This window comes from Leifsonia sp. YAF41, assembly GCF_052113185.1.
Lineage (GTDB): Bacteria > Actinomycetota > Actinomycetes > Actinomycetales > Microbacteriaceae > Cryobacterium.
Genome location: NZ_JBFRCS010000003.1, coordinates 1 through 55786 on the forward strand (window position 1 = coordinate 1; position 55786 = coordinate 55786).

Annotated in this window: 55 protein-coding genes, 2 tRNA genes and 1 riboswitch (1 of these 58 cut by a window edge); of the genes, 40 read left to right on the forward strand and 17 right to left on the reverse strand. The window is 65.0% G+C overall.

All coding sequences use genetic code 11. The features are described 5' to 3' along the window. From AB4Y63_RS03445 to AB4Y63_RS03485, 9 genes are all read left to right on the forward strand, one after another. Positions 1-1284, forward strand: a 1284-nt coding sequence (locus AB4Y63_RS03445) for a DUF222 domain-containing protein (protein WP_441789647.1), incomplete at its 5' end; no start/stop codon positions are given. Positions 1285-1470: 186 nt separating this feature from the next. Continuing rightward, positions 1471-1737: a hypothetical protein gene (locus AB4Y63_RS03450; protein ID WP_441789648.1), complete on the forward strand. Its 267-nt coding sequence runs from the start codon at positions 1471-1473 to the stop codon at positions 1735-1737. A gap of 51 nt (positions 1738-1788) precedes the next feature. Then, entirely contained in the window at positions 1789-4089 is a 2301-nt protein-coding gene (gene ligA, locus AB4Y63_RS03455; protein ID WP_441789649.1) for an NAD-dependent DNA ligase LigA, read from the forward strand. A 336-nt stretch (positions 4090-4425) separates the two neighbouring features. Then, positions 4426-5607, forward strand: coding sequence for an alpha/beta hydrolase (locus AB4Y63_RS03460; protein WP_441789650.1), 1182 nt, complete (start codon positions 4426-4428; stop codon positions 5605-5607). A gap of 38 nt (positions 5608-5645) precedes the next feature. Next, positions 5646-5942 carry an Asp-tRNA(Asn)/Glu-tRNA(Gln) amidotransferase subunit GatC gene (gene gatC / locus AB4Y63_RS03465; protein ID WP_441789651.1) on the forward strand — a complete coding sequence of 99 codons (297 nt, stop codon included), beginning with the start codon at positions 5646-5648 and terminating at the stop codon, positions 5940-5942. A gap of 2 nt (positions 5943-5944) precedes the next feature. Then, a complete protein-coding gene (gene gatA / locus AB4Y63_RS03470; RefSeq protein WP_441789652.1) occupies positions 5945-7504 on the forward strand; it encodes an Asp-tRNA(Asn)/Glu-tRNA(Gln) amidotransferase subunit GatA in 1560 nt (519 codons plus the stop codon). Beyond that, a complete protein-coding gene (gatB, locus tag AB4Y63_RS03475; RefSeq protein ID WP_441789653.1) occupies positions 7504-9009 on the forward strand; it encodes an Asp-tRNA(Asn)/Glu-tRNA(Gln) amidotransferase subunit GatB in 1506 nt (501 codons plus the stop codon). The genes gatA and gatB overlap by 1 nt, the downstream gene beginning before the upstream one ends. A gap of 2 nt (positions 9010-9011) precedes the next feature. Next, positions 9012-9320, forward strand: a complete 309-nt coding sequence (locus tag AB4Y63_RS03480) for a hypothetical protein (RefSeq protein WP_441789654.1) — start codon at positions 9012-9014, stop codon at positions 9318-9320. 8 nt (positions 9321-9328) lie between these two features. Next, entirely contained in the window at positions 9329-10426 is a 1098-nt protein-coding gene (locus AB4Y63_RS03485; RefSeq protein WP_441789655.1) for a VIT1/CCC1 transporter family protein, read from the forward strand. On the opposite strand, the gene AB4Y63_RS03490 is transcribed toward AB4Y63_RS03485, so the two are convergent. Beyond that, positions 10427-11005, reverse strand: coding sequence for a TIGR03086 family metal-binding protein (locus tag AB4Y63_RS03490; protein ID WP_441789656.1), 579 nt, complete (start codon positions 11003-11005; stop codon positions 10427-10429). A 118-nt stretch (positions 11006-11123) separates the two neighbouring features. Between AB4Y63_RS03490 and AB4Y63_RS03495 the strand changes: the two genes are divergently transcribed. Then, positions 11124-12359: a DNA polymerase IV gene (locus tag AB4Y63_RS03495; RefSeq protein WP_441789657.1), complete on the forward strand. Its 1236-nt coding sequence runs from the start codon at positions 11124-11126 to the stop codon at positions 12357-12359. A gap of 10 nt (positions 12360-12369) precedes the next feature. After that, on the forward strand, positions 12370-12720 hold the full coding sequence (locus AB4Y63_RS03500; protein ID WP_441789658.1) for a spore germination protein GerW family protein: 351 nt from the start codon (positions 12370-12372) through the stop codon (positions 12718-12720). On the opposite strand, the gene AB4Y63_RS03505 is transcribed toward AB4Y63_RS03500, so the two are convergent. Next, a complete protein-coding gene (locus tag AB4Y63_RS03505; protein ID WP_441789659.1) occupies positions 12717-12905 on the reverse strand; it encodes a hypothetical protein in 189 nt (62 codons plus the stop codon). The genes AB4Y63_RS03500 and AB4Y63_RS03505 overlap by 4 nt on opposite strands. Before the next feature lie 93 nt (positions 12906-12998). Beyond that, positions 12999-13099, forward strand: a riboswitch (TPP riboswitch). 32 nt (positions 13100-13131) lie between these two features. Here AB4Y63_RS03505 and AB4Y63_RS03510 point away from each other — a divergent pair. Genes AB4Y63_RS03510 through AB4Y63_RS03530 form a run of 5 tightly spaced genes read left to right on the forward strand, consistent with a single transcriptional unit; the run spans position 13132 to position 16979 of the window. After that, complete coding sequence (locus AB4Y63_RS03510; RefSeq protein ID WP_441789660.1) at positions 13132-13764, forward strand: ECF transporter S component; 633 nt, start codon at positions 13132-13134, stop codon at positions 13762-13764. A 10-nt stretch (positions 13765-13774) separates the two neighbouring features. Further along, complete coding sequence (locus tag AB4Y63_RS03515) at positions 13775-15274, forward strand: ABC transporter ATP-binding protein (protein WP_441789661.1); 1500 nt, start codon at positions 13775-13777, stop codon at positions 15272-15274. Then, complete coding sequence (locus AB4Y63_RS03520; RefSeq protein WP_441789662.1) at positions 15271-16062, forward strand: energy-coupling factor transporter transmembrane component T family protein; 792 nt, start codon at positions 15271-15273, stop codon at positions 16060-16062. Before AB4Y63_RS03515 ends, AB4Y63_RS03520 begins: the two co-directional genes overlap by 4 nt. 7 nt (positions 16063-16069) lie before the next feature. Beyond that, the gene (locus AB4Y63_RS03525; protein WP_441789663.1) at positions 16070-16660 is read left to right on the forward strand and encodes an ATP-binding protein; all 591 of its coding nucleotides are present in this window, start codon (positions 16070-16072) and stop codon (positions 16658-16660) included. A 58-nt stretch (positions 16661-16718) separates the two neighbouring features. Continuing rightward, a complete protein-coding gene (locus tag AB4Y63_RS03530) occupies positions 16719-16979 on the forward strand; it encodes a hypothetical protein (protein WP_441789664.1) in 261 nt (86 codons plus the stop codon). Positions 16980-17031: 52 nt separating this feature from the next. On the opposite strand, the gene AB4Y63_RS03535 is transcribed toward AB4Y63_RS03530, so the two are convergent. From AB4Y63_RS03535 to orn, 4 genes are all read right to left on the reverse strand, one after another. After that, a complete protein-coding gene (locus tag AB4Y63_RS03535; RefSeq protein ID WP_441789665.1) occupies positions 17032-18285 on the reverse strand; it encodes a D-alanyl-D-alanine carboxypeptidase family protein in 1254 nt (417 codons plus the stop codon). 23 nt (positions 18286-18308) lie between these two features. Then, entirely contained in the window at positions 18309-18659 is a 351-nt protein-coding gene (locus tag AB4Y63_RS03540) for a metallopeptidase family protein (RefSeq protein ID WP_441789666.1), read from the reverse strand. A 260-nt stretch (positions 18660-18919) separates the two neighbouring features. After that, a tRNA-His gene (locus tag AB4Y63_RS03545) sits at positions 18920-18995 on the reverse strand. Positions 18996-19041: 46 nt separating this feature from the next. Further along, a complete protein-coding gene (gene orn, locus AB4Y63_RS03550; RefSeq protein ID WP_441789667.1) occupies positions 19042-19662 on the reverse strand; it encodes an oligoribonuclease in 621 nt (206 codons plus the stop codon). 124 nt (positions 19663-19786) lie between these two features. Between orn and AB4Y63_RS03555 the strand changes: the two genes are divergently transcribed. Continuing rightward, on the forward strand, positions 19787-20047 hold the full coding sequence (locus AB4Y63_RS03555; RefSeq protein WP_441789668.1) for a thioredoxin family protein: 261 nt from the start codon (positions 19787-19789) through the stop codon (positions 20045-20047). Here the strand turns inward: AB4Y63_RS03555 and AB4Y63_RS03560 are convergent. Beyond that, positions 20044-20964 carry an Lrp/AsnC family transcriptional regulator gene (locus AB4Y63_RS03560; RefSeq protein ID WP_441789669.1) on the reverse strand — a complete coding sequence of 307 codons (921 nt, stop codon included), beginning with the start codon at positions 20962-20964 and terminating at the stop codon, positions 20044-20046. The genes AB4Y63_RS03555 and AB4Y63_RS03560 overlap by 4 nt on opposite strands. 233 nt (positions 20965-21197) lie before the next feature. Here AB4Y63_RS03560 and AB4Y63_RS03565 point away from each other — a divergent pair, with 233 nt between their 5' ends. From AB4Y63_RS03565 to AB4Y63_RS03595, 7 genes are all read left to right on the forward strand, one after another. Next, positions 21198-22058 carry a transporter substrate-binding domain-containing protein gene (locus AB4Y63_RS03565; protein WP_441789670.1) on the forward strand — a complete coding sequence of 287 codons (861 nt, stop codon included), beginning with the start codon at positions 21198-21200 and terminating at the stop codon, positions 22056-22058. 64 nt (positions 22059-22122) lie between these two features. After that, positions 22123-22896, forward strand: coding sequence for an amino acid ABC transporter permease (locus AB4Y63_RS03570; RefSeq protein WP_441789671.1), 774 nt, complete (start codon positions 22123-22125; stop codon positions 22894-22896). Further along, positions 22893-23681, forward strand: coding sequence for an amino acid ABC transporter ATP-binding protein (locus tag AB4Y63_RS03575; protein ID WP_441789672.1), 789 nt, complete (start codon positions 22893-22895; stop codon positions 23679-23681). Before AB4Y63_RS03570 ends, AB4Y63_RS03575 begins: the two co-directional genes overlap by 4 nt. Continuing rightward, a complete protein-coding gene (locus AB4Y63_RS03580; RefSeq protein WP_441789673.1) occupies positions 23671-24720 on the forward strand; it encodes a C-terminal binding protein in 1050 nt (349 codons plus the stop codon). The genes AB4Y63_RS03575 and AB4Y63_RS03580 overlap by 11 nt, the downstream gene beginning before the upstream one ends. A 74-nt stretch (positions 24721-24794) precedes the next feature. Next, a complete protein-coding gene (locus AB4Y63_RS03585; protein WP_441789674.1) occupies positions 24795-26471 on the forward strand; it encodes an amidohydrolase in 1677 nt (558 codons plus the stop codon). Positions 26472-26485: 14 nt separating this feature from the next. After that, a complete protein-coding gene (locus AB4Y63_RS03590) occupies positions 26486-28201 on the forward strand; it encodes a thiamine pyrophosphate-binding protein (protein WP_441789675.1) in 1716 nt (571 codons plus the stop codon). Positions 28202-28212: 11 nt separating this feature from the next. After that, positions 28213-29814: an amidohydrolase gene (locus AB4Y63_RS03595; protein ID WP_441789676.1), complete on the forward strand. Its 1602-nt coding sequence runs from the start codon at positions 28213-28215 to the stop codon at positions 29812-29814. 25 nt (positions 29815-29839) lie between these two features. Here the strand turns inward: AB4Y63_RS03595 and AB4Y63_RS03600 are convergent, their stop codons facing one another. Further along, complete coding sequence (locus AB4Y63_RS03600; RefSeq protein WP_441789677.1) at positions 29840-32188, reverse strand: cellulase family glycosylhydrolase; 2349 nt, start codon at positions 32186-32188, stop codon at positions 29840-29842. A gap of 632 nt (positions 32189-32820) precedes the next feature. Continuing rightward, positions 32821-32893, reverse strand: a tRNA-Arg gene (locus AB4Y63_RS03605). A 128-nt stretch (positions 32894-33021) separates the two neighbouring features. Here AB4Y63_RS03605 and nadE point away from each other — a divergent pair. Next, positions 33022-33843 carry an ammonia-dependent NAD(+) synthetase gene (gene nadE, locus AB4Y63_RS03610; protein ID WP_441789678.1) on the forward strand — a complete coding sequence of 274 codons (822 nt, stop codon included), beginning with the start codon at positions 33022-33024 and terminating at the stop codon, positions 33841-33843. Between the two features lie 35 nt (positions 33844-33878). On the opposite strand, the gene AB4Y63_RS03615 is transcribed toward nadE, so the two are convergent. From AB4Y63_RS03615 to AB4Y63_RS03630, 4 genes are all read right to left on the reverse strand, one after another. Continuing rightward, positions 33879-34586, reverse strand: coding sequence for a hypothetical protein (locus tag AB4Y63_RS03615; protein WP_441789679.1), 708 nt, complete (start codon positions 34584-34586; stop codon positions 33879-33881). A gap of 80 nt (positions 34587-34666) precedes the next feature. After that, positions 34667-34894 (reverse strand): hypothetical protein, encoded by a 228-nt coding sequence (locus AB4Y63_RS03620; RefSeq protein WP_441789680.1) that lies wholly within the window; start codon positions 34892-34894, stop codon positions 34667-34669. Between the two features lie 78 nt (positions 34895-34972). Then, positions 34973-35923, reverse strand: a complete 951-nt coding sequence (locus AB4Y63_RS03625) for a DMT family transporter (RefSeq protein ID WP_441789681.1) — start codon at positions 35921-35923, stop codon at positions 34973-34975. 3 nt (positions 35924-35926) lie between these two features. Then, positions 35927-36934 carry an aldo/keto reductase gene (locus AB4Y63_RS03630; RefSeq protein ID WP_441789682.1) on the reverse strand — a complete coding sequence of 336 codons (1008 nt, stop codon included), beginning with the start codon at positions 36932-36934 and terminating at the stop codon, positions 35927-35929. A gap of 230 nt (positions 36935-37164) precedes the next feature. Here AB4Y63_RS03630 and AB4Y63_RS03635 point away from each other — a divergent pair, with 230 nt between their 5' ends. Genes AB4Y63_RS03635 through AB4Y63_RS03650 form a run of 4 tightly spaced genes read left to right on the forward strand, consistent with a single transcriptional unit; the run spans position 37165 to position 40494 of the window. Continuing rightward, on the forward strand, positions 37165-37758 hold the full coding sequence (locus AB4Y63_RS03635) for a single-stranded DNA-binding protein (protein WP_441789683.1): 594 nt from the start codon (positions 37165-37167) through the stop codon (positions 37756-37758). A 43-nt stretch (positions 37759-37801) separates the two neighbouring features. Then, on the forward strand, positions 37802-38305 hold the full coding sequence (locus tag AB4Y63_RS03640; RefSeq protein WP_441789684.1) for a DUF6993 domain-containing protein: 504 nt from the start codon (positions 37802-37804) through the stop codon (positions 38303-38305). Between the two features lie 5 nt (positions 38306-38310). Next, the gene (gene ettA / locus AB4Y63_RS03645; protein WP_441789685.1) at positions 38311-39993 is read left to right on the forward strand and encodes an energy-dependent translational throttle protein EttA; all 1683 of its coding nucleotides are present in this window, start codon (positions 38311-38313) and stop codon (positions 39991-39993) included. A gap of 9 nt (positions 39994-40002) precedes the next feature. Then, entirely contained in the window at positions 40003-40494 is a 492-nt protein-coding gene (locus AB4Y63_RS03650; protein WP_441789686.1) for an acyl-CoA thioesterase, read from the forward strand. 7 nt (positions 40495-40501) lie between these two features. Here the strand turns inward: AB4Y63_RS03650 and AB4Y63_RS03655 are convergent, their stop codons facing one another. Together AB4Y63_RS03655 and AB4Y63_RS03660 are read right to left on the reverse strand one after the other, a co-directional pair. Next, positions 40502-41014 (reverse strand): hypothetical protein, encoded by a 513-nt coding sequence (locus tag AB4Y63_RS03655; protein WP_441789687.1) that lies wholly within the window; start codon positions 41012-41014, stop codon positions 40502-40504. Then, positions 41011-41481 (reverse strand): ubiquinol-cytochrome c reductase iron-sulfur subunit, encoded by a 471-nt coding sequence (locus AB4Y63_RS03660; protein WP_441789688.1) that lies wholly within the window; start codon positions 41479-41481, stop codon positions 41011-41013. Before AB4Y63_RS03660 ends, AB4Y63_RS03655 begins: the two co-directional genes overlap by 4 nt. Positions 41482-41613: 132 nt before the next feature. On the opposite strand from AB4Y63_RS03660, the gene AB4Y63_RS03665 reads away from it, so the two are divergent. From AB4Y63_RS03665 to AB4Y63_RS03680, 4 genes are all read left to right on the forward strand, one after another. Further along, on the forward strand, positions 41614-42123 hold the full coding sequence (locus tag AB4Y63_RS03665; RefSeq protein WP_441789689.1) for a sigma-70 family RNA polymerase sigma factor: 510 nt from the start codon (positions 41614-41616) through the stop codon (positions 42121-42123). Beyond that, positions 42120-42905 carry an anti-sigma factor family protein gene (locus AB4Y63_RS03670; RefSeq protein WP_441789690.1) on the forward strand — a complete coding sequence of 262 codons (786 nt, stop codon included), beginning with the start codon at positions 42120-42122 and terminating at the stop codon, positions 42903-42905. Before AB4Y63_RS03665 ends, AB4Y63_RS03670 begins: the two co-directional genes overlap by 4 nt. 101 nt (positions 42906-43006) lie before the next feature. After that, entirely contained in the window at positions 43007-43363 is a 357-nt protein-coding gene (locus tag AB4Y63_RS03675) for a YciI family protein (RefSeq protein ID WP_441789691.1), read from the forward strand. Positions 43364-43435: 72 nt separating this feature from the next. Next, the gene (locus AB4Y63_RS03680; RefSeq protein ID WP_441789692.1) at positions 43436-44614 is read left to right on the forward strand and encodes an RNA polymerase sigma factor; all 1179 of its coding nucleotides are present in this window, start codon (positions 43436-43438) and stop codon (positions 44612-44614) included. A gap of 17 nt (positions 44615-44631) precedes the next feature. On the opposite strand, the gene AB4Y63_RS03685 is transcribed toward AB4Y63_RS03680, so the two are convergent. Next, entirely contained in the window at positions 44632-45507 is an 876-nt protein-coding gene (locus tag AB4Y63_RS03685; protein ID WP_441789693.1) for an acyl-CoA thioesterase, read from the reverse strand. Positions 45508-45575: 68 nt separating this feature from the next. Between AB4Y63_RS03685 and AB4Y63_RS03690 the strand changes: the two genes are divergently transcribed. Next, positions 45576-46265, forward strand: coding sequence for a hypothetical protein (locus tag AB4Y63_RS03690; RefSeq protein ID WP_441789694.1), 690 nt, complete (start codon positions 45576-45578; stop codon positions 46263-46265). 15 nt (positions 46266-46280) lie between these two features. On the opposite strand, the gene AB4Y63_RS03695 is transcribed toward AB4Y63_RS03690, so the two are convergent. Continuing rightward, on the reverse strand, positions 46281-47840 hold the full coding sequence (locus tag AB4Y63_RS03695) for a PucR family transcriptional regulator (protein WP_441789695.1): 1560 nt from the start codon (positions 47838-47840) through the stop codon (positions 46281-46283). Positions 47841-48005: 165 nt separating this feature from the next. Between AB4Y63_RS03695 and gabT the strand changes: the two genes are divergently transcribed. The 6 genes from gabT to AB4Y63_RS03725 form a co-directional block, all read left to right on the forward strand. Beyond that, positions 48006-49379 carry a 4-aminobutyrate--2-oxoglutarate transaminase gene (gene gabT / locus AB4Y63_RS03700; protein WP_441789696.1) on the forward strand — a complete coding sequence of 458 codons (1374 nt, stop codon included), beginning with the start codon at positions 48006-48008 and terminating at the stop codon, positions 49377-49379. Further along, positions 49376-50653, forward strand: a complete 1278-nt coding sequence (locus AB4Y63_RS03705; protein WP_441789697.1) for a Glu/Leu/Phe/Val family dehydrogenase — start codon at positions 49376-49378, stop codon at positions 50651-50653. The genes gabT and AB4Y63_RS03705 overlap by 4 nt, the downstream gene beginning before the upstream one ends. Before the next feature lie 17 nt (positions 50654-50670). Continuing rightward, positions 50671-52134, forward strand: a complete 1464-nt coding sequence (locus tag AB4Y63_RS03710) for an NAD-dependent succinate-semialdehyde dehydrogenase (protein ID WP_441789698.1) — start codon at positions 50671-50673, stop codon at positions 52132-52134. 104 nt (positions 52135-52238) lie between these two features. Beyond that, complete coding sequence (locus AB4Y63_RS03715; RefSeq protein ID WP_441789699.1) at positions 52239-53597, forward strand: flavin monoamine oxidase family protein; 1359 nt, start codon at positions 52239-52241, stop codon at positions 53595-53597. A gap of 5 nt (positions 53598-53602) precedes the next feature. After that, positions 53603-54481 (forward strand): universal stress protein, encoded by an 879-nt coding sequence (locus AB4Y63_RS03720; RefSeq protein WP_441789700.1) that lies wholly within the window; start codon positions 53603-53605, stop codon positions 54479-54481. A gap of 76 nt (positions 54482-54557) precedes the next feature. Continuing rightward, a protein-coding gene (locus AB4Y63_RS03725; RefSeq protein ID WP_441789920.1) for an APC family permease crosses the window boundary here: on the forward strand, positions 54558-55786 show its 5' portion. It continues 298 nt past the right edge of the window; only the first 1229 of its 1527 coding nucleotides appear in the window; it begins with the start codon at positions 54558-54560; its stop codon lies off the right edge, out of view.

The following is a 55786-nucleotide window of genomic DNA, read 5'->3' on the forward strand; positions in this document are numbered from 1 at the left end:
GCCGAGTGGGCGCACCGGGTCTTCGTCAGCGAGATCGGCGCGCTGCTGCGGGTGCCGCAGCCGAGCGCGTCCCGGCTGATCGACGACAGTCAGACTCTCGTGCGCGAACTGCCCGGCACCCGGGCCGCGTTGGAGGCCGGGACGATCAGTTACCGGCATGCGCAGGTGATCCTCGACCAGGCGCGCACCCTGCCGTCCGAGGTGCGGGCCGCGTTCGAGGAGGCGGTGTTGCCGCACGCACTCCGGCTGCCGGTCGGTCAGCTGCGGCGGAAGGCGATCGCGTTGCGGGAACGCCTGCATCCCGATTCCATCCGCGCCCGGAAACGGGCGGTCGCCGCGGAGCGCCGGCTGGCGTTCGAGGCGGCGCCCGACGGGATGGCCTGGTTGAACCTGTTCGGGCCGGCCGCCGACGTGCTGGCCGCGTTCACCCGCGTCGACGAGATCGCCCGGCGCCGGCAGCACCCGACCGACCCGCGCACCCTCGCCCAGCTGCGCGCCGATGTCGCGGTCGAACTGCTGCACGACGGGGAACTGTTCGAGCCGGGCGAACTCGCCGCCGAATTGCAGGGCCTCCTCGAGGACGCCCGCGCCGACCGCGCCCGTGTCGGGAAAGGGACCGGCACCGGGGCCGGCGGGACCGTCGGCGGTGCGGGCGGCCGGAAGCCCGTCCGGGCCACGCGGCGCCGGAGGCCGGGCCGCGGCATCCGGCCGACCGTGATCGTGACCGTGCCGGTGTTCACCCTGCTCGGTCTCAGTGACGAACCGGCCACCCTCGACGGCTACGGCCCGATCGACGCCGACACCGCCCGGGAACTCTGCGCGAGAGCGCCATCGTTCCTCCGGTTGCTGGTGCACCCCGAGACCGGCGTGCCGCTCTCTCTTGGAACTGAGCACTACCGGGTGCCCGAAGATTTGAAAATCTGGTTGCACACCCGTGACGGCACCTGCCGGGGCGTGAACTGCGGCCAACCCGCCGCGACCAGCGAGATCGACCACACCATCGCCCGCGCTTTCGGCGGACCGACAGACGCCGTCAATCTCGCCCACCTCTGCACATCCTGCCACCGGCTCAAGCACGCCAGCACCTGGCATCCGGTTCAGCAAGGCGACGGCGTCATTGCCTGGACCTCACCCACCGGCCGCGTCTACACCACCCGGCCCGCGCTTGATCTGCCCGGCACCAGCCTGCCTCAAGCCGGGTTGCCCGAAGATCGCCCGTCCAGCGCCAGTGGAAGTGACCAGCCCGCAGAAGTAGATCGTGAGCCGGCGCCGCCGCCTTTTTGAATCCTCGCTCAGTGAATCGTGAGGAATTCAACCATTCACGCGTACCCCACGTCAGCGCACCCCGCGTCAGCGCACCACGAGTCCGCGCCGCAATCACGGTCTGCAGGGTCCGGCGCCGGCCGCGGCCGACAACTCGCCGACATTCTTGCTCCCTTCCGTTCGACCGAGGATGCGTAGAGTGTCAGCATGACTCAGCGACGCGCACTGTTCGGGTGGAAAGTCACCCGTCTCCTGTTTGCCAGCGGTGTGTTCGCGATCATGTTGGGAGCACTGCGGCTCGTGCTTGAGCAATCTCCGGTCTACTTCTGGCTGATCCTGGCCGGGATCGCCTTGATGACACTCGCGACGCGAGGCCAATGGGACAGCCGGTCGAGCGGTCGAAATCGGTCCGTTCTGGGATTCCGTGCACGCCCCGCTGATGACGACCGCCGCAGCGTTCCGCCGAAGAACTGATCCGGTCAATCAGCTCTCAGCGGCAGACGCCCGATTCCCTAAACTGTTCAGGTGGCTGAGACACTGAACACAGACGACATTCACGATGCCGAGTCGACGGGCGCCGAGTTGCACGCAGCCCAGAGCGAAGCGGTGCAGCTGACGACACGAATTCTCGAGCTGCGCGAGGCGTACTACGAGAAGAGTGCCGCCATCGCCTCTGATGAGGAATACGACACTCTCATGCACCGGCTCGAAGAACTCGAGCGACTCTTTCCCGAACTGCAGAGCCAGGACAGCCCGACTCAAACCGTCGGCGGCCGCGCCCAAGCCCTGTTCGACCCGGTCGAGCACGCCGAACGGATGCTGAGCCTGGACAACGTGTTCAGCATCGAAGAATTCGAATCCTGGGCGGCCAAGGTCGAGCGTGACGCCGGTCGTGCGGTGCACTATCTCTGCGAGCTCAAGATCGACGGCCTCGCGATCAACCTGCGCTACGAGAACGGCGTCCTGGTCACCGCAGCGACGCGGGGCGACGGCGTCGTCGGTGAAGACGTCACCGAGAACATCGCACTCGTGCCGGGGATTCCGAAGCGATTGAGCGGCAGCGGGCATCCGCCCCTCGTCGAAGTGCGCGGCGAAGTTTTCTTTCCCGTCGCATCATTTCGCGAGCTCAACGCCGAGCAGGCGGCGGCCGGTGAACGCGTGTTCGCCAATCCGCGCAATGCAGCAAGCGGGTCGCTGCGCCAGAAGGCCGAGAAGAAGAATCCAGATCAGCTGCGCATCATGCACGCTCGCCTCGGTCGACTGCGGATGCTCGTGCACGGCATCGGCGCGTGGGAGCGTCCACCGGTCAGCGCGCAGTCCGAGGTCTACGAATTGCTCGCCACCTGGGGTTTGCCGATCAGCACGCACTACCGTGTGACGGAGGCGGCCACTGAAGCCGCAGAGTTCATCGCCTACTTCGGCGAGCACCGGGGGAGCGTCGAGCATGAGATCGACGGAATCGTCATCAAAATCGACGAACTCGCCCTGCACGCCGAACTCGGAGCGACCAACCGTGCGCCCCGCTGGGCCATCGCCTTCAAGTACCCGCCGGAGCAGGTGAACACGAAGCTTCTCGACATCGTCGTTGGCGTCGGCCGCACCGGCCGGGCCACGCCCTACGCGGTGATGGAGCCGGTGCACGTGGCAGGCAGCGTCGTTCGGCAGGCCACCCTGCACAATCAGGATGTCGTCAAGGCCAAAGGTGTGCTGCTCGGCGACACGGTGGTACTGCGCAAGGCCGGCGACGTCATCCCCGAGATCCTCGGCCCGGTCGTCGAGCTGCGCGACGGCTCCGAGCGCGAGTTCGTGATGCCCGAGTTCTGCCCGGAATGCGGAACGGCGCTGCGTGCGATGAAAGAGGGTGACGTCGATCTGCGCTGCCCAAACGCAAAAAACTGCCCGGCCCAGGTGCGCGGGCGCGTCGAGCATGCCGGATCCCGGGGCGCACTCGATGTCGAGGCATTGGGCGAGGTCGCCGCTGCGGCGTTGACCCAGCCACTTGAGCCGGCCGAGCCTCCACTGCACACCGAGGCCGGTCTGTTCACCTTGCGCGTCGAAGACCTCTTCCCCGTCACGGTGGTTGTGCGGGATGCCGAGACCGGTTTGCCGAAGCTGGGCGAGAACGGTGAGCCGAAGACAGACACCCCGTTCCGCCGCAAACGCAAGAAGACCGGCAAGGATGCCGATCCGGCATTCGATCCGGATGCCGCCGAGTTCGCCGGAGACGAAGATTCCGTTCCGTCGAAGAACGCACTCGAGTTGCTCGCAAACCTCGAACTGGCCAAGACCAAGCCGCTCTGGCGCATCCTCGTCGCCCTGAGCATCCGCCACGTCGGGCCCGTCGCTGCCCGCGCCCTGGCCGGGCACTTCGGTTCGCTCGACGCGATTCGTGCTGCATCCCGGGAGGAACTGGCTGAAGTCGACGGGGTCGGCGGAATCATCGCCGATGCCGTGCTCGCCTGGTTCGACGTCGACTGGCACCAGGACATCGTTGCCGAATGGGCGAACGCCGGCGTTCAGTTCACCACGCCCGATCATCCGGGCCCCGGAGCTGCAGCGGCAGCCGGCGGTGTGCTTGCGGGTCTCACCGTGGTCGCCACCGGGTCGCTCGAGGGCTTCACCCGCGAGGGAGCCCAGGAAGCGATCATTGCGGCGGGCGGCAAGTCGGCATCGAGCGTGTCGAAGAACACTGACTTCGTCGCGGCCGGCCCCGGCGCAGGGTCCAAGTTGACCAAGGCTGAACAGCTCGGTATTCGCGTGCTCGATGCTGACGGCTTCAGGATTTTGCTGGCCAATGGACCGGCCGGATTGCCCTCGACAGACTAGTCCGTCTGTCCCCTTATATGCCCCCAGGAAGGGGGGCGATGGTGCCTGATTAGGGGTATATTCCCTCACTAGGCTGAGACCACTAGGTGTTGTGCCTGGGCTCGAGCCAATGGCGTGCTCGATGTGTACGAGGGGACGTACTCGAGTTTGCTGGTCAACTTGGCAGCTGTAGTTGCAGTCTCGCTGGCCTTCGGTGGAATGGTCGATGCGGACTCGGTCCCTCGCGTGCTCGAAATTAGGTCATCGCCGTCGGTAGCCACCCAAACTCTCGCCCTGCATTCTTCGGCTCGCGGTATGTCAGTCGGAGGTTCGCTGGCACTCCCCATCGTCTCTCCGATGCTTCCATCGCGTACCAATGTCGGCAGTGCCGCACTCGGGTCGACCACCGGCGCACGACTCCTGAATGACTTGACGCAACTCGGCGCCAACGGGATCTCCGCCTTCTTGACTGCCTACCCGTCGAAGGTTGACGCACTTCTCGCCTCCCCGCCGGCCGCGGCCGCCGTCAGCGGGTGGTGGCGAGACCTCGGAACCAGCGACCAGAAGGCGTGGATGTCTGCAGCGCCGCGGGTTGTCGGAAACCTGGAAGGCATCCCGGTTCGTGATCGCAGCGCCGCCAACCTGCGGTATCTCACGGAGACCGACGCCGACATTCGCGAACAACTGACCAGCGACTTGCCGCCAGGCGAGCAGACCGGTTTGACCCGGGAACTGTCAGTACTCGGCCAGGTGAAGCTGGCTGTCGAAGACGGGGCCGGGCACGCGTCCCGCTATCTGATGCAGCTCGATCCGACCGACGGAGGCCGGGCAGCGGTCGTCATCGGCAACCCCGACACAGCGGACTTCGTCACCTACTTGGTGCCGGGGATGAACTATGGCGTGCAGGAGCAGTTGGTTAACTGGTCGGACACGGCCGAAGCGCTCTACGCCGAGCAGAAACGGGTGCTGCACGAACGTGCCGATCCGACGACGCCGGCCCAGAGTGTCGCCACCATCGCCTGGATCGGCTACGAGACTCCTGATCTCTTCACCGTCGGCGGTTTGGACCGCGCTGAGATCGGGGCCGACCAGCTGGAACATGCGATCAACGGTCTGCGCGACGTGCGCGGAGACAACCAGCCGTTCCTCAGCATCATCGGACATTCCTACGGTTCCGTCGTCTCGCTCGTCGCCCTGGCGCGCGGCTCACTCAGCGTCGATACCTTCACGATTGTGGGCTCGCCCGGCAGTGCGTCGCAATCGGCCGCCGACCTGAATGTGGCGGGGGGCGAAGTGTTCGTGGGGGAGGCCGACTGGGATCCGGCGGTCAACAGCGGGTTCTTCGGCAGCGACCCCGGCGCTTCGTCCTACGGCGCCCACCGCCTGGGCGTGACGGGAAACCGAGATGCCGTGACCGGTAAATGGTTGAATGCCTCGTTCGGTCACAACGACTACTTCACGCCCGGAAGCGAGTCTCTGCACAACATGGCGCTCATTGGCACCGGCAATGCGAAACAGGTCACCGGCAGCTCCGAATAGAATTGACGGATTCACTCGACGAACCCGTACGGAGACACATGTCTGAAATCACGGCCGAGCAGGTGGCCCATCTGGCCAACCTCGCCCGGATCGACCTCAGTCCAGAAGAGATCGCGAATCTCACCGCTGACCTTGGCCAGATCGTCGACTCCGTCGCCAAGGTGACCGCCGTCGCCACGCCCGACGTTCCTGCGACCAGCCACCCGATGCCGCTGACCAACGTCTTCCGCGAAGACGTCGTCGTTCCGTCGTTGACCGTCGAGCAGGCGCTCTCCGGTGCTCCGGCGCGCGACGGCGACAAGTTCCGCGTGCCCGCAATCCTGGACGAGGAGTAACCATGACCGACCTGATCACCCTCTCCGCCGCAAACCTCAGCGATCTGCTCGCCGACCGTTCTGTCAGCGCCGTCGAGGTCACTCGCGCGCACCTCGACCAGATCGCCGCAGTCGACACCGATCTTCACGCCTTCCTGCATGTGTCCGCGGATGCCGCCCTCGCCTCGGCAGCGGATGTTGACGCCCGTCGCGCCGCCGGAGTCGCCCTCGGACACCTCGCCGGCGTTCCGATCGCCATCAAAGACGTGCTCGCGACGCGCGACATGCCGACGACCTCCGGATCGAAGATCCTCGAGGGCTGGATTCCGCCCTACGACGCGACTGTGGTCGCGCGTCTGCGGAAGGCCGACCTGATTCCGCTCGGCAAGACGAACATGGACGAGTTCGCGATGGGCTCGTCGACGGAGCACTCGGCATACGGTGTGACCCGCAACCCGTGGGGTCGCGACCGCATTCCCGGTGGTTCCGGCGGTGGCTCGGCCGCCGCAGTTGCCGCCTTCGAGGCGCCGCTCGCCCTCGGAAGCGACACCGGCGGATCGATTCGTCAGCCCGCAGCCGTCACCGGCTCCGTCGGCGTCAAGCCGACCTACGGCGGCGTCTCCCGCTATGGCGCGATCGCCCTGGCCTCCTCGCTCGACCAGGTCGGCCCGGTCTCCCGCACGGTGCTCGACTCTGCACTGCTTCACGATGTGATCGGTGGGCACGACCCTCTCGACTCCACCTCACTCACCGACTCCTGGCCGTCGATGACCGCTGCGGCTCGCGCCGGCCTCGTCGACGGCGCCCTCAAGGGCGTCAAGATCGGCGTGGTGAAAGAGTTGAACGGTGAGGGTTTCCAGGCCGGTGTGAAGCAGCGCTTCACCGAAACCCTGGCGTTGCTCGCCGCCGCCGGCGCCGAGATCATCGAGGTCAGCGCACCGAACTTCGAATACGCCGTCGCAGCGTACTACCTGATCCTCCCGGCCGAGGCTTCGAGCAACCTGGCCCGTTTCGACTCCGTGCGTTTCGGCATCCGTGTCGACCCGGGTGAGGGACCGATGACGAGCGAGCGCGTGATGGCTGCTACCCGTGAGGCCGGCTTCGGCCCCGAGGTCAAGCGCCGCATCATCCTCGGCACCTACGCCCTGTCGGCCGGCTACTACGACGCCTACTACGGCAGTGCGCAGAAGGTGCGCACGCTGATTCAGCGTGACTTCGCTGCCGCGTTCAGCCAGGTGGACGTACTCGTCTCCCCGAGCGCCCCGACCACCGCGTTCAAATTCGGTGAGAAGCGCGAAGACCCGATGGCCATGTACCTCAACGACGTGACCACCATCCCGGCCAACCTCGCCGGCATCCCCGGCATGAGCCTCCCGATCGGGCTCGCGCCCGAAGACGGTCTGCCCGTCGGCCTGCAGATCATGGCTCCGGCCCGCGAAGACGCCCGTCTCTACACGATTGGTGCGGCAATCGAACGGCTGCAGGAGTCGACCTGGGGCCACACCCTGCTCAGCCAGGCACCGGCATTGTCCGGTACCACCCTGACCCACCCGGCATTTGCAACTGAAGGGGGAGCCCTCTGATGCGGAAGGCTGAACTGATGGACTTCGACAAGGCACTCGAGCTGTACGAGCCGGTGCTCGGCTTCGAGGTGCACGTCGAACTCAACACCAAGACCAAGATGTTCTGCGGCTGCGCCAACGAATTCGGTCAGGGTGCCAACACGAACACCTGCCCGACCTGCCTGGGCCTGCCCGGCGGTTTGCCGCAGGTGAACCAGAAGGCGATCGAGTCGAGCATTCGGTTGGGCCTCGCCCTGGGCTGCGAGATCGCGGAGACCTCGCGGTTCGCCCGCAAAAACTACTTCTACCCCGACACGGCGAAGAACTTCCAGACGTCACAGTACGACGAACCGATCGCCTTCGACGGTTCACTCACGATCGAGCTCGAAAGCGGTCGTCAGATCACGGTCGAGATCGAGCGCGCCCACATGGAAGACGACGCCGGAAAACTCACCCACAAGGGCGGCTCAACCGGTCGCATCCAGGGCGCCGACTACTCGCTCGTCGACTACAACCGTGGCGGCGTGCCCCTCGTCGAGATCGTCACCCGCATGATCGAGGGCGGCGAAGCGGACTCGCCCGAGATCGCCAAGACGTACGTCGCAGCCGTGCGCGAGATCGTCAAGGCGCTCGGCGTCTCGAACGCTCGTATGGAAGAGGGCAACGTGCGTTGTGACGCCAACGTTTCCCTGCGTCCGCGCGGCTCTGACAAGCTCGGCACGCGCACCGAGACGAAGAACGTCAACTCGCTGCGTTCGGTCGAGCGCGCGGTGCGCTACGAGATCCAGCGCCAGGCCGCTGTGCTCTTCGCCGGTGGAACCATCACGCAGGAGACGCGCCACTGGCACGAGGACACCGGCATCACGAGCGCGGGTCGTCCCAAGTCTGATGCCGATGACTACCGCTACTTCCCTGAGCCCGACCTGCTCCCGATGGCGCCGTCCCGTGAATGGGTCGAAGAGCTGCGCGCCACCCTGCCCGAGCCGCCGGCTGCTCGCCGCAAGCGTCTGCAGGCGGACTGGGGATTTGCGAACCTGGAGTTCCAGGATGTCGTGAACTCGGAGCTGCTCGACGCCGTCGAGGCCACCGTCGCAGCCGGCGCCGGAGCACAGTCGGCCCGCAAGTGGTGGACGGGTGAAATCGCTCGCCTGGCCAACGCCGCCGGTGTCGCCTCCGACACGCTTGTCGATCCCTCGCAGGTTGCCGCGCTGATCGCACTCGTCGACGCAGGTACGTTGACCGATCGTCTGGCCCGCCAGGTGCTGGAAGGCGTCATCGCCGGTGAGGGAACCCCGGCCGAGGTCGTGGCCTCCCGTGGACTGGCCGTTGTCAGTGATGATGGCCCGCTGATCGCCGCCATCGACGAGGCTCTCGCCTCGCAGCCTGATGTGATGGAGAAGATCCGCGATGGCAAGGTGCAGGCCGCCGGTGCCGTGATCGGCGCCGTGATGAAGGCGATGCGCGGCCAGGCCGACGCCGCCCGCGTGCGCGAGCTCGTTCTTGAGCGGGCCGGGAGCGCCGAGTAGCAATGTGGAGACGAAACGGCTCGACTGATTCGAGCGCGGCAACGCCCGCCGGCACCGGTTTCGGTGTCGGCGTGCAGGTTGTGGTGCACCTCGACCGCACCCGCTTTCCCGACTCGGAGATCAGCGACCCGATTGGCGTGATTGTGGCGCCCGGCGAAATGACCGGAACGGCCTTCTTCGCTGTGGTGAGCACGCGGGAGCCGATCTGGGAGGTTCAGTTCCACGAGCCGTTCTTCGCCCTGGACGGATCCGGGCCGCACGAATCGGTCAAGGTGCCGGAAAGCTTGCTGTCGATCGCGCCCGAGGCGTGACTGACGTGATGGCCGACCGCATTCCGAGTTCTGCTGAGATTCGCCGGTGGCGTCGCTATCTGGCCGATGAGCAGGCCGAGGCGGCGGTCTATCGCGACCTCGCCGGTCGGCGCACCGGCGAGGAGCGCGACATCCTGTTGGCTCTTGCCGAGGCAGAGGGCCGTCACGAGCAACACTGGCGAACCCTGCTCGGCGACAACGTCGGTGCGCCACGCAAGGGTGCCGTGCGCACCCGGTTTCTCGGCTTTCTGGCCCGTCGGTTCGGGTCGGTCTTCGTCTTGGCTCTCGCGCAGCGCGCCGAGTCACGGTCGCCCTATGAAGCGGATGTCGACGCGACGGACGCCATGGCCGCCGATGAACGCATCCACGAAGAGGTCGTCAGAGGCTTGGCCGCCCGTGGGCGCAAACGTCTCTCCGGTACGTTCCGTGCTGCGGTATTCGGCGTCAACGACGGACTGGTCAGCAACCTGGCCCTCGTGCTCGGCATCGGCGCGACCGGGGTTCCCGCCTCGACCGTGCTGTTCACGGGAATCGCCGGCCTGCTGGCCGGCGCACTCTCGATGGGTGCGGGGGAGTACGTCTCCGTGCGGTCTCAGCGCGAGCTGCTCGAGGCATCGTCACCGAACCCGGACACGCAGAGTGCTCTTCCGCATCTCGACTTGGCCGCGAATGAGTTGACCCTGGTCTACCGCGCGCGGGGCATGTCTCCTGAGGAGGCGGCTCAGCATGCGGAGGACGTGTTGCGAAGCGTTGCGATGGCGACCGGTTCAATCGGTGTGACGGCTGGCGGGGCGCCGGCCACGGACGTCGTCGACGAACACGAAGCGATCGGAACCGGGATGAGCGCCGCTCTGTCCAGTTTCTGCTTCTTCGCCTCCGGTGCATTGCTCCCGGTTCTGCCGTACCTGTTCGGAATGCAGGGAATCGCAGCGATCATCGTGGCTGCAACTCTCGTCGGTATCGCCCTGCTCGGTACCGGTGCCGTCGTGGGACTGCTTTCGGGAGCACCGCCGTTCAAGCGTGCGCTGCGCCAGCTGGCCATCGGTTTCGGTGCGGCCGGTGTGACCTACTTTCTCGGTCTGCTGTTCGGCACTGAGCTCGGCTAGTCACCCGGCCTGCTCGGACCACACCCGGTCGTCACGCCCGGTGAGGGCCAGTAGACGGGACTGGAGCGGTGCGTCGTCGGGCAGCGGAACCGGCGGCGCATACAAGCCACTGGCCAGCAGCGTGTCCTTCTGCGGTTCGAACACCGTCCACACCGCGGCGACGAGCTGCTCGTCAAGGGTTTCGTCGGCCGCGGTGGCGCGGGCCAGATCCCAGCTGTGGATGGTGACTTCTGACACCTGCTCACGCAGGTAGTCCTCGGCCGTCACCGTGTCATACGCGAGCTGAACCGAGGCATCCGGCGGCGTCGACTGCCACGCTTGGGTCGCAAGGGCGGAGTGTTTGTGCCATTCGGCGGCAAGATCTGCTCCGAGCGGAGCGAGTTCCCGACGTGCCTCACGCTGGTTCAGCCCGCGCAGCAGAGGAGGAATCCACTGTTGCTCGATGATGACGTGCCGCACCAGGTCGCGAACGCTCCACTCCGTGTCGGGAGTCGGCGCGCTCCAATCGGTGATCGCAGCAACGCGATCGGAGAACTCTCGATGTGCTTGCGTTTGTAGTGTCAACCAGTCACTCGACATGGGTGTTTCCTCCGCGCTCTTCTGCCACTCTCGATTAATGTTGCCTGCTCCAACGGTCATCGCGCGCTGGGCATTCCCCCTTTCGCGACTCTCCAGGAGTTCGGGTTAGGGTCGCAGTATGAGCAAACAAGATGGGCGAGGCAGACAGGTCTCTGCGCACTCCGTCGATGACAGCTCCGCCACGATGTTGCACATCGACCTGGATGCCTTCTTCGCGTCGGTCGAACTGCTCGATCATCCTGAATTGGTCAACAAACCCGTCGTCGTCGGACACCGCTCCGGACGCTCCGTGGTGACCGCCGCCAACTACGTTGCCCGCCGATACGGTGTGAACTCGGCCATGCCGATGTCGGTTGCCCTGCGCCGCTGTCCCGACGCCGTCGTTCTCGAACCGCATTTCGAGCGCTACAAAGCGCTCTCGCAGCAGGTGATGCAGATCTTCGGCGATGTGACCCCGCTCGTGGAAGTCCTCGGCATCGACGAGGCGTTTCTCGACGTCGCCGGCGCCCGCCGGTTGCACGGCAGCCCGGCCGAGATCGGCGCGCTGATTCGACGGCGTGTGCAGGCCGAAACCGGGTTGACCTGTTCGGTGGGAGCGGCATCCACCAAGTTCATTGCCAAACTCGCCTCCGGCCGGGCCAAGCCCGACGGCCTGCTGGTGATCCCCGCCCAAGAGACCCTTGATTTCTTGCATCCGCTGCCGGTGTCAGCGATGTGGGGCGTCGGCGCCAGCACCGAAGAGAGCCTGACCCGGCTCGGGTTGCGCACCATTGGTGACATCGCCAACACCCCGCTGTCGGTCTTGCAATCCTCGCTGGGGGTCGCGTCCGGACAGAAGCTGTTCGAATTGTCCTGGGCGCGCGACCCCCGCCAGATCTCGCTCGAACGCGAAGAGAAGAGCATCGGCCACGAGGTCACGTTCGAACACGACGTGACGGATGTCGACCGGTTGCGTAGCGAGATTCTGCGCCTGTCCGACGAGGTGGCGGCCCGGCTCCGCCGCGCGGGCTTGGTAGGTCGCACGGTCGTGTTGAAGCTTCGGTACACCGACTTCAGCACGGTGTCCCGGTCCCGCACGCTGGCGGAATCAACGAATGTCGGGCGGCGGATCTATGAGGAGGCGGTGGCGAGCTTCGACACCCTTGCGCGTTCCGGCATCCGTGTTCGCCTGATCGGGGTGCGCATCGAACAACTCAGCGACGGAGACGGCACCGGCATGGGCCTGTGGGACCCCGACGAAGACTGGAGAGAGGCGGAGTTGGCCGTCGACTCGTTGACCGCTCGGTTCGGCCGGGGCACTGTGCGACCTGCCTCACAGGTGAAATCTTCACGCCAGCTTGGGCCGAGGGAGTAGCCTGAACCGCATGACTAACCTCGTTGTGAAGCTTGCAGAGAACATCGGCACCATGGGTGTGAAGTCCGCCTACGGCGAGCCGGTCACCATCGACGGTGTCACGATTCTTCCGGTGGCCTTGGTGCAGTTCGGTTTCGGCGGCGGTATCGAGGGTGATGGCGACCCCGATGCTGAGGCCGGTTCGGCCAGTAGCAGCGGCGGAGGCGGCGGAGGCCTGTCGGTGCCCGTCGGCGCCTATGTCACCGAGAACGGTCGCGCGCGTTTCGAACCCAACCTGATCGCCCTGTTGGCCGTCGGCATCCCGTTTCTCTGGGTCGCCGGACACACGGTTTCCCGGGTGATCCGCGCCTTCAAGCGCTAGGAGTTCTTTCCCGGTCGACGCAGGCGAAGCAGCCGACGATTCTGCCACCGTTGACGCACCCAAAGCGGAATGTGCCACGCTCCGTGAACCGGGAGCCCCTGGTGCTGGCGACGCCGGCGACGAATGAACGACCGCATCAGCACCAGCATCAGCACGGCCAAAACCGGTAGTACGAGCAAGCTCATACGGCGCGCTCCATCGGAGCGGTGTCGTTGCGTGCGCCCATTCCGACTGACCTCATCTCAGCAATTCTAGGCGGCGGTATAGTGGGGAGTGAACACGGGAGTCCGGTGAGCCGGGCTGAGAGGAAGCTTCTCAAGCTTCGACCGTCGAACCTGATCTGGATCATGCCAGCGCAGGAAGGCTTCTCTAACCCGTGCCCTGTATTAATCTACGGAAAGGGCACGTACAGTGCACGCATCAACAACTCTTCACACCCCGTCGACGAATCGTAGGCCGCGCTCGTTGCGCTGGCGTGTCGTTGACATCGTCGTCGCCAGCGTCATCGGTGTGGCCAGCGGCCTCATCTTCGTCGTCTGGAATCAGGCATCCAACCCGCTCAGCGCAGTGCTCAGCCCGGCGCTACCCGGCCTGCAAGCCCTCCTCGGAGGCGGCTGGCTCTTCGCCGCAGTGCTCGGTGGACTCATCATCCGCAAGCCCGGCGCCGCGCTCTTCACCGAGCTGCTCGCCGCCGTCGTCTCCACCTTGGTCGGTGGAAACGAATGGGGTGTCCTGACGCTGGTCTCCGGCGTCGTGCAGGGCCTCGGCGCTGAACTCGTCTTCGCGTTGTTCCTCTACGCCAACTACCGCTTGTATGTCGCGATTCTGGCCGGTGCCGGTGCGGGCCTCGCCCTCGCCATCAACGACCTGCTGCTCTGGTACCCCGGGGCGAGCAGCGAGTTCAGTGTCGTCTACGTGATTTCTGCTGTTCTCTCCGGCGCGATCTTTGCCGGGCTGCTCTCCTGGCTGGCCATGCGCGGATTGGCCCGAACCGGGGCGCTCAACCGGTTTGCCGCCGGGCGCCAGATTACGCGCGAGGTTTAGCGCGCAGCTCATGACATCACCATCGTCCCAATCCTCGGTCGCGGGCGCGTCAGTCGACGCCCGCGGCTGGGGTTGGCGTCACGCCGGACGCCGCGCCTTCGCCGTCTCGGGACTCGACCTGCGGATCGAGCCGGGCGAACGCGTCTTGCTGCTCGGCCCATCGGGTGCCGGAAAGTCAACGCTTCTGCACGCCCTCGCCGGTGTGCTCGGCGGCGACGAGGAAGGCGAGCAGACGGGCGAGCTGCGTATCAATGGCAGCCAGCCCGACGCCGCGCGAGGTCAGGTCGGGCTGGTGCTTCAAGATCCTGACTCCCAGGTCATTTTGGCCCGGGTCGGCGACGACGTCGCGTTCGGCTGCGAGAACCTCGGCGTGCCCCGTGACGAGATTTGGCGCCGGGTAGCCGACGCCCTGCAGATGGTCGGCCTCGATCTTCCGCTGAATCACCCCACATCGCGTCTCTCCGGTGGGCAGAAGCAACGCCTGGCCCTGGCCGGTGTGCTGGCCATGCGGCCGAGCCTGGTGCTTCTGGACGAGCCGACGGCGAACCTCGATCCCGACGGTGTGCGCGAGGTGCGCGATTCCGTTGCCCGGGTGCTCGAGTCGACGGCGGCCACATTCGTCGTCATCGAACATCGAGTCGACGTCTGGCGGCATCTGGTCAACCGCGTGGTCGTGCTGGATGCCGGCGGGGGAGTCGCTGCCGACGGCCACCCCGATGAGGTGCTCGCGACACAGGCCGAACGACTGGCTGCGGCCGGCGTGTGGGTTCCCGGTGTGAAGCATGCCCTGCCGGTGCGGCAACGGATGCCGAGCGGTAGCACGATCGCGCCGCTGCTGACGGCTCAGAATCTCGCGGTCTCCCGCGTGAAGGGTGTCGAGGTGGCCGGCGCCATCGACCTCCAGGTGCAGCCAGGTGCGGCGCTGGCATTGACCGGGCCGAACGGTGCCGGCAAATCAACGCTCGCGTTGACCCTGGCCGGGCTGCTGAAGCCGAGCGGCGGTTCCGTCGTGGCGAGTCCGGATCTCGCCCACGGGGCATCAGCATCGCCGATCGAATGGAAGTCACGTCAACTGTTGACCCGGATCGGAACGGTGTTCCAAGACCCGGAACACCAGTTCGTGGCGGGGACTGTGCGCGCCGAACTCTCGGTCGGACCGAAGGCGCTCGGCATTGCCGACGCCGAGATCGCGATACGGGTCGACCGTCTGCTCGGTCGACTGCGACTCGATCATTTGGCCGAAGCGAACCCGTTCACGCTGTCCGGAGGCGAGAAGCGTCGCCTCTCGGTGGCGACGGTTCTCGCCAGCGCGCCCCGCGTTCTCGTCCTCGACGAGCCGACATTCGGGCAGGACTTTCGTACCTGGCAGGAGATCGTCGTTTTACTCACCGAGTTGCTGGATGAGGGCACAGCGCTGATCGCCGTGTCGCACGACCCCGAATTCGTCGCTGCGATTGCCGACGAACAGTTTCGGCTAGGCGCCCCGGTACCGGCGGAGGCCGACCGATGACCGCCATCGCGCCAGCGGTCGAGTCACCGACGCTCCGGGCAATCGACCGAGTGAACCCGGTGGCCAAGCTCGCCGCCGCCTTGGTGCTCGCCGCAGTTCTCGTGCTCACCATCGACTGGGTGTCGGCGGCTGTCGCCCTCGTGTGCGAGCTTGTGCTCTTTCTCTGGGTGGGTCTCTCGGCCCGAACGTTCTTTTCCCGCACCGCGCTCGTCTGGATCGCTGCTCCCGCCACCGGACTCACGACGCTGCTTTACGGCAAGGCCGCGGGAGCCGAGTACTGGTCGTTCGGGTTGATTCACATCACTGACGGCTCCATCGGTCTGGCGATCGCGACGACATTGCGGGTGCTGGCCATCGGTCTTCCCGCCGTGGTCTTGTTCATCACCGTCGACCCGACTGACCTCGCCGACGGCCTCGCGCAGGTCGTCAAACTTCCCGCCCGGTTCGTGCTGGGCGGTTTGGCCGGATTGCGTCTGGTCGGTCTCTTCATCGACGATTGGCGCGCTCTGGAGCTGGCGCGCCGAGCGCGAGGAATAGCCGACGGGCATCTACTGCGCCGTCTCGCCGGTCAGGCGTTTGCCTTGCTGGTGCTGTCAATTCGCCGGGGCAGCAAACTCGCCACCGCCATGGAGGCACGCGGCTTCGGAGCACCGAGCGTGCGCACCTGGGCCCGGCCCTCGCCATTCGGCTGGCGAGAATGGGCTCTGATCGCACTCGGTCTCGGCATCGCGATGCTGGCAGCCGGGGTGTCGATTGCAACGGGAAGTTGGAACTTTGTCCTCGCCTGATTCACTGTTGCAGTCAGGGTCCGATGCGACAGGGTCCGATGCGCGGCTGGCGGAAACCACCTTCGCGGCCGAAGTGCTCGCCTCCGTGGCGACCGCCCCGCCGACGGCGGTGGTGCTCATCGACGGCCCGAGCGGCGCCGGAAAATCCACCCTCGCCGATCAGGTCCTCGCGGGGTGGCCCGGAGAACGCCGACCGACACTCGTGCGTCTCGACGACATCTACCCCGGCTGGGGTGGGCTGGATGCCGGCATTGAACACCTGGAGCGGCATGTGCTCGCGCCGCGGCGCGCGGGGCGCCCCGCCGCATGGCAACGCTTTGACTGGACCGTCGAGGCGCCGTTGGAATGGCACACCGTCGACCCTCACCGGCCGCTCATCGTTGAGGGGTGTGGAGCGTTGGCCAGAGCCCACACCGCGCTGTCCGACATCAGAGTGTGGCTCGACGCCGAAGACCAGAGCCGCAAACGTCGTGCCATCGCGCGCGATGGCGAGCGATTTCTTGCCCATTGGGATGAATGGCAGCAGGAATGGGAAACCTACTACGCACGAGAAGACCCCGCCCGCCAGGCGACGATTCGGTTCTTCGCACCCGGCTGAGCAAAGAGAATTCGGCGTGACAGGCCCGTCTGACCCCGCACAGGACTAAGTTGGTGCCATGACAGCACCAGATTCAGACAGCGTGGTCTACATCGCCGAGTTCCTCGACGGCCCCCTGGAGGGGCAGACCGATTCGCGCGTTCTCGTGCGCGGGGCCGCCGAGCCGCGCATCAGCATGGTGGCAGCGGTTGACGGGATGGAATCGCTCTTCTGGTACGACAAGGGCGACCAGAGGGATGTCCAGGGCCGACTGCACGTGCGCTACAGCTTCGATCCCGGCGACAGCGACCCGGTCGAATCGAATCACGAGCAGGACTAGGGCGTCGGTTCGGTAGCTCGGCGCACTGTGATTGAACTCACTGTGATTGACGTCACCGCGACTGAATGAACGCGGTGATCACCGGAATCGGGTTGAGCAGACGCCAACCGGGTCCGGGATCACGAAGGGTGCCGTCAAGAACCAGCGGCGCAGAGACGTCAGGACTACCGGCGCTCTGCGCCAGTTCGACGGTGCCGACCCGTTGGCCGGCGCGTGCCGTTGTCACGCGGTCGACTGTCGCCACTGCTTCGCCGCTCGCCGACTGCTGCCAGCCGAGTCGCGTCTTCGTTGTTCCGACCACGCCTGAAGCGGTCTCACCCCATGGCGCGTCGAATCGGGCGTAGACGTCGCCGGCACTCACCACCGGCTGCAGGGCGATTCCGGTTCGAGCGCTCGTCATCAGGGCGGTGAGGTCGGCCGTGAGCGTGTCGTAGTCAGGCTCGCCGAGGAACGCTCCCGACAGGGTGAACTCGGTGTCGTCGCTGCCGACCGTTGCCGTGAAAAGCAGACAGACGCCGGCCGCATCCGTGTAGCTACGTGACAGGGTGTGCACGCCGTCGACCAGCACGGTTGCGGTCGTGTTGTCGATGCCACTTCGGTCGGCGAGAGTCGATTCAGGATTCTGGAGAATCTCGGCGATTGTCGGGTCGGCGGCTGCGAGGCCGGCAAGTCGGGCGAGATCGGCGGCCGTGCCGGCGCTGGCTTCGTCGAGTCCGGTGGCGTCGACGACGACGGTGTCATCGAGTCCGTGGGCAGTGAGCCAGTCGGATGCGGCGGCGTGATACTTCTCGAGGGAACCGAAAGCCCAGCGTGCGAGCGTATCGGCGTGATTGTTGCTGGAGGCCAACAGCACAGCCTGCAGAATCTCCCGCTCGGTCCAGACTTCGCCGGGATAGACCGAGACGGTGCGCGCGCCGGCGGCGGCATAGTCAAGATAGCCCTGGAAGTCAGCATCGGTCGCCGCGAACGAGTCGCCGGGTTCTCCCGGTGCGAGCGGATGCGCGTCGAGCGTGACGAGTGCGGTGATCAATTTCGCGGCCGAGGCCATGGGGAGCGACGTCGCGGAGCCTGCGGTTGCAATCGGTCCACCGGACGCCGCCGGCGACACTGCCACGATCGCGCTGGCGCCTGCGGCGGGAAGTGCCGGGGGAGAGACGTCAGCCGGCGCCTGGGGAGGCGTGACGCGTGTGACAGACGCTGCCGGGAGCGGGCCGAGAAGTGTTGCCGGGCCATAGACGCCGGCGCCCAGAATGACCACGGTTCCGCCCAGAACTCCGAGGAAGCGTCCCACGCGAAAAGTGCCCATGACTCACGCTAACCGAGGAGAGGTCAACTCCAGCCGAGGTCGTGCAGCCTGTCGTCGTCGATCCCGTAGAAGTGAGCAATTTCGTGCACGAGAGTGATATGAATCTGGTCCCGCAGCTCGTCCAACGACTCGCAGAAGGCCAGAAGCGACTCGCGATAGAGAATGATTCGATCGGGCATCTCACCGAAGCCGTATTGGCCACGTTCGGTGAGCGCAACGCCGTCGTACAGGCCGAGCACGTCGAGTGTTCCGTCTTCCGGGCGATCCTCGACCACGAAAACCACGTTGTCGAGACCGTCGACCATGTCGTCGGGAAGAAGATCGAGTTCGTCGACGACGAGACGTTCGAATTCGTCAGGCTCAAGCTGCAGCATCCGTTTAGCTTCTCACGAACGGTGCGACGCGCGAACCTGATTGCACCGTGCTTGCGAAAACCAAAAATCGCTCCTGATTCTCATCAGAAGCGATTTCTTTTGGGCAGTTTTGCGACCTGCCCACCTTGGGGTGAGTAACGGGGATTGAACCCGCGACCTGTCTGWAGGGACTGCACCACGATCGGGTGCTACATGGGGTGAGTAACGGGGATTGAACCCGCGACCTGTCTGTAGGGACTGCACCACGATCGGGTGCTACATGGGGTGAGTAACGGGGATTGAACCCGCGACCTCCTGGACCACAACCAGGCGCTCTGCCAACTGAGCTATACCCACCATGTGTTGTTCTCCACCTCTCGGCGAAGGCAACTCAAGAATACTATTACATCTTTGGAGTGAAGTTGTTCACTACCTCCGCTGAAATGGCCTTCGCCTCGTCAGTAGAGGGTCCGGGATCGCCCACGAACAGGGCTTTTCTGTAATATGCCAATTCTCGAATTGATTCAAGAATGTCTGCGAGAGCGCGGTGACCACCGTCTTTTGCGGGAGCCTGGAAGTACACGCGGGGGTACCAGCGACGCGCAAGTTCTTTGATCGACGACACGTCAACGTTGCGATAGTGCAGGTGATTGTCGAGGCGCGGCATGTAACGCGTCAAGAACGAACGGTCGGTGCCGATCGAGTTGCCGGCCAGGGGAGCCTTTTGTTCGGCCGGGATGAACTTGAGGAGGTACTCGAGCACCTGGTACTCGGCCTCTGCGGTGGTGACACCGTTCGGAATCTCTTCGATCAGACCGGAGGTCGTGTGCATGTTGCGCACGAAATCGCCCATCTGCTCCAACGCTGAGGGGTCGGGCTTGATGACGATGTTGATTCCCGGGTCGACCAGATTGAGGTCGTAATCCGTGATCACGACGGCGATCTCGACGAGCTCGTCTGTTTCAAGATTGAGGCCGGTCATTTCGCAATCGATCCATACCAACCGGTCACTGCTATTTGTCATGTCCCCGAGTCTAACGGGGGGTGCAGACAGTGCCGGCGGGCTCGGTGTCACAGTGGGCCGCGCGCTTCGTAGACTTGAGGTAATGCGGGCAGTTGTTGCCCTCGTCATCGGCTAAGGAGCTGCGATGGACCTGATTCTCTTCTCGTCGTCATTCTGTGAGCCGTGCGCACAGACGCGTGCCGTGCTGGCCGAGGTGGAGCGGGTCGTCCCCCAGGCGACGGTCATCGAGTTCGACGTGGCCCGCGACAACGCCGAGGCCGAAGCGCACGGCATCCGTTCGACGCCAACAGTTCTCGTGCGTGACGCATCGGGTGCCGAAGTGTTTCGAGCGGTCGGGGCTCCGACTCTCGATCAGGTGCTTGTCGCGGCCGCAAAAGCGCTCTAGGAGACAGCAGCCAGTCCGCCGTGGATTCGCTGCAGACTGTGCTGGTAGCGCTCCTTGCGAATCTGCGCGTGCATCCACTGTTCGGCGACTCGCACCTCGTTGAGCGCGCGCACTGAGGCCATGAATTCGTTGAACTCGTGCAATGTTCCGAAGGTGATCGTGGCCACGATGTCGAAGCGCCCGACCGTGCGCGCCATGAACTCCAGGCCCGGCTCGCCTTCGACGAGAGCAACCAGTCGGTCATAAGAGCCGACGGTGCTGAAACCGAAGCCGAAGACAAGCTCTCCTTCGAGGCTGATGCGGCGGCGCACCAATCCGATTTGCATGGCGCCGGTCTCGGTCAGACGGTTCAGGCGAGTGCGGCATCCGCTGATCGAGAGGCCCACCTGCTCGCTGAGTTCGGCATAGCCCATACGCCCGTCCTGCTGCAGGAGCTCCATCAGGTGCAGGTCTGCTTCATCGAGCCCGAGGTCGACGGTCTGCGGCTCTTCGCCGAGAAAGAAGCTCTTCAGCATTCGTTCATAGATCATCACGTGCACTTCAATCACGCCGGGTAGCGAGCGGATGCTGTGCACATCGGAGTGCAATTCGGCCATGCTCGCGGTGTGCAGCTCGGCGATCAGTTGATAGTTGCCGGCGATTTCGGAGACGAAGACCGGCGAGTTCAGCTCACAGATGCGCTCGGCAAGCTCACCCATATCGCCCTCGGCACGAAGCGTGAGGTGCGCCAGCACCGTGAGCCCGAGGATGCGGGGGTGGATGGCCGCGACAACGCGCACGTCGCCGGAGCTGAGGAGCGGGTTGAGGCGTTTGGCGATGTTTGTGCGATTGGTGCCCAGCTGTCGAGCGATGTCGCTAAACGACGCCCGACCGTCACGCCTCAAATGAGCCAATGCCTGTTCGGTGAGTTCGTCCACGTGTGAACAGTACCGCACCTCCCACCGCTATACGCCAGGTTTACCTGCGAATTGTGGTTCAACGGTTGAATCAACGTTGCGAAGCGCTTAATGCGTTGCGGTTTTGCACTTGATCGCTGGTTTTCGTGCAATGTTGTTTTGACAAGTCGGTTCGAAAAACACACAATGGTCGTTACCACCTCTCCGCATCAACTTTTCACGGGGTGGATTCCTACGCATTCAATGGAGAAGCAATGAAGAAAACTATGATCGGCCTTGTCGCAGGTGTTTCAGCGGCATTGCTACTGAGCGGTTGCGCCGCAGGTGCGACGAACGACTCGAAGCCCGCGGAGAACTCCGGTGCAGAGTCGGCCGCGCCAACGGGGCTTGTCAACGAGGGATTCTTCACAGCCTGCATTGACCCCGAGTACCCGCCGCTGGAGTACTACGCGGATTCGACCGGTGGTGACATCATCGGCTTCGACGCCGATGGCATCCGTGCCGTTGCCACGCACTGGGGTGTCGAGCCCAAGTTCGAAGTCACCTCGTTTGACGGCCTCATGCCGGGGCTGCAGTCCGGAAAGTGTGACGCAATCTTCGGCGGTCTCTACATGAGCGAAGCGCGCCTGCAGATTGCCGATGCCTCGGCCGTGATGAATGCCGGCCCGGCCGTGCTCGCCGACCCGAAGCTGGCCGCGAAGCTGGAGAAGCCCGAAGACCTGTGCGGGCTCAAGGTCGTCACCCAGTCGGCCTCGAGCAACTCCGCCAGCGTCGCCGCGCTGAGCGAGAAGTGCGTCGCCGACGGCAAAGACGCCATCGCACACACCGACTACCCCAAAACCGCCGAGACCGTTCTTGCCGTGATCAATGGCAAGGCCGACGTTCTGGTCGAGACCAATGTCGCGGCGGCCTACATGGCCACACAGAACAAGGGCAAGCTCCAGGTTGCCAGCAACGTGTTCCCCCCGGACACCACCTTCGGCGTGTTCACGAAGAAGGACAGCGAGCTCACTCCTGCTGTCGCAGAAGCACTCGACGCAGTTCGCGAGAACGGTGAGTTGGCCAAGGCGGCCGGCAGCTACAACCTCGACGTCTCCATTCTGGACGTTCCCTAACCAGTCCCTTGGGCGGGGTTGCCGGGCAGACCGGTGACCCCGCACCACCTAGGAGTCAATACCCATGCTTTTTGATCCTCAGATCTTCTTCGAGCAGCTCTTCAACCCCGCGTATCTCTGGGGCGCCCTCCTCTCGATCAGTGTCGCAGTGTGCTCGCTCGTCATCGCCACCGTGATCGGATTCTTCCTGGCCGTCGGCCGCACGTCGAAGAAGGTCTACGTGAGCGCACCTTCCGCGCTCTACGTCTGGTTTTTCCGGGCCCTTCCGGCGCTGCTCGTGCTGCTCATCATGTGGAACGCGCTTCCCCAACTGATCCCCGCGTTGCGCGCCGACTGGTACACGCCGTTCATCGCGGCATCCATCGGGCTCGGACTGGTCGAAGCCGCGTTCATGGCCGAAATCATCCGTTCGGCGCTCAACAGCGTCGATGACGGCCAGGAGCTGGCCGCCCGCGCACTGGGCATGAAGCCCGCATCGGTGATGTTGAAGGTCGTGCTTCCGCAGGCCATCCGAACTGCGTTGCCTCCGACCGGAAACGAGTTCATCGGACTGATCAAGTACTCGTCACTCGCTTCGGTCATCTCCCTGCGCGAGCTGCTCACCACGGCTCAGATCGGCGTGAACATCACGTTCCGCTATGCCGAGTACTACACCGTCGCGATCATGTACTACCTGGTCATCGTGACAATCATCACCTTGATTCAGAACCGTGTTGAGAAGAAGTTCCTCTGGACCTCACGTGGCGTGAAGAAGACCATCCGACCGGTCACGATGAACACTCGGGCCATCGCCAGCCTGAAGATGACCAGCCTCGAAACGAAGGGTGCCAAGTCATGAGCACCATTGCATTGGACACCGCGGTCCTCCCGACCCTCCAGGTCGCAGACCTCCACAAGGCCTACCACGGCAACGAGGTACTGAAAGGCGTCGAATTCGCCGTCAACAAGGGCCAAGTGAAGGCCGTGCTGGGCCCGTCGGGTTCCGGAAAATCGACGATGCTGCGGCTGATGGCTCTGCTCGAGCCGGCCGATCGGGGCACTATCTCCCTCAACGGCACACGGATCGGAGCCTCGGAGCACAGCGGCAAGATCCTGCACCACGCCGAGGGCAAGCTCGCGGTTCAGCGCCGGGACATCGGGATGGTCTTTCAGAAGTTCAACTTGTTCCCGCACCTCACCGCGGTCGAGAACGTGATGATCGGTCTCACCAATGTGCAGCGGGTGCCGAAGGTCGAGGCCCGCGAACGGGCCTACGCAATGCTGACCAAAGTCGGCCTGGCCGATCGTGACGGCCACTTCCCGTCGGAGCTGTCCGGCGGTCAGCAGCAGCGTGTGGCGATCGCCCGCGCGCTCATCCTGAACCCACAGGTGATGCTCTTCGACGAGCCGACATCCGCTCTTGACCCCGAGCTTGTCGGGGAGGTGCTCGAGGTGATGGAAGATCTTGCAGCAGCAGGCATGACGATGATCGTCGTCACGCACGAGGTGCGCTTTGCCCGCCGTGCCGCCGACGAAGTGACGCTCTTCGACGGTGGAGTCATCGTCGAGCAGGCCGCGCCGGAGGAGTTCTTCGAGAACCCGCAGCACGAACGCACCAAGAAGTTCCTCAGCCATGTCCACTAACCCGGGCATCCGCCCCCGAGCGGTCTACACCGATCTCGACGACACCGACTTTTCAGCTGGTATCGCCCTGCTCGACAGCCACGGTTTCGACGTCACCTACCTCGATTCGCACGATCGGGAGGTGATTGTTGCGGGAGCAGTGGGTGCCGTCGCCCTGTTGGTGGGATACGCCGAGATCACCCGGGACATGATCGAACGGATGCTCAGCATCCGGGTCATCGCACTCATGTCGATGGGCTTCAACAACGTCGACGTCGAGGCCGCTGCGGAACACGGAATCTGGGTCACCAACATTCCCGGTGCAGCGACCGAAGAGGTGGCCACCCACGCGCTGGCGTTGGCTCTTCACGGTGCCCGCGGTCTGTCGTTCTACGGCCAGGCGACGCGGGGCGGCGGCTGGAACCTGCGTGACACGATTGTGCCGCAACGACTCAGCGAGACCACGCTGGGCCTGGTGGGTTTGGGCAAGATCGGTTCCAAGCTGGCCGAACTTGCTCGACCGCTCTTCGGCGAGATCGTCGGCTACGATCCGATGCTGCCCGACACCGCCGAAACTCGTGAGCGTTTGGCCGCGGTCGGTGTGCGCCGGGCGTCGCTCGAGCACGTTCGCGCCGAGGCTCATGTGCTGTCACTCCACCTCCCGTTGCTCGAATCCACCGCGAATATGGTGGATGCCGAGTTCCTTTCCGCCATGCAGCAGGGCTCGTACCTCATCAATGTGAGTCGTGGGGGACTCGTCGACAGTGTGGCGCTGGCCGCCTCACTCGACGCAGAACACCTCTCCGGTGCCGGGCTCGACGTGCTCGACGTGGAACCGCCGCCCGCCAATCACCCGCTGGTCTCGCATCCGCGTGTGCTGCTGACGCCGCACATTGCGTACTGGTCGGGCCGCACGGATGCCGAGTATGTGCGCCAGCAGGCCCAGAACGTGATCTCGTGGGCCGAGACGGGCGCACCCGACAGTCCCGTGGTCATCGTGTCCGAGCCGAAATCCCCGACGCCGCTCGTCAGCACGCTCGCTCGCCAGCGAGCCACCTAGCTACCCAGGCGGGCCGATAAGCGCCCATCGCCCATTTCCTTTCATTTCTTCGACCCGACGTTTGGAGTACTCCCATGCGGAAACTCGCCACATTCGAAACATCTTTCACCGACTACTTTCCGCGGATTGTGACCTCCCGCGCCGTGCACACTCTCGACGCCGAGAACAGTGTCGCCGACGCCTTTTTGATCTTCGCCGGTCAAATCGCACGGGTGGGCACCCTTGATGAATGCCGGACCGCAGCAGCGGCGATATCGCCGACGGAGCCGGTGGTCACCGATTTTGGAGACCAGATCGTGGTCCCGGGATTCATCGACGCCCACGCCCACCCGCTCATGCTCGGTCAGATGATGAGCTGGGTGGATTGCGGCCCGGAGAAGGCATCGAGCATCCCCGAGATCGTGGCGCTGCTCGCCGAGGCGGCCGCCCGCATTCCGAACGGACTTCCGGTGCGCGGCTACGGCTACGAGCAACGCAACCTGGCCGAGAAGCGCCATCCGCTCCGCAGCGAGCTTGATCTCGTGGCGACTGACCGCGAGGTGTACCTGATGAACGCGTCGGGTCACGGCGGTGTTGTGAACACGTTCACGCTTGACGCCAGCGGAATCACCAGGGACACCCCCAACCCGAAGGGTGGCGAGTTCTTCCGCGACGCGGACGGTGAGTTGACCGGTGAGCTCTCGGATGCCGCCTGCAACATTCTGACCGGCGTGCAAGGTGTGAAAATCGGTCACCATGGTCCCAACTTTCATCTCGGTGATGCACCTGAGGAGCACGTGCGTCAGCTCAGCGTCGCTCAAGAGAACTTCTTGCAGGGCGGAGTCACGACGATCGGTGACGCGCAAGTGACCAAGCGCGAGTTCGACATGTACCTGCGATTGGCTGAACAGAATCAGCTCAAAACGCGCATCTCGATGTATCTGCTCTCGCACCTGCTCGATGAGGCCATCGACACCGGACTCCACGGTGCGTTCGGAAACTCGCACCTCAGCTTCGCCGGCATCAAGTTCTACGCGGACGGCACACTCGGCGGCTGGACGGCATACTTTCCCGACGGATACGTGGGTGACCCGTGTCGCACCGGACAGCTCTATCACGAACCCGCCGAATACCAGGCGCTGATCAGCCGGGCTCACGCGGTGGGGCTGCAGACGGCGACCCATGCCCAATCGCCCACCGCGATCGAGATGGTCATCAGCTCGCTGGAGGCGGCCCTCGCCGAGAATCCGTCGGCGGACGCCCGTCACCGTATCGAGCACTGCGGGCTGCCGACGCCCGAGCAGATCGCGCGCATGGCGGCGGCCGGCATCCACCCGGTCAACCAGCCGCAACACCACTTCAACTGGGGCGAGGGCGTCGAACAGGCCATCGGAACGCCCGGCGAGCGCTTCAACCCGCTCGGTGAGTTCGCTGCGGCCGGCGTGCACGTGACGATCAGTTCGGATGCGCCGGTCGCCGATCCGCGTCCGTTGGAGGCGATTCAGGCTGCCGTGAGTCGCGTCACCCGTCGTGGCAACCAATTGGGCGGTGATGACCTGGCCATTACCCGCGAACTCGCGCTTCGCGCCCACACCATCAACGCGGCGCACACCCTCGGCCGGGAGGCGGAAATCGGCAGTATTGAGGTGGGCAAGCGTGCCGACTTCGCTGTGCTGGAACGCGACCCCTTCGAGTGCGCCGTCGACGAAATTTCGACCATCGCGGTAGCGCAAACCTGGGTAGATGGCGTGTGCCACTACGCCGCTAAGTAGAGACAAGGGATCCCGTGAACTACTCGGAAGAATCGGCAGAAACAGCCCTCGGCGCAGGGGTCGAACTCGACAACGCCGGGCTGGCCGTGATGACGGTGCTGCGCAACTACGGCGTCGACACGATCTTCGGCATCCCCGGAACTCACAACCTCGAGTTCTATCGTCCGCTGACCGCATTGGGCATTCATCCGGTCACCTCGCGGCACGAGCAGGGCGCCGGTTATGGCGCTGACGGTTGGGCGCAGCAGACCGGGCTTCCCGGTGTGGTGATCACCACGTCGGGGCCCGGCCTGTTGAATGCGCTGTCGGCGGCCGGCACCGCGTACTGCGAATCGCGACCGCTGATCATCCTCTCGCCCGGTGTGGCGGAGGGCGGCGAGTTCGCCGACAACGGCGCGCTGCACGAAACCAAAGATCCGACCGGGGCTGCCGGTGCGATCGTCGAGTGGAGTCGGCGTGTGTACAGCGCAACAGAGGCGGTGCAGGCGGTGCACGACGCATTTACGATGTTCCGCTACGGGCGTCCGCGCCCCGTGCACATCGAGGTTCCGCTGAACATTTTGGAGGGACAGAGCGACTGCCCGCCGTCGATGCTCGCCGCGCACGAGATTCGTGCCGCAGCCGGCGCAGAATACGCCGATCTGCACAAGGCGATTGCTGCACTCGACAGTGCCGCGCGGCCCGTGATTGTGGCCGGGGGTGGGGCGCTCCGCGCGGCCGCGCAGCTGACCGCACTCGCAGAACTCTTGGATGCGCCCGTCGTCACCACTCTCAACGGCAAAGCCGCCGTTTCGGAGAACCACCCGCTCTCGCTCGCCTCCGAAATTCGACTGCCCGCGGTGCAGAAGGTCATCAATGACTCGGATGCCGTGCTCATCGTTGGTTCGAAGCTCGGCGAGGCGGAGCTCTGGGGCGGCGTGATTCAGCCGGCCGGGGTTGTCATCCGCATCGACATTCTTGCCACACAGGTGCAGAAGAACGTGCGCAGTGACATCGGACTCGTGGGGGACAGCGCTGCTGTTCTCACTCAGCTGCTCGACGGGTTGCGCGCCGGGCGAGTCGACGCCGGTCGGGGTGGCGCTGCGGGAATTGACGACACGGGCAGCCCGGGGACCAACTACTCCTCGGCACGCGCCGATGCTCTGGTTGGCGTGCGTGCCGAAGCCTTCGCCGAGGCGCGCGAGATTTCGCCCGCCCTCTTCGCAGTCGCGTCGGCCATCGCCGACGTGCTGCCGGCCAACGCCATCGTGGGCGGCGACTCGTCGCAGATCACCTATTTCGGCATGTCCAGTGTCGTGCGGCAGGATGCCCCGCACTCGTTTCTTTACACGCCGGCCTACGCGACGCTCGGCTACGGACTGCCGTCGTCGATCGGTGCGAAGGTGGCGAGCCCCGATCGTCCGGTCGTCTGCGTCGTCGGCGATGGCGCGCTGATGTTCGCGGTTCAAGAGTTGGTGACCGCGGTCGAACAGCGGCTCGATCTCACCGTCGTGTGCGTCGACAATGGCGGCTACGCGGAGATCAATCAAAACGAGCGCGACCGGGGCATTGAACCGGTCGGCGTGGTGCTCACCCAACCCGACTGGGCGGCGCTGGCCGACGCCTTCGGCGGCACCGGGCACCGGGTCACCGACGCGAGCGAGCTCGGTAGCACCGTCGCCCGTGCGATCGCCTCGACCGGCCTGAACCTGGTGCACGTGCCGCTTCACCTCTTTTCTGCGACCTCATGATGGAGAGAACATTGCTCAACACCCCCACGCTTGACCACACGCTCGACGACACGCTCGATGTCGTCGCCAAAGAAACCGCCGCACGCTGGGTCGATGAGAATATGCCGCGACTCTCGGAATGGCACACCCACATCTGGGAACTCGCCGAGCCGGCCTGGCGTGAATTCCGCTCGGCCGAATGGTACGTGGAGCGGCTCACCGCCGAGGGTTTCACGGTCGAAGCAGGGTCGGCCGGTATGCCGACGGCGTTCAGCGCCGAATGGACGCACGGCACTGGTGGACCCACGCTGCTGACCTATGCCGAGTACGACGCCGTTCCCGGAAACAACCAGTCGGCATCCGTCACCGAAGACAGCCGCGAAGGCATGAGCCGGTTTGCCCCTGGACACACCGACCCGCACTCGGCGCTCGGGATCTCCACCTTGGCCGGCCTGTTGGCGACCAAGCATGCGATGGAGCAGCACGATATCGCCGGAACCCTCAAGTACACGGGGGAGCCGGCCGAGAAGATGCACGGCTCGAAGGTGGTGCATGGACTGCGCGGTTACTACGACAACGTGGATGCCATCGTCAGCTTCCACCCCTTCTACATGCTGCCGCTCTGCAACACCGCGCGCTGGGACACCCAATGCGGGGCCTACTACAGCAAGGTGTATACCTTTGTCTGCGATGAGCCGGAATCATGGCAGCTGTCGGCCAACCCCAACTCGCCGATTCCCGCCTCGCACTCGGCGGCTCGCGCGCCGGGCGCCAATGTGGCGCTCATGTCGATGTACACGTCGTCGCGCATCATGCAGGATGCCATGCTGCCGAGCTTCGGCGGCTGGAGCCTGAGCGACGCCATCCTGCTCGACGGCCAAGCGACTGCCGACAATCTTCCCGCCCGGGTGGCGCGCATCCAGTACTCCTGGCGCACCCCCAACGTTGAGATGGCTGAGCACGTTCTGGCCGTTCTCGACCGCAACGCTGAGCATGCCGCGCAGATCGCGCACTGCGCGGTCGATGTCACCTGGGTGGCGCGGAGTCGGCCCGGCCGCACGAACCACGTCATGGCCACCGTGCTCTACGACAACCTGGCGGCCGTCGGTGCTCCCAGTTACGGGCCGGAGGCGATCGGCGTCGCGCAGGAGATTCAGCGAAACCTCGGCATTGAGGTGATGGAGAAGCCGTTTCTTGACGAGTGCGAGCAGCTCATCACGCCGCAGGACGCCGAGGAGGCGTTGCGCGAACATCTGGCTCCGTGGCAGCACAACTGGACGAGCGACGACTACGTCGAGATGACGCACTACGCGCCGACCGTGCGTTTCTACGTGTCACGCCCGGCGCTGAAGTCGCCCGCCGGTGCCGGTGCCTACCCCGGCTGGGTGATGAACGCCCTCGGTGGAATCCCCGCCACGATCGACCCAACGATCGACGTGGCCGGCAAGACGATCGCCGGCACCTTCATCGACCTGCTCACGAAGCCTGAGCTCGTTGCGGATGCACGTGCCGAGTTCGACGCGCGCGTCGCGGCCGACCCRATGCCGGCCCTGCTTGCGGCCGATTTCGAGCCGCCGATCGAACTGCCCTGGCCCGACTACCGCACCCGCAACGACGTGCGCAGCTGGGGGTAGCCGGACCGGGGTTGGCAGCTCGGGTCTACTCGCCCGTCGTCAGCGTGTAGTCGCCGTCGGCGCAGCCCGTCACGTTCCAGCCGCCGGGAACCGCGACCGTTTCAACGTTCGTGATTCCCTCGGTGTCGACCACGGGCTGCGCCTCGCCGGGGATCCACACGGTCAGTCCGCAACCCCGTTCCTTCGTCGTTCCGGCGAGAGTCAGGTCGGCCTCGTGTGCGGCGAGCTCGGTGAGAACACCCGGCGCGGTCTGCGGATAGGCGCGGCTCAGAATCTTGAGAAGATCGGTTTTGGGAGGAGCATCGCCACCCGTCGCGCAGTCTTGCATCATCAGAGCATTCCCAACCGGGCCGATGCCGTTCTGCGGGTCACCGCAGGCCTGCTTCCACACCCAGTAGGCGCTGCCCAGCCGGTGCGTATCCTCGGCGACCGCGTAGCGGTTCAGGCGGGCGAGAACATCCGCATCCTCACCCCAATAGCCGTACTCGCCCGACCAGAGCGGGGCGCCGTGCTCCTCGGCGACCCGCTGCGCGAGGGTGAACTGGCGTTCCAGCCCCACGATCGGGGGAATCCCGAGGTCGCGGTCCATGGTGATCGACTCGGCATACATATGCGGCGAGAAGGCGATATTGCGATCGTTGGTGAACCCGGGCGTCGGGCCGGCATCGAATCCGAGTCCTGACCAGAGGATGCTCGGCTCCACGAACACAATCTGCGGCGCGCCCGCTGCACGGATCTCCGCGATCGCCTGGTCGTAGAACCGTCCGAGTTGCACCGATGTCGTGACCGGGGCGGTTTCACCGAAACCGGGCTCATTGAGCAGGTCGAATCCGGCAACCATCTTCTCGTCGCTGAACTGCGCGGCAAGCTTGCCCCAGGTCTCGGCGAGCGCGGTCTGGATGCCGTCGGTGTCGAAGTAGAAATGCTGGAATGCCCGGTTGCCGGCCGGCGAGATGTCGCGCCCGGTGAACTGGCAACGCGGCGCTCCGTCGGTGATCGTCGCCCACTCGGGGGCTCCGTCATATCCCCACATCGGGTCGGTCCCTGGCCGACACGTGGTTCCCTCTTCCCACGGCCCGTTCCACCAGCCGTCCTGGTGCATGTCGAGCACGGTGTAGATGCCGTGTTGCTTCGCCCAGTCGACCGCGTCGGTGATCTTGCCAAGGTATTCCGGGTCGAGAGTGCCCCGTTCCGGCTCGAGTGCCGACCACGACAGGTTGAGTCGCGCGACGGTGAATCCTTGGGCCGCCATGTCAGCGAAATCCTGCTCAGTCAATGGCCGGGTCGCCGGCACATCGAGGCGCGCCTGATAGAAGTCCACGAGCTGGTTCACGTTGACCCCGCGCAGCAGCACCTGGTTGCCGTTGCCGTCGGTGATGATCGATCCTTCGGCGCGCAGAATGCCCGCGGGCGGCGTTGTTTCAGAACCGGCGGCATCCGTCGACGCGGCCGAAGCGATTCCGGTTGACGGAATGCCAATGGCCGCGCCCAGCGCAAGGACGACGGCGGCAGCGGTGGCGAGCTGCCGGGTCCGGATCGAACGTTCGGCGAGAAGTCGGTCTGCGACAACGGCGCCCAGGCCGACGATCCAGCCAGCGCAGGCGCCAAATGCGAGACCGTCGGCGACGGCGACGTAGGTGACCATCAGCGGCCAGATGTCGCCGGTGAAGCCGCCGTCGACGGTGAGCCCGATGATCCCTTGCATCAGGCCCACCACGCCACCGGCCACCACAGCCGCCAGCCACCCGCCGAGCACTCCGCGAACACGCGAGCGCATCCAGCGCAGGCACAACGCTGTGGCCCCGGCGATGAGAATCATGGCGATGAGCATCGACACGATCCCGCGGTCGGGGCGGGCCACGGGGATGCCCGGCGCATAGGCCGCACCCGTCCACCACAGGCCCGCGATGAATGGCGTGACCGCGGCGAGGAGGATGGCGGGTGCCCAGATCGATCCGGGTGTGAGCAACGTGCGTGTCGTCGGTCCGCCGAGCCAGCGGGTGAAGGCGGCGACAATGAGCGCGGCGGGCACGGCCTTCGCGGCCACGAATCCGGCTGCCCACCCCGCGGAGGCGAGGTCCCAGGTCATGACGAAGCAGGCGGCGCCCTGCGCGAGCAAGACGGCGAGCACGAGGCCGGCCGTCAGTGTCCAAAAACGTTCGCCCGCTCGAACGGCGACCCACCAGGTGACGGCGAACAGTACCGGTACGAATACAACGTACGGGGCGAGCGGCCACATGCCCAGGTCGAAGCGCAGCTCTGCTCCCGACCAGCCGACCAGGGCGAGAAGACCCGTGGGATCAGCGATCGCCTGGATCAGAACCAGGATGAACATGCTGGTTAGCGCTACGGCAGGACGTCGAACCGATTTCATGACACTCCATCGTGACAATTGCGGGGGTGAAGCTGCCCGCATAGCTTTGCCTGTCTTCCGCGGCAGGTCAAACCCGAGCATCGTTCGATTTCCGACCGTGTCGCTCAAGTGGGTCAAGTGTCCCACTCGTTGACTGAGAAGCGCAAGACGAAGTCGGCTGCGACTACTTGGCACATGACCATTTCGGTGGTTGAGGAGCAGCCGACGGAGGAGGCCGCGTCTCGAAACCACGCGGGCCGATCTCTGCACCTGGGTTGCGTCTGGGGATTGGCCGGCGGAGGTCTCGAGACGCGGGCTCGCTGCGCTCGCACGCTCCTCGACCACCGGTGCGACGCACCGAGATGGCTTGTCTTTCTATGTGCCCCCGGCAGGACCTGCGACCAAGAGATGAGAAGCACCGCGAGAGCCTTGCGGCTGTGCAGTGAGAATTTTGTGTGCCCCCGGCAGGATTCGAACCTGCGACCAAGAGATGAGAAGCACAGCGATGAGTTGTTTTTTGTGTGCCCCCGGCAGGATTCGAACCTGCGACCAAGAGATGAGAAGCACCGCGATGAGGTGTTTTTTGTGTGCCCCCGGCAGGATTCGAACCTGCGACCAAGAGATGAGAAGCACCGCGATGAGTTGTTTTTATGTGCCCCCGGCAGGATTCGAACCTGCGACCAAGAGATTAGAAGGCTCCTGCTCTATCCCCTGAGCTACGGGGGCGACCAGTCGAGACTACTACGCCGCCAGGTGAAGGTTCGAATGCTGCGGCATGTCGAACTTGGGGGAGAGTGCCCACTCCGGGCGTCCATACTGATCGTGCGCGTCGCACCTCCGGTAGATTGTGAGCCATGCGAGATCTTCAGGCGCGAATCATCGCGGAACTGCACGTTTCACCCCAGATTGATCCGGCCGCCGAGGTGCGCCGCCGGGTCGATTTTCTGAAAGATTACCTGGTGCACACGGGTGCGTCAGGCTTTGTGCTCGGCATCAGCGGAGGCCAGGATTCGAGCCTCGCCGGACGCTTGTGCCAGCTCGCCGTCGAAGAACTCGAGGCATCCGGTCGGCCGACCACGTTCGTGGCGATGCGACTTCCTTTTGCGGTGCAGCACGACGAAGACGACGCCGTGCTCGCTCTGGATTTCATCCGGCCGAAGTCGACGGTCAGCTTCAACATTCAGCGTGCGGTCGAGGGGTTCGAAGCGGAGTACGCCGACAGCGTCGCAACGCCGATGACTGACTTCACGAAGGGAAACGTGAAGGCGCGGTCGCGGATGATCGCCCAATACGCGGTAGCCGGCCAGAACGGTCTCCTCGTGGTGGGAACCGACCACGCCGCCGAAGCTGTCACTGGTTTCTTCACTAAGTATGGCGACGGCGGAACCGACCTGCTCCCGCTGTCGGGCCTCACGAAGCGTCAAGGACGAGCCTTGCTCGTCGAACTTGGAGCTCCGGAGCGCCTCTATCTCAAGCTGCCGACCGCTGATCTGCTCGATGACAATCCCGGACAGACCGACGAAGCGAACCTCGGGCTTCGCTACGAAGACATCGACGACTACCTCGAGGGCCGACCGATCGACGATGCTGTCGCGGAAGCTCTGGAGGCTCGGTTCCTGGCGACCGAACACAAGCGCCAGGTGCCGGCGTCGCTGTTCGACACCTGGTGGCGCTGAGCCCGAAGGCTCAGCGCGACAACCAAGCCCGAAGGCTAGGCCGGGTTGACCGGCAGCGGTTCGGACGGGGCCGCTCGCACATCGAGCGCCTTCACGTCGTCCAGAAGCTGAAGCGCCTCGGTTGACGTGGTCGCAGGGGATGCGAATGGTCGCGACGTCGACGAAGACTCATCGGCCGAGAACTGGTTGTGGTGCTGCTTCGCAACCCACGCGTCTTGCTCGGCAACCAGCGCACTCTCCGGGGTAACACTTTGGGTGCCCCACCGAGTGAGATCCGCCTGAAACACCTTGCGTGACTTGCCCGGCTTGTTCTGCCACTCGACGAGGCGGTCACGGAACTCGTGAACCGCCGGCTCGAGCTGGTAGCCGAAGGTTGCCGAGGTGCGCTTGAGCTCGGCGAGCTGATGCGCGGCCCAGTCCGCGGCGACCGCCGCGCCCTTGATCGGCAGAAGGCGCACCTGGATGTCTGCCTGGCCGACGGCCCGGTCAGCCAAGACCTGCTCCTGTGGAGTCAGCGAGTTCCACACTGACGCTTCGGTCGCTGCGTCGACGAGAGCGCCGATCGCTGCGACTTTCTGCTCGCGATCGCGCTGGGCGATCAGGCTTTTGAGCGTCGCTCGCGAGATCCAGGCCGAGAGAACCCCAGCAAGAATGATCGCAAGAACGAACAGCACTGTGCTGAAGAAAACGGGCTCAGTGCTGACATCGGTCAACCAGGCATAGAAACTATTCCACCAGTACATGTGCCGCACTTTACCGGTGCTCATACCTATTCGGGGGGAGCCCCTGCGGCGTGCCACATCCGCTGGTGTTTAGAACTGGATCAGCGAAAGCAGTCTGCGGCGTCATCGAGACGCCAGAACGTTCCCACCTCGACAGCGTGACCCGCAGCGGTGAGCCGGCGGGCGGCAAAGCTGTCACCGCGGGGGTCGCTGCGCCGCTCGATGTGGCCGAGAACGGATCCTGATCGATGCGTCACTCGCCAGAGACCCGCGCGAATGGGAACGAGGGTGATGGTGCTCGTGCGCGCCAGGGTGGGCGATGAAACCATGGTTGCTCCGAACGTCAGCGRCCGAGTGTCGTGTGAATGTCACGCTAGGCGTGGCCACTGACATCCGGGTCGGCAGGTTCAGCGCAGCTTCGTCACCGTCACATCGCGGCGGGCCAGATCAAGGTCGATCGTCTTGCCGGCGCGGGCTGTTTGAGCCACCACGATGCCAGCGAGCACCAGCAGAACCCCCAGAAACTGCACGCCGTCGAGAGTTTCACCGAGCCACAGAAACGCGAATCCGAAGGCGAAAATGACTTCGGACGCCGAGACAATACCGGCCGCCGTAGCGGTCAGCCGGGCAAGCGCCAGGTACGACAGAAGATAGGGAAGGAACGAGCCGACGACGCCATTCCAGAGCACGACGGCCCAGAGGGGCACCGTGATGGAGTCGAGGTTTCCGCCCAAAGCGGTCGGTGCGGCCAGCACGCCCGGGTCGATGAGCCACCAGCTGCTGAACAGCAACCAGAACGCGCTGGCGAACAGCATCGACCAGAACGAGACGGCGAGGGGTGATGCGGATGCGACCTGGCGTTCGCCCACCAGAAAATAGACGGCGAGGCAGAGGGCGGCGAGAAGTCCGGCCGCGACGCCGAGCGCAGAAAGCGGGCTCGCCCAGACCTGCGCAACGACGGCCATTCCGACGAGCACCGCAGCGATCGCCACCCAGATACGGGCCTTCACCCGCTCTTTGAAGATGAAACGCGCGGCAAGGGCAACCAGGAGCACACCGGAGTACTCGAGCATCAAGGCGATGCCGACCGGAAGAAGACTGATCGCGACGGCATAGAACCATTGAATGAGCGCGACGCCGGCGATTCCCAGAGTCGCCAGTGCGAGCAGTTGCCGTCGGTTGATCCGGAACGCGCTCCGATTGGTCAGGAGCAGCGCGACTCCCGCGAGGACGGCGATGATCGTCACGCGGGCAAAGGTGAGCTGCGCCGGACTGAGTCCGGCCTCAACGATGACCTTGGTGGTGCTTCCGTTGAGGCCGAACAGCAAAGAGGCTACGAGCGCAAAGACGTAGCCCAACCGCTAATCCAGTGAGGTGCCGTGCACGGCGTGAGGCTCGATGGCGGCAATCTCACCGTCGGTCAACGCCGGGGCGTCGAGTGCTGCGATGTTCTGCTCCAGCTGGCGAACGCTCGAAGCGCCGACGAGCACGCTCGTCACGGCGGGCTGGCGCAAGATCCAGGTGATCGCAAGCTGAGCGAGCGACTGGTTGCGGGATGCCGCGATCGCGTTCAACGCGTTGGCCCGTGCCAGGTAGCTTTCCGACAGGGCCGACTTGTCGAGGAAGTGACTCGTCGCGATGCGTGAACCGGAGGGAACGGCACCGTCGAGGTAGCGGTCGGTGAGCAAACCCTGCGCCAGCGGAGAGAAGACGATGCTTCCCATGCCCAGCTCGTCGATCGTGTTGAACAGACCGTCTTCGCTCTGGCGGTCGAACATCGAGTAGCGCGGCTGGTGGATCAGCAGCGGCACCTTGTGCTCGGCCAGTGCGGCATAGGCCGCGCGGGTCTGGGCCGGGGAATAGTTCGAAATGCCGACGTAGAGGGCCTTACCCTGCTGCACCGCCGTCGCCAACGCCCCCATGGTCTCTTCGATCGGCGTGTTCGGGTCCGGACGGTGCGAGTAGAAGATGTCGACGTAGTCGAGTCCGAGCCGTCCGAGGCTGGCATCGAGCGACGAGAGCAGGGTCTTGCGGGATCCCCATTCGCCATACGGTCCCGGCCACATGTCGTAGCCGGCCTTGCTGGAGATGATCATCTCATCGCGATACGGACGGAAGTCCTCGGCGAAGATCTTGCCAAAGTTCGTCTCGGCGGCGCCGGGAGGGGGTCCGTAGTTGTTGGCGAGGTCGAAGTGGGTCACGCCGAGGTCGAAGGCACGGCGCAGAATCGCCCGTTGGGTGTCGATCGGGCGTTCATGCCCGAAGTTATGCCACAGTCCGAGCGACAGAGCGGGCAGTTTCAGCCCGCTTCGCCCCGTGCGGCGGTAGTTCATTGTGGAATAGCGGTCATCATCGGCGGCAAAGGTCATGGCAACACTTTAGGACAGCGCATCCCCGCCGTGTTGCAGCCGCTCTGCACACTGAGCGCGGCGCCTGGTTGTTCACGGATCGCCGATCATTTCGATCTACCGGATGCGGTGATCGCACACTCGGAGGTGCACGACCCGGGTGTGGCAAAACCTGGCACGAGTGGTCGCCTCGGGTCGTGTGTGCCGGGCCGTCGCCTGTCACCCCACGCCTGTCCGTGCCGGGAGAAGAAATGAGCGACACCATTACATTGACGGGAATCGTAGGAACGACTCCGACTCACATGGTCACAACCAGCGGACTGGCCATCACCTCGTTTCGGCTCGCCTCCGGGCAGCGCCGATTCGATCGCACACAGAACGCATGGGTTGACGCCGACACCAACTGGTACAGCGTCTCCACCTTTCGTCATCTCGCCCACAACGTGAAGGATTCGGTGCATAAGGGTGAGCACGTGATTGTGAGCGGCCGCATCCGAATTCGCCAGTGGGAGACTGACGTGCGCAAGGGCACGACCATTGAGGTGGAGGCTGAGAGTGTTGGCCACGATCTCACCTGGTGCACGACGAGTTTTCTGCGTAGTGCGCCGGGACGCAGCGCGCCGGCGTCTCCGCACGACTCCGACGCGTTGGGCTCCTCCGCGACGTTCCCTCCGGCCGACACGGTCGAATGGCCGAAAGTCTTGGCGGATGACGAGCCAGACAGCGAGCGGGACGATGAACGGAATGATGAGCGGGACGATGACGAGGATGCTGAGCGGGAGGCTGTGGCCGGCGACGGCTTTCTGCCCGACGAACCGTCGAGCCTGATCACCGTGGTCTCGTAGACTCGGGGAGAGTCGACCGCCACGCGGTCAGGGAGGACCTCGGGTGTCAAGAAACACGCTCTCGAAACGGCGACAACTCGGTGCTGCGGGGGCCGGCATGCTCGCCGCATCGCTGCTCCTGATTGTGTCCGGCTGCAGCGCACTCCCGACGGGCTCAGCGCCGACCGCGAGTCATTCGGTGGCAGCGACCCCGACGGCCAAGCCCACCGTGGCTCCCGTTTTTGACCCTGCTGGGGGCGCGAAAGCCAATTCACGCTTCTTCGATCACGTCGCGCTCGGGGTGCTCGCGGCCAACCCCGAGGCCGGGGGAGCCGAATTCATCAACGCCCTGAGCGCCGGTGGTTTCGACAAGGCGCTGATGCAGGTCACTCCCGATCGCACCGCCGTCGATCTTGCGGCCGACTCGATTCAGTTCTCTGTGCGCATCGGTGAAGATTGCCTGATCGGTCAGACTGGGCCGGCCACGCAGGGCTATCACAGCATGGTTGCGCCAATTCTCGCCACCGGGATGTGTCTCGTTGGCACCACCCGCCAAATAGACTGGTAGACACTATGGCCGAATTTATTTACTCGATGGTCCGAGCGCGTAAAGCGGTTGGCGACAAGCTCATTCTCGACGACGTCACGATGTCGTTCTTCCCCGGCGCCAAGATCGGCGTTGTCGGCCCGAACGGTGCCGGAAAATCAACCATTCTCAAGATCATGGCCGGGCTCGACACCCCGAGCAACGGTGAAGCCAAGCTCTCGCCCGGTTACACCGTCGGCATCCTGATGCAGGAGCCGGAGCTCGATGAGACCAAGACAGTTCTCGAAAACGTGCAGGAAGGCGTTGGCGAGATCAAGGCCAAGGTCGACCGGTTCAACGAGATCTCACTCGCGATGGCCGAACCCGACGCCGATTTCGACTCGCTGCTGGCCGAAATGGGTGTGTTGCAGGAAGAGATCGATCACGCTGACGCGTGGGATCTCGACTCCCAGCTCGAGCAGGCAATGGATGCCCTGCGCACTCCGCCGGGCGACTCCCCGGTCGCCAACCTCTCGGGTGGCGAGAAGCGCCGCGTGGCGCTGACCAAGCTGCTGCTGCAGAAGCCCGACCTCCTGCTCCTGGACGAGCCCACTAACCACCTGGACGCCGAAAGTGTGCTCTGGCTGGAGCAGCACCTCGCCAAGTACCCGGGCGCAGTGCTCGCCGTCACCCACGACCGGTACTTCCTCGACCACGTCGCGGAATGGATCGCCGAAGTCGACCGCGGCCACCTCTACCCCTATGAGGGCAACTACTCGACCTACCTCGAGAAGAAGCAGGAACGTCTGCAGGTTCAGGGCAAGAAAGACGCCAAGCTGTCCAAGCGCCTGGCCGAAGAGCTCGCGTGGGTGCGCTCCAACGCCAAGGGCCGTCAAGCCAAGTCGAAGGCTCGTCTCGCTCGTTACGAAGAGATGGTCACCGAGGCCGAGCGCACCAGAAAGCTCGACTTCGAAGAGATCGTGATCCCTGTCGGACCCCGCCTCGGCGCTCAGGTCATCGACGCGAAGAAGCTGCAGAAGGGGTTCGAGGGCCGTGTGCTCATCGACAACCTCAGCTTCACGCTTCCCCGCAACGGAATTGTCGGCGTCATCGGCCCGAACGGTGTGGGTAAGACCACCCTGTTCAAGACCATCGTCGGACTTGAGCCGCTCGATGCCGGTGAGCTCAAGGTCGGCGAAACTGTCGAGATCTCCTACGTCGATCAGAGCCGCGGTGGCATCGATCCGAACAAGACGCTGTGGGAGGTCGTCTCCGACGGCCAGGACTACATCCAGGTCGGCAAGACCGAAATCCCCTCGCGTGCCTACGTGTCGACATTCGGCTTCAAGGGTCCGGACCAGCAGAAGAAGGCAGGTGTGCTCTCCGGTGGTGAGCGCAACCGTTTGAACCTGGCGCTGACGCTCAAGCAGGGCGGAAACCTCCTCCTGCTCGACGAACCGACTAACGACCTCGACGTCGAGACCCTCGGCTCGCTCGAGAACGCTCTTCTTGAGTACCCGGGTTGCGCTGTCGTGATCACTCACGACCGGTGGTTCCTCGACCGCATCGCCACGCACATCCTCTCGTACGAGGGCACCGAAGAAGACCCGGCGAATTGGTACTGGTTCGAGGGCAACTTCGAGTCCTACGAAGAGAACAAGATCGAACGTCTCGGCCCGGATGCAGCGAAGCCTCACCGCTCCGCGTACCGCAAGCTGACGCGCGACTAGTCTGCAACGATGAAATTGCATGTGCCGATTCGGCTGCGTTGGTCTGACCTCGACGCCTATGGTCATGTGAATAATGCTGTGATGCTGCGCCTCCTCGAGGAGGCGCGCATCCAGGCATTTTGGGCAACCGACGAGCCCGACGGAACCGTTTCCGCGGGCGGCGCGAGCACTGCGGTGCTCGACGGCCGCCCCGGGGCGGCCACGCTCACTCTGATCGCCCGCCAGGAGATCGAGTACCTGGCGCCTGTGCCGTACCTGCGTCAGCCGATCGACATCCGACTCTGGGTCGGCACCCTCGGCGGGGCAAGCCTCGAGGTTTGCTACGAGGTCTGGGGCCCAGCGGGCGACCTGCCGGCCGTGCTCTATGCCAAGGCGAGCAGCACGATCGTGCTGGTCGATTCCGAGACGAGCCGTCCGCGCCGAATCACCGAGGTCGAACGGGAAGCCTGGACGCCGTATCTCGACGAGCCGATTGCGTTTACTCGACGTCCATCACGCTGAACTCCCGCTACCGTAGCGGTGTGTTGCTGAACGAGTTCTCCCAGATGGCTCGGCTTCCCGCCTCACCGATCATCACGGTTTGAGAGGTGGCATAACCGCCCATCCCGACCGCGAGCACCGCGATCAGCACAGCGACAACACGCCGGCTCGGCGCGCGGGGCGCACGATCGGTGTCACGTCGAGCGAGTATGAAGTACCAGAGCCAGGATGCGATCGCGAGGATTCCGAGCGCCAACGTCCACGGCCAGAGGCCGCCGGCCAGACTCGCGTGGGCATCGATCAACGGTGTCTCGGGCACCCGGTCCTTCAGCCACTGGCCGGCCTGAGCGGTGACCGGCACCACGGCGATCACCAGTGCGCCGAGAATCGCAATCACGATGCCGAGGCGCCTCCGGGCCGCAGGCCAGACCGCGAAGAGGATCAGACAGAGTGCGGTCACCGGGATCAGAATAACCACGACGTGAACGAGCAGCACGTGGAGCGGAAGACCACTCACCTCATAGATGTCCGTGACGGTCATCCAGCACGAACCGAGTCACCGTCGAGTGTCACAGTGAGCTGAGGCAGCGGCGCAGGTGCCGGCCCCTCCAAGACTTCTCCCGTCGCCGCGTCGTATCGCGAACCGTGGCACGGGCAATCGAACTCGGTCTTGGCCGGGAGCACCACACAACCCTGATGCGTGCAGATCGCGCTGAACGCGACAACGGTGCCGGCGACAGGCTGAGCCAGCAGGATCGGCGCACCGTCGAGCTCAGCAGAAATCGAACCGCCCACCGGGATGGCTGACAGTTTCGCAACCTCGACCGACGCGCCGGTCGAACCCGCGCTGCCGTCCGAGCCAGACGCATCCCCGGAGGGCTGTGGGGTGTTCGCTGTTCCGGTTTCCGGTGTGGTCGTCGTCGGTGCGCAGGCGGCCAGCAGCGCTACAGATCCCACCCCGCCGGCGACGAGTGCGGTTCGGCGGGAGATGCCCGGAAGGTACGTCATGGTGCTCCTCATCAAGCTCTGCGAGTAAATTGGCACTGCTTCTTATGACAACGGGGTGGATCGCTGTTTGGTTCAGTAAGAGTATCTGAACCGATCCCCGCGGCATCCCGTGTTAATTCTCGGAGGTGTGCGATGGTCGACGATCGGATCGAGCTGTTGCGTGCCATCCACGACGAGCACGCGCCGGCGCTCAGACGTTATGTCGTGAGGCTGACCCGGGACGCCGCCTTCGCCGATGACGTCGTGCAGGAAACCCTGCTCCGCGCGTGGCGTCGCCCGCAGGTTCTCGACCAATCTGAGTCATCGGCCCGCGCCTGGCTCTTCACCGTCGCCCGCAATCTGGTGATCGATGAGTGGCGTTCCGCGCGCGCAAATCATGAGATACCGACCGACACTCTTCCCGAACGGGCGAGCGCTGACGAGACCGACGCGGTGCTGGACGCCTGGTTGGTGGCGGATGCCCTGGCCGGGTTGTCCGACGACCATCGGGCGGTCGTCGTGTGCGCGTACTACCAGGGCCGCTCGGTGGCTGAGACGGCCGAAGCACTCGACATCCCTCCCGGAACCGTGAAATCAAGGCTGCACTACGCCTTGCGGGCGATGCGCCTGGCCCTGCAAGAACGCGGGGTGACAGCGCCATGACCCGAGAATTCGACCAGTACACCGAATGGGATGCGGCCTATCTGCTGGGCGCACTCTCGCCGGAGGAGAGATGGGAGTACGAGCGGCATCTCGCCGACTGCCCGACATGCTCGCGGTCGTTGGCCGAACTGGCCGGAGTGCCGGCGCTGTTGTCGCTGGTGCCCGCGGACCAGGTGGTGCCCGCGGAACAGGAGGGCCCTGCGGATCAGGTCGCGCCCGCGGACCAGGTTGTGCCGGATGTCGCATCCGCCGCCGATCCGTCCAGCCCCACGGCTTGGACGCGACTCCGGGACGCGGCGCACGCGGAGCGTCGGCGCACCCGCAGAACCAGGCGGCTGGTCGCCGGCTCGATTCTTGCCGCTGCCGCGGTGCTGGTGAGCATCGTGCTCGTGGTGCCCGGCCTCCGTGCCCCGACAGTTCAGCCAGAGGCCAATGCCTTCCCCGCTGTCACCCTGACCCAGGTGATGCCGAGCGCGCTGTCTGCTGAGGTGCGGTTGCGCTCGGAACCCTGGGGAACCCGCATCGAGGCGACGTGCATCTACGCGGATTCGGGCTCGAATTCCGGCCCAGGTCGGAATTACGGAACGGGCGAGCAGACTTATGCCCTCTACGTGACAGATCGCAATGGTGTGTCGAGTCGGGTTTCGCAGTGGGCGGCGTCGCCCGGGGCGACAGTTGAACCGGTGGGCACGACCAACGTGACACAAGGCGAGATTGCGAGTGTCGACATCCGTTCTGTGGCCACCGGTCAGGTGCTTCTGAGCACGCAGATCGGTCAGTGACGTGCGTCGAATCTCGGGCATGTGTCGATTCTGGCCGGTCTCATTCGTATAGAGAGTGACCGGCCACAACGGCCCGGCGTTTCGACAAGGAGGAACACACCATGCCTCAGTATCTGCTTGCGATGTATCAGCCGGATGGAGTGGTTCCGCCGCCTGAGTTTCTGAACAAGGTCATGACCGAGCTCGACGCTCTCAACCAGGAGATCCGCGACGCGGGCGCTTGGGTTTTCACCGGAGGACTGCACCCCGCCGACACGGCCACCGTGCTTCATATGAAGGATGGCGAGCTCCTCACGACCGACGGCCCCTACCTCGAGGGAAAAGAGCACCTCGGTGGGTTCTGGATCATCGACGTGCCCGACCTCGATGCGGCCCTTGCCTGGGCCGATCGGGCAACCCGCGTGACGACGCTGCCAACGGAGGTTCGGCCGTTCCAAGAGCTCCGAGAGAGGGGATAGGTCATTCCAGCGCCGCCGGAGTCCTCATCTGCGGAGATCGAGCGCGCATTCCGCGCGCAGTACGGGCGGGCGGTGGCCGTGCTCATTCGTGACTTCGGGAGCATCGACATCGCTGAAGACGCGGTGCAGGATGCATTCGTCGCGGCGGTGCAGAAATGGCCGCTGAGCGGAGTGCCGCCGAGCCCGGCCGGCTGGATCATCACCACCGCGCGCAACCGCGCGATTGACCAACTGCGCCGTGAATCATCCCGCACCGCTCGGTCGGTGGAGGCTGCATATCTCGAGGCGCGGGATCCGCTCACCGAGTCGCACACGGTCGAGGATGAGCGATTACGGCTGATTTTCACCTGCTGTCACCCCGCGTTGTCCAAAGGCGCGCAGGTGGCATTGACGCTGCGACTGCTCGGAGGTCTGAGCACCGTCGAAATTGCACACGCGTTTCTCGTCTCGGAACAGACGATGGCGCAGCGACTGGTGAGGGCGAAGGCGAAAATTCGGGATGCCCGGATTCCGTATCGAGTGCCGACGGCGGCTGAGCTGCCGGCGCGCATCGCGTCGGCCCTGCTCGTCGTCTACCTGATCTTCAATGAGGGGTACACGGCGAGCAGCGGCGACAACCTGATCCGTGAGGAACTCTGCACCGAGGGCATCCGTCTCGGTCGGCTCCTCGTCGAACTCCTGCCCGGCGAACCCGAGGTCGACGGACTGCTTGCCCTGATGCTGCTCATCGATGCTCGTCGTGCGGCCCGCACGACGAGCACGGGAGACCTCGTGTTGCTGGCGGATCAGGATCGAAGTCGGTGGAATCGCGTTCTCATCGTCGAAGGGCAGCAGATCGTGAGGCGGTGCCTGCAGCAGGGGCGACCGGGTCCGTACCAAGTTCAAGCGGCGATCAACGCGGTTCACTCCGATGCGGCCACCGCAGACGAAACCGATTGGCGGCAGATCCTGCGGCTCTATGACCAATTGCAGGAGATCGCGCCGAGCCCGATCGTCGCCTTGAACCGGGCGGTCGCCGTCGCCGAGGTCGACGGGCCGGAGGTGGGGCTTGCATTGGTCGAGCAACTCGACCTGAGCGAGTTCTATCTCTTTCATGCGGTGCGCGCCGACCTTCTGCGGCGTGTCGGGCGCACGGACGACGCGGTGCTCTCCTACGACGCGGCAATCGCTCGCGCCGGAAACGCCGGGGAGCGCCAGTTTCTGACGCGTCGCCGAGAGTCGTTGGACAGCCGCGCGAACGAGCAGAACTGAACCCGCGAATCGACCCGCTACTCCTGGATACTCGGAACCCGCATCATTGCTTCTTGCGCAACGCTGGCCAGCAGCACGCCGTCCCTGCTGTAGATCGTGCCGGTCGAGAGGCCGCGACCGCCCTGCGCTGTGGGGGAGTCCTGGGTGAACAGCACCCATTCATCGGCGCGACCGAAACGGTGCCACCACATCGCATGGTCGAGACTTGCGGCCTTGAGGCCACGCGTCGCCCAGGCTACGCCGTGCCGGCGCAGCACCGGCTCCATGATCGAATAGTCGCTGGCGTAGGCCAGCGCGGCGCGGTGAATGTTGGGGTCGTCGGGAAGCGCCTCAAAGGTTTTCATCCACACGGCCTGACGCGAGGTGTGCTCGCCCTCCACCTTGAGGTAGATCGGCGACGGGATGTGACGGATGTCGAACGGGCGTTCGTTGGCCCAGTACCGGGCGATCGAATGGTCGACCAGGTTCAGCGTGGCGGCCGCGGTCGGGAGCGATTCGGGGTCTGGCAGGTCGGAAGGCATCTCGATCTGGTGTTCGAGACCTTCGTCGTCATCCTGGAACGAGGCGATTGCCGAAAGGATCGGCAGCCCGTTCTGATAGGCCTGGGTGCGACGAGTGGAGAACGAGCGGCCATCGTGGATCCGGTCCACCGAGAACGTGATCGGGTGGTTCACGTCACCGGGTCGCAGAAAGTAGCCGTGCATCGAATGCACGTGGCGGTCGTCGGCGACGGTGCGCATCGCGGCGATCAGCGACTGCGCCAGAACCTGTCCGCCGAAAACACGACCGTGGGGCATCCACTGTGACGGGCCGGTGAAGATGTCTTCGTTGGTGCGCGCACCCGTGTCGGTGAGATCCAGGGCGGCCAGGAGACCATCTACCGGCTTGTTCATACTGCCTCCTCAGGCTCGCGGCGGGATTGCGTCGTCAACCGCTCGCCACCTTGGTAGTTTAGGAGGAGATGAGCCAATCATTCTCCCTCACAGACTCCCAGTCCCTCGGCGACCTCCAGGTCTACCTCGCGCGCGCAAGCCGGGTCGAGGACGGCTCCGTGCGCCTGATTTCGGCGGCCGGTGTTCTCGCCGTCTACACCGCGATCCTCTATCCGCGCGGTCTGCTCGATTCGAGCCCGACGGTGCTGGCGCTTCGCACCTTCGCACTGAATGAACCGGTGGAGCTCGATGTCGTTGTTCCGATCCGCTCCCTGCTCGACCGGGTCGCTCGTCTGCACACCGCCGCGACGACGCGCGGTGACGACGCAGACACCCCGGTGAAGATCGCGGTTCCGCTCCAGGTGAGCACGGTGACGTGGGCCGGAATCTCGCCGCCCAAGGGCGGTTGGCAGGCACAGGGACAGACGGATGCAGCGCTGCTGGAATCAGCGGCACGCGTGGGTATCGACGAGGTCGCCTCGGTGATCCCGACCGGAACCGGCGAGCAGATCGTGCAGCGCGTGCGTTCCGAGGTCTGGGGCCGCCCGATCGATGGCCTCGAACACGTTCCGGCCGGAGCAGGCTTCGCCGCGTTCAGCCTGGGTTTCCTGAACGCCGACGAGTCGGTGCAGCTGTTCGAAACCGGCCCGTGGACGCGTCTGACGACGAGCCGTGGGCACATTCTCGTGCGTCGCAAGGCCTGGACGCTCAAGGGCTAACCACTCACGGGCTGGTCAGCCCGGCACCGACGCCGTCGCCAGCAATGCCGCCCAGACATCCGCCCGGGCATGGAACGTGCTGAGGTCACGCCCGAGCAGCGTCTCGGCGAGCTCGACTCGGCTGCGCACGGTGTGACGGTGCACGCCCAGCACCCGGGCTGCCGCATCGAAGGCGCCATTGTGCTCCAGCCAGACGCGCACGGTGTGCAACAGCTCTGAGCCGTTCAGATCGTCGTGACTGATCAGCGGCAGCAACGTCGCTCGTCCCACTTCACGTGCGTCGGTGCGGGCCAGAAAGGCGAGCACGCCCTGACGTGAAATGTCGTCGAACTCGACGACGCCTGCGTCGCCTTCCTGCGACCGTTCGTGGGCCTGTTCCGCCTGCGCCAGTGCGCGGGGGAGATCGCGGTACTCCGACTCATCCGAGAGCCCGGCGTGAAGGTCAAAGGTGCGACAGAGGTCGTCGACCAGGGTGCGACCGCTGCGGCCGAGAATGAGCACCACGCGATCGTTCTGAGCGGCGAAAAACATGCGATCGGGCTGCTCCTCGACGCGCAGCTCGAGAAACTCGATGATCGCGTCGAGTCGCCCCGCCGGAGCGTCGGTGACGACGAGTTGCACTGGCGCGGAGGGGAGTGGCCCCCACATCTCGGTGGAGATGGTCTCGGCGAGTTCCCGGTTTCCGCCGAGAAGCGCGTGAAGGAGGCCGGCCCGCAAATGCCCGCGAGCACCGGCGAGCGCATGGTTCTGTTCGAGGGCGAGGCCGGCGAGCGCGATGACCGAGGTGACGACATCCTGGCTCGCCGCATCGAGCTCGCGCACCCCGCCGAGCGCGAGCACCCCGCGCAGCTGATCGCGCCGCCCCAGCGTCTGCAGGGTGAGGGTCTCACCGCCAACGAGAACGGTGGTGCTGGCACGCTGGCCGCGACGGAGCAGGCGGCCGGCCTCGCGTTGTACGGTGTCGAATGACGTGCCGGCCAGGGTGGAGCCGGCGAAGGCGTCTCGCGGAAAGACCCGGTCCAGACTGCCACTGGCATCGAACAGCGCCACCCAGTGGTCGAGCTGATGCGACAGCTCACTGAGCGTGGCGCTCAAGCCGTCGGGCCGCAGAGCGGCGAGCGAGATTGCCCGCTGTGCACTGAGTGCCCAGGTGTGACGCGCATACCGTTCCTCGGCGACCATGTCGGCCGCCGAGCGCACCACAGCGATGAACGGGGTGCGATACGGCACCTCGACCAGGGGGAGACCGTGCCGGGTGCAGGCGTCGATCAGGCCGTCCGGCGTGCCGTCACGGATGACTTCGGTTCCGAACCCGAGAGCGGCGATGCCCCGGTCGCGCAGGCGCGCCACGTACCCGTCGTACAGCTCGTCGCCGTGCGCTGCGGTAGTGAACTGGGTGCCCGTGGTCAACAGAACCTGGCCGGGTGAGAGAAAAGGCGTGGGGTCGGCGAGGTCAGAACTGTGCACCCACTCGACGGTCTGGTCGAGCGCCGATGCGGGCAGCACCGAGTCGGGAGTCAGCAGCCGCAGCCCCAGATCCGGCTGACTGAAGAGGTGGCGAACGGTGGGTAGCACGGGGATCCCTCCAGTGGATTCCACGCTTGTACAGCGTGGCGAATTGCGACAGCACCACTATACGTTGCGGCAGCACGCCGAGGAGGTGGCGCTCCCTACCATTGCAGGATCGGCATCGTTGCCTTCCGGATGACGGTGCGCATTGCTTTGAGAACTGGAGTAGCCATGACCCTCGTCGATTCCCCCCGCCTCGATACCTCCGTGGAGGTTCCGCTCGGCGGGCCGTCACTGCCACAGGAACGTCGCCTGGTCACCGCCATCCCCGGCCCGAAGTCGATCGAGCGCATGAAGCGCAAGGTCGCAGCCGTGGCCTCCGGTGTGGGAACCACGATCCCCGTCTTCACCGTTGCCGCCGGCGGCGGAGTGCTCGTCGACGTCGACGGCAACTCCCTGATCGACCTCGGCTCCGGCATCGCGGTGACGAGCGTCGGAAACAGCAACGAGCGCGTCGTGGCCGCCGTCACCGCCCAGCTCAACCAGTTCACTCACACCTGCTTCACCATCGCGCCGTACGACTCCTACGTTGACGTGGCCGAGGCGCTCAACCGCCTGACGCCGGGTGACCACGACAAGCGCAGCGCACTGTTCAACTCGGGTGCAGAGGCTGTCGAGAACGCGGTCAAGATCGCGCGCCACTACACCGGCAAGCAGGCCGTCGTCGTCTTCGACCACGCCTACCACGGTCGCACCAACCTCACGATGGCCCTCACGGCCAAGAGCATGCCGTACAAGAGCGGCTTCGGCCCGTTCGCTCCCGAGGTCTACCGCGCACCGATGTCCTACCCGTTCCACGATGGCCTCGACGGCGTCACCGCCGCGAAGAAGGCAATCTCGATGATCGAGAAGCAGATCGGCGCCGCCAACCTCGCTGCCGTGATGATCGAGCCGATTCAGGGCGAGGGTGGATTCATCGTTCCCGCCGAAGGCTTCCTGCCGACCCTGGTCGCCTGGGCCACCGCGAACAACGTCGTCTTCATCGCCGACGAGGTGCAGACCGGCTTCGCCCGCACCGGCGACATGTTCGCCAGCAACCACGAGGGCATCGTTCCTGACGTGATCGTCACGGCCAAGGGCATCGCCGGCGGCCTGCCGCTGTCTGCCGTCACCGGCCGCGCCGAGATCATGGACTCCGCTCATGCCGGCGGCCTCGGCGGCACCTACGGCGGAAACCCGCTGGCCTGTGTCGCAGCTCTCGCCACGATCGAAAGCTACGAGCAGGACAACCTGGTGGAGCGCGCCCGGGAGATCGGCGCCATCCTGACCGGTCGTCTGAACGCCCTGCGCGTCAACGACCCGCGCATCGGTGATGTGCGGGGGCGCGGTGCGCTGATCGCCATCGAACTGATCGACCCGGCAACCGGTGAGCCGGATGCCGCGCTCACCAACCGCATCGCCGCCGAGTCGCACAAGCAGGGCGTCATCGTGCTCACCTGCGGAACCTACGGCAACGTGATCCGCTTCCTTCCGCCGCTGTCGATCACCGACGAGCTCTTGATCGAGGGCCTCGGCGTTGTCGCCGACGCGCTGGCCTCAGCATGAGCCTGATTCTCCCCGGCCTCGAGATCGCGCCGGAAGCCACGCCCCTCGACGACGCCCGGGTTCAGCTCGCTGACGCGGTGTCGGTACTCGGCTACGACGAAGGCATCTACCAGCTGCTCTCCACCCCGCGCCGCGAAATGACCGTTTCGGTTCCGTTGCGCATGGATGACGGTTCCAGCCGCCTGTACATCGGTCACCGCGTGCAGCACAACTTCTCCCGCGGCCCCGCCAAGGGCGGACTGCGTTACAGCCCGGGGGTGAACCTCGACGAGGTGCGCGCCCTGGCCATGTGGATGACCTGGAAGTGCGCCCTGCTCGACGTGCCCTACGGCGGTGCCAAGGGCGGGATCAACATTGACCCGCGCCAGCACTCCAAGGCCGAACTCGAGCGTGTGACGCGTCGCTACACCAGCGAGATCCTTCCGATCATCGGCCCGGAGCGCGACATCCCGGCCCCCGACATCGGAACCGATGAGCAGACCATGGCCTGGATCATGGACACCTACTCGGTGAACAAGGGCTACACGGTTCCCGGTATCGTCACCGGCAAGCCGATCAGCCTCGGCGGTTCGCACGGTCGTGCCAGCGCCACCTCGCGCGGCGTCACGCACATCGCGCTGGCCGCTCTCGCCCACCGCGGCATCCGTGCCGAGGGTGCGTCGGCAGCCGTGCAGGGCTTCGGCAAGGTCGGTCACGACGCGTCGCTGTTCCTGGCTGAGGCCGGTGTGCGCGTCGTCGGCATCAGCGACCAGTACGGCGCCATCTACAACCAGCGCGGCCTCGACGTTCCTGCGCTCAGCGCGTTTGTGCGCGAGACCGGTTCGGTTGTCGGGTTCCCCGGCTCCGAGGTCATCGACGGAACCGCCCTGCTCGAGTTGGACGTGGACCTCCTCGTGCCCGCCGCCGTCGAAGGCGTGCTGCACGAGGGCAACGCCTCCCGGGTGCAGGCCACCGTTATCGTCGAAGGTGCAAACGGCCCGACCTCCCCGGTCGCCGACCGCATCTTCGAAGCGAACGGTATCCTGGTAGTCCCCGATATCCTCGCCAACGCCGGCGGTGTCATTGTGTCCTACTTCGAGTGGGTACAGGCAAACCAGGCTTATTGGTGGAACGCCGAAGAAGTCGAAGACAAGCTTGCCCAGCGGATGCTTGCAGCCTGGCGTCAGGTCGTCGACTACGCGGCCAAGCGTGAGTTGACGCTGCGTGCTGCCGCCACCATCCTCGCCGTCGAACGCGTCGCCGAGGCCCACCTCATTCGCGGACTCTACCCGTGAGCAAAGGAGTAACACCCGTGTCAGAGAAAGAAATCGCCCTTCTCGCCAAGGTGCCGACCGGTCTGTTCATCGGTGGGGAGTGGCGTCAGAGCAGCTCGGGCAAGACGCTGGCGGTGTCCGACCCGGCGACCGGTCTCGAACTGCTGAGCATCGCCGACGCGTCGGTCGAAGACGGCGCCGCGGCGCTGGACGCGGCTGTCGCCGCCCAGGATTCCTGGGCAGCGACCCCTCCTCGCCAGCGCGGTGAGCTGTTGCGCCGCGCGTTCGATCTGCTGCAGGAGCGCAAAGAAGAGTTCGCGCTGCTGATGACGATCGAGATGGGCAAGCCGTACGCGGAAGCCCTCGGCGAGGTCGGCTACGGCGGAGAGTTCCTGCGTTGGTTCAGTGAAGAAGCGGTGCGCATCAGCGGCCGCTACGGATTGAACCCAGAAGGCACCGGCCACATGATCGTGACGCAGCGCCCGGTCGGGCCCTGCTTCCTGATCACGCCGTGGAACTTCCCGCTCGCCATGGCCACGCGCAAGATCGCACCCGCGCTGGCCGCCGGTTGCACCGTCGTCATCAAGCCGGCCGAGCTCACCCCGCTCACCACGCTCTACTTCGTCAAGCTGCTCGAAGAAGTCGGCCTGCCCGCCGGAGTCGTCAACGTCATCACGACGTCGACCTCCTCTGCGGTGTCCGCGCCGATCATCGGAGACCCGCGCCTCCGCAAACTGAGCTTCACCGGTTCCACCCCGGTCGGCCAGCGTCTGCTCACCCAGGCCGCGCTGGGCGTGTTGCGTACGAGCATGGAACTCGGCGGCAACGCCCCGTTCGTCGTGTTCGAAGACGCAAACCTCGACAAGGCAGTGGAAGGCGCCATGCTGGCCAAGTTCCGCAACGTGGGCCAGGCTTGCACCGCGGCCAACCGGTTCATCGTGCACGAGTCGATCGCCGCCGAGTTCGGGCGTCGTCTCACCGAGCGTGTTGCCGCGATGAAGATCGGTCGTGGCACCGAAGACGGCGTCACGATCGGCCCGCTCGTCAACGAGGCCGCGGTCGAATCGACCGACGCCCTGGTTCAGGATGCCCTCGGTAAGGGAGCAACGCTCCTGATCGGCGGCGCCCGACCCGACGGCGCCGGTTCGTTCTACCAGCCGACCGTGCTCACCGACGTGGCCGCAGACAGCCGCCTGCTGAAAGAGGAGATCTTCGGACCCCTCGTCGGCATCACCACGTTCGGCGACGAAGACGAAGCAGTGCGCCTGGCCAACTCCACCGAGTACGGCCTGATCGGCTACGTCTTCACGACCGATCTGGCCCGCGGTCAGCGGATGATCGACAAGCTCGACACCGGAATGATGGGCCTGAACACCGGCCTGGTTTCGAACGCGGCAGCACCGTTCGGCGGTGTCAAGCAGTCGGGCCTCGGCCGTGAAGGCGGTCTCGAGGGAATCCACGAGTACCTCTCGACCAAGTACACGCTGAGCCCGCTTTCCTAGTACCCGCAGTCAGGCTGTCCGGCATTCGGGCAGCCTGGCTGTTTTTTATTCTTTGATTCTTTTCTCATCACCACCATTTCACCGAAGCACCACAGGAGTACACCATGACCACGATTGACCGTGACGTCATCATCATCGGCGCCGGGGCATCCGGCCTCACCGCCGCCACCGAGCTGAAGAAGGCCGGCCTCACTGTTGCCGTGCTGGAGGCTCGTGACCGCGTCGGCGGTCGTCTCTGGACCGACGAAATCGACGGCGCCATGCTGGAGATCGGCGGCCAGTGGGTTTCTCCCGACCAGGACGCGCTCAAGGAGACGCTGGCCGAACTGGGCCTCGAAACCTACGACCGCTACCGCGAGGGCGAGAACATCTACATCAACGGAACCGGTGAACTCAGCCGCTTCGAAGGTGACATCTTCCCGGTCCCGGCGAAGACCGAACACGAGATCGTCTCGCTGATCGAGAAGCTCGACGTGCTCGTGTCCGAGATCGACCCCGACCGTCCCTGGGCCCACCCGCGCGCGAAGGAACTCGACGAGATCTCCTTCAGCCGCTGGCTCGAGACTCAGACCGACGATGCTGAAGCAATCGAGAACATCGGCATGTTCATTGCCGGTGCGATGCTCACCAAGCCGGCTCATGCCTTCTCGGCGCTCCAGGCACTGCTCATGGCCGCCAGCGCCGGCAGCTTCAGCAACTTGGTCGACGCCGACTTCATCCTCGACGCTCGTGTCGTCGGTGGCCTCCAGCAGGTTCCGATCCTGCTCGCCGAGCGCCTCGGCGACGACGTGCACCTCGGCCAGCCGGTGCGCACGGTGCGCTGGAGCGACGCCGGTGTCACCGCTGTGACCGATGGTCTGACGGTGAACGCGCGCCGCGTGATCATCGCTGTTCCGCCCGTGCTGATCAGCCGCATCTCGTTCGAGCCGTCGCTCCCGCGTCGTCAGCAGCAGCTGCACCAGCACCTGTCGATGGGCTTCGTGATCAAGGTTCATGCTGTCTACGAGACGCCGTTCTGGCGTGAAGACGGTCTCTCCGGCACCGCGTTCAGCCCCTACGAGCTCGTGCACGAGGCTTACGACAACACGAACTTCGAAGACCCGCGTGGAACCCTCGTCGGCTTCGTGTCCGATGAGGATGCCGACGGCGTCTTCACCCTGTCGGCCGAGGAGCGGAAGACGCGCATCCTCACCTCGCTCTCGCACTACTACGGCGACAAGGCGCTCAGCCCGGTTGTGTACTACGAAAGCGACTGGGGCAGCGAAGAGTGGACCCGCGGCGCTTACGCCGCGAGCTTCGACATGGGTGGCCTCGCCCGCTACGGCGCTGACCTGCGCACGCCGGTCGGCCCGATCTCCTTCTCCTGCAGCGACATGGCCGGCAAGGGCTACCAGCACGTCGATGGCGCCATTCGCGTCGGCCGTGAGACCGCCGCAGCCATCATCACCGAGCTGCAGGCGTAGACCCGATGCGGATTCTGGTCGGGTACACCGCTAACGATGCCGGGGCCGATGCGCTTGCGCTCGGGGTGCGCCTGGCCAGATCCGGCGGCGCCTCCCTCGACGTCGTCATCGTCTTGCACAGTGAGGAACGGGCAACCCTCGTCCCCACCGATCCGGGCTACGAACTGTATGTGACCGAGACGGCCGAGCAGTGGCTGCGCGATGCTGCGGCATCCGTTCCGGCGGATGTCGCAGCTCACACTCACGTGGTCTACGCCGAGTCGTTCGCGCAAGGACTCCTTGACGCCGCGCGCGACGATCAGGCCGACATGATCGTCGTCGGAGCCGCCCGTAACGGGCTTCTGGGCCGATTCACAGTGGGGAGCGTCGCGAGTGCACTGCTCCACGCCTCCCACGTGCCCGTCGCATTGGCCCCCGAAGGCACGCGCGACCTCGCCGCAGGCCAGGGCGTGAGCCGGGTGACCTGTGCTATCGGCACGAAGATCGGTTCCGAAGTGCTGATGAACACGGCAATCACGGTCGCCCGCACCACGGATGCCCCCCTCCGGCTGGTCTCGCTCGTCGCGGTCGATCTACCCGGCGGTCTCGACGACCCCCTCGTCTCCCGGCACGGCGCACTGCATGCGCAGGAAGTGCTCGACTACGCCAGCGAGCACCTGCCAGGCGGGGTCGAGGTCAGTGCCGGCGTCGCATCCGGTGACAGTATTGAAGAGGCCGTGCGCACCCTGGACTGGGACCCGGCCGAGATCGTGCTGGTCGGATCGAGCCGTCTGGCCAAGCCGAACCATCTTTTCCTCGGTTCCATCGCGGCAAAAATGCTGCGCGAACTGCCGGTACCCATGATCGTGGTGCCACGAGATTCCACCGTCACGGTGGGGAAGTAGACACGAAGTGACAGTACAAGACAACGTCGTCGAAGCCGCTGGACCCGGAGCGGGCAACACCGGTGACTCGGGCGACATGACCGGCACCAAGACTGAGCTCTCCTCCAAGGGACTGAGCGCAGGCTCGGTCGGCCTCATCGGCGCCATCGTCATCGGAGTCTCGTGCATCGCCCCGGCGTACACGCTGACCGGCGCGCTCGGCCCCACGGTTGCCGAGGTGGGAATCCACCTGCCCGCGATCTTCCTGATCGGGTTCATCCCGATGTTGCTTGTCGCCTTCGGCTACCGGGAACTCAACCGGGCGATGCCCGACAGCGGCACCTCGTTCACCTGGGCGAGCCGTGCCTTCGGTCCCTGGATCGGCTGGATGGCCGGCTGGGGACTCATCGCGGCGACAATCGTGGTGCTCTCGAACCTCGCGGGCATCGCGGTCGACTTCTTCTTCCTCATGCTCTCCCAGATGTTCGGCAACAACCCCGAAATCGCCGCGCTGGCCAGCAATCCGTTGATCAACGTCGCCACCTGTCTGGTGTTCATTGGTGCCGCGACGTGGATCTCCTACCGCGATATGCAGACGACGCAGAAGCTGCAGTACTGGCTGGTCGGATTCCAGATTCTCGTGATGATCGGGTTCGGGATCGCGGCCTTCGTGCACGTGGGCAACGGCACCGCCTTCGACGCGACCCCGGTCACCTGGGAATGGTTCAACCCATTCGCCGTCACCTCGTTCTCCGCGGTCGTCGCCGGTCTCTCCCTCTCTCTCTTCATCTTCTGGGGCTGGGACGTCACGCTCACGATGTCGGAGGAGACCAAGGGGTCCAGCTCGACCCCCGGCAAGGCGGCCACCATCACCGTCACGCTCGTCGTCGCGCTCTACCTCTTCGTGGCGATGGGCTTGATCGCCTTCGCCGGAACCGGCAGCACCGGCGTGGGGCTCGGCAACCCAGACATCCAGAGCAACGCCTTCTTCGCCTTGGCCGGTCCGGTGCTCGGCCCGTTGGCCATCCTGGTGTCCATCGCCGTGCTCTGCAGCTCGGCTGCTTCGCTGCAGTCGACTTTCGTGTCGCCCGCTCGCACGCTGCTCGCCATGGGCCACTACGGCGCGTTGGCACCGAAGTTCGCGAAGGTCAGCCCACGCTTCTTCACGCCCGGCTACGCCACCATTGTCTCGGCCATTGTCGCGGCGGTGTTCTACACGGTGATGCGCTTCATCAGCGAAGACGTGCTCTGGGACACGATCACGACACTCGGCATGATGATCTGCTTCTACTACGGGCTCACCGCGTTCGCCTGCGTCTGGTACTT

What these genes read in the sequence shown, in the direction of transcription:
- gatB (WP_441789653.1), top strand. Translation starts at nt 7,504, where the DNA reads ATGCGGAAGGCTGAACTGATGGACTTCGACAAGGCACTCGAGCTGTAC.
- AB4Y63_RS03600 (WP_441789677.1), bottom strand. Translation starts at nt 32,188, where the DNA reads ATGAAATCGGTTCGACGTCCTGCCGTAGCGCTAACCAGCATGTTCATC.
- AB4Y63_RS03635 (WP_441789683.1), top strand. Translation starts at nt 37,165, where the DNA reads ATGAGCGACACCATTACATTGACGGGAATCGTAGGAACGACTCCGACT.
- AB4Y63_RS03705 (WP_441789697.1), top strand. Translation starts at nt 49,376, where the DNA reads ATGAGCCTGATTCTCCCCGGCCTCGAGATCGCGCCGGAAGCCACGCCC.
- AB4Y63_RS03665 (WP_441789689.1), top strand. Translation starts at nt 41,614, where the DNA reads ATGGTCGACGATCGGATCGAGCTGTTGCGTGCCATCCACGACGAGCAC.
- AB4Y63_RS03630 (WP_441789682.1), bottom strand. Translation starts at nt 36,934, where the DNA reads ATGACCTTTGCCGCCGATGATGACCGCTATTCCACAATGAACTACCGC.
- AB4Y63_RS03520 (WP_441789662.1), top strand. Translation starts at nt 15,271, where the DNA reads ATGACCGCCATCGCGCCAGCGGTCGAGTCACCGACGCTCCGGGCAATC.
- AB4Y63_RS03650 (WP_441789686.1), top strand. Translation starts at nt 40,003, where the DNA reads ATGAAATTGCATGTGCCGATTCGGCTGCGTTGGTCTGACCTCGACGCC.
- AB4Y63_RS03720 (WP_441789700.1), top strand. Translation starts at nt 53,603, where the DNA reads ATGCGGATTCTGGTCGGGTACACCGCTAACGATGCCGGGGCCGATGCG.
- gatA (WP_441789652.1), top strand. Translation starts at nt 5,945, where the DNA reads ATGACCGACCTGATCACCCTCTCCGCCGCAAACCTCAGCGATCTGCTC.
- AB4Y63_RS03535 (WP_441789665.1), bottom strand. Translation starts at nt 18,285, where the DNA reads ATGGGCACTTTTCGCGTGGGACGCTTCCTCGGAGTTCTGGGCGGAACC.
- gatC (WP_441789651.1), top strand. Translation starts at nt 5,646, where the DNA reads ATGTCTGAAATCACGGCCGAGCAGGTGGCCCATCTGGCCAACCTCGCC.
- AB4Y63_RS03690 (WP_441789694.1), top strand. Translation starts at nt 45,576, where the DNA reads ATGAGCCAATCATTCTCCCTCACAGACTCCCAGTCCCTCGGCGACCTC.
- AB4Y63_RS03675 (WP_441789691.1), top strand. Translation starts at nt 43,007, where the DNA reads ATGCCTCAGTATCTGCTTGCGATGTATCAGCCGGATGGAGTGGTTCCG.
- AB4Y63_RS03685 (WP_441789693.1), bottom strand. Translation starts at nt 45,507, where the DNA reads ATGAACAAGCCGGTAGATGGTCTCCTGGCCGCCCTGGATCTCACCGAC.
- AB4Y63_RS03615 (WP_441789679.1), bottom strand. Translation starts at nt 34,586, where the DNA reads ATGTACTGGTGGAATAGTTTCTATGCCTGGTTGACCGATGTCAGCACT.
- AB4Y63_RS03655 (WP_441789687.1), bottom strand. Translation starts at nt 41,014, where the DNA reads ATGACCGTCACGGACATCTATGAGGTGAGTGGTCTTCCGCTCCACGTG.
- orn (WP_441789667.1), bottom strand. Translation starts at nt 19,662, where the DNA reads ATGACAAATAGCAGTGACCGGTTGGTATGGATCGATTGCGAAATGACC.
- ettA (WP_441789685.1), top strand. Translation starts at nt 38,311, where the DNA reads ATGGCCGAATTTATTTACTCGATGGTCCGAGCGCGTAAAGCGGTTGGC.
- AB4Y63_RS03660 (WP_441789688.1), bottom strand. Translation starts at nt 41,481, where the DNA reads ATGACGTACCTTCCGGGCATCTCCCGCCGAACCGCACTCGTCGCCGGC.
- nadE (WP_441789678.1), top strand. Translation starts at nt 33,022, where the DNA reads ATGCGAGATCTTCAGGCGCGAATCATCGCGGAACTGCACGTTTCACCC.
- AB4Y63_RS03495 (WP_441789657.1), top strand. Translation starts at nt 11,124, where the DNA reads ATGAGCAAACAAGATGGGCGAGGCAGACAGGTCTCTGCGCACTCCGTC.
- AB4Y63_RS03450 (WP_441789648.1), top strand. Translation starts at nt 1,471, where the DNA reads ATGACTCAGCGACGCGCACTGTTCGGGTGGAAAGTCACCCGTCTCCTG.
- AB4Y63_RS03540 (WP_441789666.1), bottom strand. Translation starts at nt 18,659, where the DNA reads ATGCTGCAGCTTGAGCCTGACGAATTCGAACGTCTCGTCGTCGACGAA.
- AB4Y63_RS03715 (WP_441789699.1), top strand. Translation starts at nt 52,239, where the DNA reads ATGACCACGATTGACCGTGACGTCATCATCATCGGCGCCGGGGCATCC.
- AB4Y63_RS03485 (WP_441789655.1), top strand. Translation starts at nt 9,329, where the DNA reads ATGGCCGACCGCATTCCGAGTTCTGCTGAGATTCGCCGGTGGCGTCGC.
- AB4Y63_RS03505 (WP_441789659.1), bottom strand. Translation starts at nt 12,905, where the DNA reads ATGAGCTTGCTCGTACTACCGGTTTTGGCCGTGCTGATGCTGGTGCTG.
- AB4Y63_RS03490 (WP_441789656.1), bottom strand. Translation starts at nt 11,005, where the DNA reads ATGTCGAGTGACTGGTTGACACTACAAACGCAAGCACATCGAGAGTTC.
- AB4Y63_RS03500 (WP_441789658.1), top strand. Translation starts at nt 12,370, where the DNA reads ATGACTAACCTCGTTGTGAAGCTTGCAGAGAACATCGGCACCATGGGT.
- gabT (WP_441789696.1), top strand. Translation starts at nt 48,006, where the DNA reads ATGACCCTCGTCGATTCCCCCCGCCTCGATACCTCCGTGGAGGTTCCG.
- AB4Y63_RS03530 (WP_441789664.1), top strand. Translation starts at nt 16,719, where the DNA reads ATGACAGCACCAGATTCAGACAGCGTGGTCTACATCGCCGAGTTCCTC.
- AB4Y63_RS03555 (WP_441789668.1), top strand. Translation starts at nt 19,787, where the DNA reads ATGGACCTGATTCTCTTCTCGTCGTCATTCTGTGAGCCGTGCGCACAG.
- AB4Y63_RS03480 (WP_441789654.1), top strand. Translation starts at nt 9,012, where the DNA reads ATGTGGAGACGAAACGGCTCGACTGATTCGAGCGCGGCAACGCCCGCC.
- AB4Y63_RS03585 (WP_441789674.1), top strand. Translation starts at nt 24,795, where the DNA reads ATGCGGAAACTCGCCACATTCGAAACATCTTTCACCGACTACTTTCCG.
- AB4Y63_RS03515 (WP_441789661.1), top strand. Translation starts at nt 13,775, where the DNA reads ATGACATCACCATCGTCCCAATCCTCGGTCGCGGGCGCGTCAGTCGAC.
- AB4Y63_RS03570 (WP_441789671.1), top strand. Translation starts at nt 22,123, where the DNA reads ATGCTTTTTGATCCTCAGATCTTCTTCGAGCAGCTCTTCAACCCCGCG.
- AB4Y63_RS03670 (WP_441789690.1), top strand. Translation starts at nt 42,120, where the DNA reads ATGACCCGAGAATTCGACCAGTACACCGAATGGGATGCGGCCTATCTG.
- AB4Y63_RS03575 (WP_441789672.1), top strand. Translation starts at nt 22,893, where the DNA reads ATGAGCACCATTGCATTGGACACCGCGGTCCTCCCGACCCTCCAGGTC.
- AB4Y63_RS03460 (WP_441789650.1), top strand. Translation starts at nt 4,426, where the DNA reads ATGCTTCCATCGCGTACCAATGTCGGCAGTGCCGCACTCGGGTCGACC.
- AB4Y63_RS03580 (WP_441789673.1), top strand. Translation starts at nt 23,671, where the DNA reads ATGTCCACTAACCCGGGCATCCGCCCCCGAGCGGTCTACACCGATCTC.
- AB4Y63_RS03565 (WP_441789670.1), top strand. Translation starts at nt 21,198, where the DNA reads ATGAAGAAAACTATGATCGGCCTTGTCGCAGGTGTTTCAGCGGCATTG.
- AB4Y63_RS03620 (WP_441789680.1), bottom strand. Translation starts at nt 34,894, where the DNA reads ATGGTTTCATCGCCCACCCTGGCGCGCACGAGCACCATCACCCTCGTT.